The following is a 49014-nucleotide window of genomic DNA, read 5'->3' on the forward strand; positions in this document are numbered from 1 at the left end:
CAGCGAGATGATCTGCTCGCGGTACTCCGGCGGGTAGGCGGGTCGGGTCTTGGGCACGTTGATCTCCTCGTTCAGTGACAAAGTATCCGAAAGCGGACACCTGTCCACCGAACCGAAGCAACATCAGTGCTCCGCAGGTCGTCGACCCGTCATGTCACTGGTCGGATGTAATACTTACTCACCATGTGTGGCCGTTATGCCCAGGCGCGAAACCAGCACGAGCTTCAGCTCGCCTTCGACCTTCCGGAGATCGACGAGGCGGTCGAGGCGGCGCGTGACGCTCGCTCCTGGCCCCCGCTGGAAGAACTCCAGCCCGACTACAACATCGCGCCGGGCAAGTCCGTCTACGCCGTGCTCGGCACACCGCCCGGCGAGGCCGGGCGCGGCGCGCGCCCCACAGGGCCGCAGTACCTGCGCACGCTGCGCTGGGGGCTGGTGCCATCGTGGGCGAAGGACGTCAACGTCGGCTACAAGATGATCAACGCCCGTGGCGAGACCGTCGCTGAGAAGCCGGCTTTCCGGGCCGCGTTCAAGCGGCGGCGCTGCCTCCTGCCGGCCGACGCCTATTACGAGTGGCAGCTGATGCCCGACGAGGCACCGGGCGCGTCTGAGCCCGGTACGTCCCCGTCCACCGACCCCGGCCACAAGCGGCGCAAGTCCAAGTCCAAGAAGCGCCCTTTCGCTGTCCGCTACGCCGACGGCTCCCCGCTCGCCCTCGCCGGTCTCTTCGAGCGGTGGCGCAACCCCGAGCTCCCGGAGGATGACCCGGACGCCTGGCTGTGGACCTGCACGGTCGTCACCACCGAGGCCGCCCCGGAGCTGGAGCACATTCACGAGCGGATGCCGATCGTCGTCCCACGCGATGCCTGGGACACCTGGTTGGACCCAGCCTCCGGCATCGCCGATCTCCAGCACGTCATGGCCTCGACCCCCGTTCGCGATTTCGACATCCACCAGGTGGGGACCGCCGTCAACAGCGTCCGCAACAACGGTCCTGAGCTGCTGGAACCGGTGCAGGAAGACTCCGAGCCAGGGACCCTGTTCTAGCCGGTTCGGGCGCACTGACCGACCGGGGGCGGCCGGTGCGCCATGGGGCCAGGGGTGGAAACCCCGCACACGCCATGGGTATGGTGGCCCCGGTCATAGGGTCCGTGTTCGCGTTTGCGCGATCGCGTCGTGCCGGCTTCGCGGGTACGGCGGTCGATCGTCGCGGCGAAGAACACGGTCGACAAAAAATGAAGAACCGCGGGAGCTCGCGCCTTGGCGGGCTGAGAGGGCGGCTGTCGCCAGAAGGGGACGGTGCCGCCGACCGCAGAACCTGTTCGGGTAATTCCGGCGTAGGGAGGCGTGCCTTGACGGCGCTTGACGACCGTAGTGTCCAACCCACCGTGACCTCCGGCCCCATCATGGGCTCGGAAAAGGTGTACCTGGAGGTTGACGACCCCGCTTCGGGGCGGAAGCTCAAGGTCCCGCAACGGCGGGTGGGACTCAGCAACGGCAGCCACATCGACCTGTACGACACCTCGGGTCCGTACACCGACTCCTCCGCGACCATCGACGTGCATGCCGGGCTCGCCCGGACACGCGAGGCGTGGATCAACGACCGCGAGCCCATCAACGGCGCGGTCACCCAGCTGGCCTACGCGAAGGCCGGCGTCATCACCCCGGAAATGCGGTTCATCGCCGCGCGCGAGGGCATGGACCCGGACTTCGTCCGGTCCGAGCTCGCCATCGGGCGGGCGATCATCCCCGCGAACCGTCGACACCCGGAGTCCGAGCCGATGATCATCGGCAAGAACTTCCTCGTGAAGATCAACGCCAACATCGGCAACTCCGCCGTCACCTCCTCGGTCGCCGAGGAGGTGGAAAAGATGGTGTGGGCCAGCCGGTGGGGCGCCGACACGATCATGGACCTGTCCACCGGCAAGCGCATCCACGAGACGCGCGAGTGGATCATCCGCAACTCCCCGGTGCCCGTCGGCACCGTCCCGATCTACCAGGCGCTGGAAAAGGTCAACGGCGACCCGGCTGCGCTGTCCTGGGAGATCTACCGCGACACCATCATCGAGCAGGCCGAGCAGGGCGTGGACTACATGACCGTCCACGCGGGTGTGCTGCTGCGCTACGTCCCGCTCACGGCGAAGCGGGTCACCGGCATCGTGTCGCGTGGCGGCTCGATCATGGCCGCCTGGTGCCTGGCCCACCACAAGGAGAGCTTCCTCTACACGCACTACGAGGAGCTGTGCGAGATCTTCCGCGAGTACGACATCACGTTCTCGCTGGGCGACGGGCTGCGGCCGGGCTCCATCGCCGACGCCAACGACGAGGCGCAGTTCGCCGAGCTGCGCACGCTGGGCGAGCTCACGCACATCGCGCGGGAGCACGACGTCCAGGTGATGATCGAGGGCCCCGGCCACGTACCGATGCACAAGATCGCCGAGAACGTGCGGCTCGAAGAGGAGCTGTGCGGCGAGGCCCCGTTCTACACGCTGGGGCCGCTGGCGACCGACATCGCGCCCGGGTACGACCACATCACCTCGGCCATCGGTGCGGCGCAGATCGGCTGGTGCGGCACGGCGATGCTCTGCTACGTGACGCCCAAGGAGCACCTCGGCCTACCCAACCGCGACGACGTCAAGACCGGCGTCATCACCTACAGGCTCGCCGCCCACTCCGCCGACCTGGCGAAGGGGCACCCGAGGGCACAGGAGTGGGACGACGCTCTGTCCCAGGCCCGCTTCGAATTCCGCTGGCAGGACCAGTTCCACCTGGCACTCGACCCAGAGACCGCCCAGGCCTTCCACGATGAGACCCTCCCGGCCGAACCGGCCAAGACCGCGCACTTCTGCTCCATGTGCGGGCCGAAGTTCTGCTCGATGAAGATCTCGCAGGACGTCCGCAAGTACGCGGAGGAGAACGGCCTGTCCACGGTGGAGGCCATCGAGAAGGGCATGCAAGACAAGTCCGAGGAGTTCGCAGAGCAGGGCAAGCGCGTCTACCTGCCGATCGCTGACTAGTACTTGCTGGCACTGGCCTAAGGTCTGGTGAGCCGGGGCAGCGTTTGACTCCAGGGTCGAACGCTGTCCGCCCGACCGGACGACTACGGAGAGGGCCGGTGCGGCGCCAGTGGGCGCCGCACCGGCCCGATATCTTCGTCCGATTCCGATCCAACCTGCGTATGGAGACTCCTGACTCATTCAGGCCGCTGCAAGAGTTGCCACGTCTCCGTTTTGGACTCTCCTGGGGCCGTCACGGTCAGGGTTTCACCGTCCGGACCGAGGGTCACAGTCACAGTCGGGAGCGGAACGACGCACTCGGTGTATGTGATGACGTAGGCATCCCCAAAGGGCTCGATGGTTCCCCTACAGGTGAAGGGGCCCTGGTTCACGGAGACTGTTCCGCCTCGCAAGATGAATACCGTCGTCAAGCTGCCGTCTTCACTCTCGGAAGGCGCCTTCCACAGGCCGAACAGCCGAGGGTCGAGATCCTCTGTGCCAGACCCGTCACCGGTCTGGGTGGTTCCTGTCGGCCCCGGTGGGGTGGGGACAGGCGCGTCGACGTCGGGCTCATCAGGGGCCTGAGGGGTGACCGACGGGCTTGGGGAGGGGGACTCGGGGGTGGGGGAGGGCGACTCGGATGCAGCGGAATCCGACGTCTCGGTTGGCTCCGGATTCCCGCAGGCGGAGGCGGCACAGAGCGCCGCCACGGCCAGAGCGCGCACCAGAGGGTTCTTCATTTATGTCCTTTAATCGGGGCATTTAGAACCCTCTGATCCTGCCGTATACAGGACGCCGTCTGCATCGCCGCCTTGATGGCCACATGGCCGCGCTTGTCGGGCTTACAGCCGCCGACATGCAATAACGCGAGGCGTTAGCCTCGCGTTATGTGCTTTGGGGCAGGTTGTGGTCGTCGTCTCACGCGGCATCGACCGGCTTGCGGGCGCTGGCTAGCAGGTGGACGCCGACATAGTCGTCGGATTCTGATGCTTTGAGTTCCATGTCGACCAGCCGGTTCAGTGCCCTCGGGTCGCCGTTCACCATCATCTCCACCGTGGACGCCGACAGCACGGTACGCGGCTTGATCCACTCCAGCTCCAGCCCCACCTCGGTCAACAGCTCGGACAGCTGTTCCGCTGTGAAGCACCGCGTGATGGACCCGTCGGGCCACGGGACGAGGAGCACGTCGGCCTTGGGAGCGAAGCTCAGCTCTGGCCAGCAGTCCTGTTCGGCCAGCAGGGCCATCCCCAGCACAACAGAGTCGACGGACAGTAGCGTGCGGCCACCCGGGCGCAGTACGCGCTCGATCTCGGCCAGCGACGTCTCGGTCGCGAGGTGCTGGGAGAGGATGCGGTTGTCGGCGATGACACCGTCGAAGACGTTCGACGCGAAGCTCGGTAGCAGCGTGGCGTCCCCGACGACCGGGCGGAGTCGTCCGGGGGTCTGTCCGCGCTGGGCTGGGGCGTGGCCGTTGACCAGAGTCAGCGGGCGTCGCACGGATCTCTCGACTCTGGGCAGGAGTGGGATGACGTCGTGCCCGGCCGCGACGGCGCGCTGGGCGCCGGGAAAATCCGGGTGCGACATATCCAGGATCAATCCGGGGGTCCGGGGGAGCCAACGGGCCAGCTGGGCGTCGGCTACGGCCCAGTAGAACCGCCAGTAGGCGGTCAGCGAGTCAGTGGTGGAGAAATGTGCCGCGGGGGATCGGATCGACTGGGGATCCGCCGCGGTGTCGGCGGACGGGGGCTCCGGCACACGGGCTGCGGAACTGGAGGACGGTCGCACGCACGCTCCTCTCCCACGTCTGATGTTGAGGGTTTACCCGTACTCTTCCACGGCTCACCTCCCCGGATTCAGCCGTCGGAGGAAGTCGCGGGGAGTCATCGGATGTATCGGACCGGCTGTGGGACGGAATCAGTGAGCGGTGCCCATTGTTGGCACCGACATCACCGCCAGCCCGGCCGCCCCCGGGTCGGCTGCCGCTCCGTGGCCCGGCAGCTCCGAGTACGGCCTGATAAGGACAGTAAAGGCAGGTCCATGCCCAGCGCCAGCGCTTGCTTGCTGAAAGATCGCCCCGACTCGTCGCCCCCGGGTTCAAGCGTGCGTCCCGCTGCTCCGGGGTCGTATCGTGAGGCTACGGTTGCCCCACGAGATGCCAGCACAAGGAGGCAGGCGGGTTTGAATCAGGGCCAAGAGACTATCGAGGATCGAGGAGCGCGGTTCGAGCGGGACGTACTCCCGTTCTTGGACCAGCTGTACTCGGCCGCGTTGCGGATGACCCGTAACCCGTCCGACGCCGAAGATCTCGTCCAGGAGACGTTCGCCAAGGCATTTGGTTCGTTCCACCAGTTCAAGGAAGGGACCAACCTTAAGGCGTGGCTCTACCGGATCCTCACCAACACCTTCATCAACTCCTACCGCAAGAAGCAGCGGGAGCCGAAGCAGGCGGGGACCGAGGACGTCGAGGACTGGCAGCTTGCACAGGCGGCGTCGCACACCTCCTCTGGGCTGAAGTCCGCTGAGGCCGAGGCGCTGGAGCACCTTCCCGACAGTGACGTCAAGCGCGCGCTGCAGGAGCTGCCGGAGGACTTCCGGATCGCGGTCTACCTGGCGGATGTCGAGGGCTTCGCCTACAAGGAGGTCGCCGAGATCATGGACACCCCGATCGGGACCGTGATGTCGCGTCTGCACCGGGGGAGACGACAGCTCCGTACGCTCCTTGAGGAGTACGCGGTTGACCGGGGCGTCCTCTCGCCGGAAGGCGCCGGGTCCGAGGCTATGGAAGCGTCAACTGGTGGGGCACGTCGGAGGGACCAACGATGATGTGCGGAAAACCGCACGCTACGCCTTGTAGCGAAGTATTGGCCAAGGTGTACACATACATCGATGGCGAGCTCGCAGAGTCCAACTGCGACGAGATTCGACAGCACCTCGACGAGTGCGGACCGTGCCTGGAGGAGTACGGCCTTGAGGAGGCCGTGAAGAAGCTGGTCGCCAAGCACTGCGGGTGCGACCCCGTTCCCGGTGACTTGCGCGAGAAGGTGCTGCACCGACTCGCGGCGGCGCAGAAGGAGCAGGAAGCGCGCGAGACGGGCGTCGGGGAGGCGTAGCGCGCGTAGGGGAAATGGAGCCGCGGTCGGTCCGTTCGGGCCAGGGAGAGCTACGGCAGTGCCTTCCGGAACCGGCTCCTGCTCTGTTTCCGCCCGCCCAGCCCGTGCCCCGGCGCGCTTCCGCACGTGGTTCCGGCCGTGCCCTGTACCGTTCCGGGGGCCGTGCCGATTCCACCGCTCCCCACGGACACCTCACGCTGCGGATCCCGGCGAAGCGGTGGATGAGGGGACATGACACAGCGGTCGATGACATCGGCCGCTGTTCACTTTTATAGGAGGACATGTCCAGGAATGTCCTTCAAACATCATCTGACAGCCACGGTGATGGCCACAGTCGGGTTTTTGGACACGGAATCGTTTCGCCGCGTGTCGGGGCACGTCATTGACACGCCCGGTGGCGTCATTGCTTTTCGTGGTCGAAAAGTGACTCGGATATAGTGCGCCGATACGGTTGTCGCATGTGAACGCCTGTTACATAGGGTGAAGGAAGCCGTCCTTCGTGGGGCGGGTGTGGTTCGGGAGCCACTGCGGTGCGGAGATTTTGCGGCCCGCCAAGTCAGCAAAAGGATTGCGGAGAGTGACTTTCGCGAGCTACGAATTTAAATCGTATTTCCGCAGTTTGAAACCCGAGTAGTGGGGGTTTCTCGCAGTTGTCGCGCTGTTCGGGTTGGGGAAATCGATAGCGCTTCAAGGTCCGTTAAACTGAGCAGTCATATCCGCCGTATGGGGGTATATTCGCGCCGCGCCCGGGGGAGATTCAGGGGGTGCGCGGTGCTGAAGCTCCGGAGAGGACGGTAGGCCGTGACTTTGCTGATCGCGAAACTGACGTACCTGGTTTTCGTAGCGGGGTGGCTCGTCACCCATGTCGGCGGGTGGTCCTGGTGGTAGAACGGAATCGATGAAATCATGACGGTTCGGTCGGCATCGGGGCGGGAGGTACCGGGAATTGCGTTCGCTTCCGGGAGCGGCGCGGTTGTACGTCGGCCTCGTCGTCCTCAGCGCCGCCGCAGTACTGCTGCACGGTCCCTACGCGGGGATCGATCCGGCCACGCTGATCCTGCTCGCCGTCCTGTTCGTGGTGGCCGAGTCCATCGGCACGATGGTCGTCTCGGGGAAGACGGGCCTCTCACCGAGCTCGTCGGTCTCCCTGGCGGCCGTCGTGCTGGTCGGCCCGATCGGGGCGGCCGTGGTCGGCTTCTCCTCGTGCTTCGTCGTCTTCCGTCGGCAGAACCTCGTCAAGCGCTTGTTCAACGGCGCCCAGTTCGCCCTGGCCGGTTACGCGGCCGGCCACATCTTCCAGCTTCTCGGCGGTCGGATGGGCATCCCCGAGGGCGGTGACTTCCCGCTCATCGTCCTGCCCTTCACCGTCGCGATCCTCACCCACACCGTGGTTAACAGCGCCCTCGTCGGGGGCCTCATGTGGTGCCTGGGCGCTGTGCACATCCAGCGCCCTCGCCGGGTGCGCTGGCGCCCGCTGGCCAGCCTCGAACTGTCGTCGGTCGGCTACGGCATGCTCGGCCTGTTCATCGCCGCCATCTGGGGCGCGGTCGGCGCGTTCGCCGTGCTCCTGGTGCTGCTGCCGCTGTTCATCGCACGTTGGACGTTCGACCAGTACATCGCCGAGCAGAAGGCGCACGACGCCACTCTCGCCACGCTCTGCCAGGCGGTGGAGACCAAGGACTACTACACACGGGGCCACTGCATGCGCGTCGCCAAGGCCGCCGTGATGATCGCCCAGGAACTGGGCATGCATGCTGAGCGCGTGCACACCATCCGCTACGCCGGGATGCTGCACGATGTGGGAAAGCTCGGCGTCCCGACGAAGGTCCTGCAGAAATCCGGGCGCCTGACGGAGGAGGAGTACGCCGCTATCCAGTTGCACCCGATGCGTGGGTACGAGATCGTCCGGGAGATCGGCTTCCTGGACGAGGCGCTCGCCGGGATCATGCACCACCACGAGCGCATGGACGGCGGCGGCTACCCGATGGGGCTCTCCGGCGAGGACATCCCGGAGTTCGCCCGTATCCTTTCGGTGGCCGACGCGTTCGACTGCATGACGTCCACCCGCTCCTACCGCAAGGCGCGCTCGATCGGTGAAGCCATCGCGGAGCTGCGCCGATGCGCCGGTCCGCAGTTCGACCCGGTGATGGTCGACGCCCTGATCGCCGCCGTGGCCCGTGACGGGTGGCAGGCGCCCGACGCGGTAGAGCCGCCCGATGACGACCTCGCCGAGGTAGCCCAGCAGGACCATGACGACCCCAGCGTTCCGCTGCGGGTCGCGGGGGAAAGTGACGAATGATCCTGCAACGGAGGCCCGAAGTGGAGGGGACGGCGATACGGCATCGGGGGTGGTCCCCCGGCCGTATCGACCCTGCGCGGGCGCTGCTCATCACGGCGGCGGGCGGCTGCGCCGTCGGCTCGCTGATCTGGACGCTGCTCGTCGGCTTCGTGGAGCCGCATGCCGCCCTCGCGTTCGGTGTGCTCATCGCGGCCGGTGAGCTGGCCCGCATCACCCTGCCCGGACACCGGGAGGTCGCGCCGATCGCCTCCGCCGGAGCCATCGGTTACGCGTTCCTGCTGAGTATCGGCGGCGTGATGGTGACCCACTCCGCGTGGCAGGTCATCGCCGTCGTCACGCTCGGAGTGGCGCTCGGCGAGCTGCCGCACATCGCGGTCGGCCGTGAGCCGCGCTGGAGCGACCTCGCGCGCCGCGTGCTCATCGTCGAGATCACCGCGTTGGTGTTCCGGCCCTTTGTGCACGAGGTGCCGCCCGACCCCGACAACTGGTGGCTCATCGTGGCCGTGATGACCGCCCTGGTCGCCGCGGCCTGGCTGATCGACGCCGCCATCGCGGCCGCCATCCGCGCCGAACGGCTGCACACCCGCCTCAGCGTCGCGTTCGGTGACGAGCTGCGGGCGCAGTTCGCGATCGGCATGGCGATCGGCTCCTCCGGCGTGCTCATCGCGCTGGCCAGCACCGTGACGGGGCTGGTGGGGCTGCTGGTGTTCACCGCGCCGCTGCTGGTCACGCAGGTGGCCTTCCGCCGCTTCGCCGAGATTCGACTCACCTACCTGCAGACCGTGCGCTCGCTGTCCCGTGTGACGGAGGTCGGGGGATATGTGGAGACCGGCCATTCCCGGCGCGTCAGCCGCCTGGCCCGGTTGATCGGGTGCGAGCTGGGCATGCGCGAGTCGGAGCTGCTGGAGCTGGAGTACGCGGCGCTGATGCACGATATCGGGCAACTCTCGCTGCGCGACCCGATCGCAGGCGGCGCCACCGTGCTGGCCTCGCCGCGCGAGCAGCGGCGCATCGCCGAGCTGGGGTCGGCGGTCATTCGCGAGACGGGTGTGCTCGACTCCGTGGCCGAACTGGTCCGCCGTCAGTGCGAGTCCTGTGAGGGCGATGGCGACGACGGTCCGCCGCCCCTGGGCAGCCGGATCATCAAGGTGGCCAACGCGTTCGACGACCTCGTGGGGGAGTCGAAGGACGAGGACCGGATCAAGGCTGTCCTGCAGCGGCTGCGGATGGACGCGGGGCGCGAGTACGACGCTGAGGTGGTAGCAGCCGCGGCCCGGGTACTCGAACGCGCCCGCGCTCGCCGATGACCAGGATTGTTACCGGTGGGTACTGCCGTAGGATCTGTCCCCGTTCGAGAAGAATCACCCTCAAGGGAAGAAAAGGGGCACACCATGGCTGAGATCCGCGCGGAGATGGTCGCCAACGTGTTCAAGGTGACAGCGGCCCCGGGCGACAAGGTCGACGCCGGTGCGACCCTGTTCATCCTCGAATCGATGAAGATGGAGATCCCGGTCCTGACGGAGGAGCCGGGCACCGTGTCCAGCATCGACGTTGCCGAGGGAGACGTGGTCCAGGAGGGCGACCTGCTCGCCGTCATCGAGTAGCGGATCGCGGGCGCCGGTGCGCCATCGGATAGTTTCTCCGGCATGACCATCAGCGAGGGACTACACGGCACGGCCGAGCTCGTGGTGACCGACAACGAGACCGCCATCGCCCTTGGCAGCGGCGACGTTCCTGTATTGGGGACCCCGCGAGTGCTGGCATTGGCAGAGGAGGCGACCGTCGCCGCCGTGGCCGGACACCTGGACGAGGGCTACACGAGCGTCGGCACCAAGGTCGCCCTGTCGCACACCGCCCCCACTCCTGTCGGCGCGCGAGTTCAGGCGACTGCTGTCCTCAGACAGGTCGATGGCAAGCGCCTGGAGTTCGACATCGCCGTCACCCAGGACACTCACACCATCGCGGAAGGGTCGGTAGCACGGGCGATCGTGAACCGCGATCGCTTCCTTGCCACCGCACAACAGCAGTGACACGGGAGTACGAGAACGCAACGCTCCATATCGTCACAGGTCATTTGCTTTCAACCCCGCCCGCGCGGGAATGGACCGCGAACGAGGGTGAGCTGGGTAGCTCGCAGTTCCTAAGCCCCGCCCGTGCGGGGGACGAACCCTAGACCCCCATGGTCTTGCGCGGGTAGACGTTCTCCGGGTCGGTGGCGATGTTGACCAGGTAGGGGACCCCCGAGTCGAAGGCCCGCCGCAGGGCTGGGGCGATCTCCGCCGGCTTGGTGACGAGTTCGCCTCCCCCACCCAGAGCCTGAACCACCTGGTCGTAACGGGTCTGCGGGTTGAGGTCCGCGACGACGTCGTAGCCGTAGAGCATCTGCATCGGGGCCTTCTCCAAGCCCCAGATGCCGTTGTTGCCGCAGACCATCACCACGGGCAGCTTGTGGCGGACGAGGGTGTCGACGTCCATCAGAGAGAATCCCGCGGCGCCGTCACCGAGCAGCGTCACGACCTGTGAGGACGGGCGGGCGAGGCGGGCGGCGATGGAGTAGCCCATGCCCGTTCCCAGACATCCGAAGGGACCGGGGTCGAGCCAGTTGCCGGGTTGCTTGGGTTCGATGTACTTGCCCGCGTAGGAAACGAAGTCTCCGCCGTCGCCGATGACCACGGCGTCGTCATCCAGCACCTTGTTCAGTTCGCCGTAGATGCGCGCCGGGTGGATCGGGTCGGCGGTGCTGGCCAGGGCCTCGGCGTCGGCTGCTACCGCCGCCTGGGCCGTCTCAGTTAGCGTCGTGCGCCACGCCTCCACAGTGCCCGAGGGCTTCGTGGCGTTGCCGATTCCGTGCAGCACCTGCGCTAGGTCGCCCGATGCCGTCCCGGCCAGCGTCAGGTGGGTCGCGATCTGCTCGGGGGAGTCCGCGATGTGGACGACCTTGGCCAGCGGTGCGCCGTCCTTTCCGCCGAACAGGCCGTGGCCGAGGCGGAAGTCCAGCGGGGTCCCGACGACCACCACCAGGTCGGCTCCGCCGAAGGCGGCGCCGCGTGCCCGTGTGGCCAGCAGCGGGTGTCCGGCCGGGAGGACCCCGCGTCCCTGGCCGTTGGTGATGACCGGGATTCCCAGCGCGTCCGCGACCTCCAGTGCCACCTTCTCGGCGCCGTCGATCCATACGTCGGATCCGAAGACGAATAGTGGCCGCTCCGCCTCGCTGATCAGGCGGGCGATATGCGCGACCGACTCGGGCTCGGGTGTTCGGTCCGCTGGGGGTCGATACCCGTCGAGATCGACCGCGGCCTGATCGTAGAGCCGGTCCATTGGCATGTCGAGGAAGACCGGGCCGCGGTGGGCGGTGTTGGCGAGGTGGCAGGCCTCGTCCATGGTCGCCGCGATGCTGTCCGTGGCGTGCACGGTCTCGGCACGCTTGGTGATCGGGGTGAGCAGCGGGGGCTGGTCGAGTTCCTGGAGCAGGCCCTGCCCCCAGCGGCCGTCCGGGGCGCGTCCGCCGACCACGACCAGCGGTGAGCCGTTGAAATGGGCCGTCGCAATGCCGCTGACGACGTTGGTCACGCCCGGGCCGGCGGTCACCACCGCCATCCCGGCCCGCCGCGTGAGCTTGCCGATGCCCTCGGCGCCGAACACAGCCGTCTGCTCGTGCCGCACGTCGAGGAGGCGCATGGTCGGCTCAGGCTGCACCGCCCCGTCGTAGAGGGGGAACACGTGCCCGCCGCTCAGAGTGAACATCGTGTCGATGCCGTGGTGGCGGGCCACCTCCACCGCGTGCCTGCCGCCATGCCCGCTGATGCGGCCGGTGAACGGGGACGTGCTCATCTACGCGTCACTCTCCTCGGACGTGTGGGGCGTTCCGGAGAAACTGAAATTACCGGTCAGTAAACCAGTGGCGTGACGTATCGCACAACCCGCCGGAACGGACACATTCCGGCGGGTGGCGTCTTCTCCGAACTGCCCCCCTGCTTACTCCTCGCGCGGCGGGCGCAGGCGGGTGACGAACTTGTACCGGTCCCCCCGGTAGAGCGAACGCACCCACTCCACGGGGTTCCCCTCGGCGTCGAAGCTGTGCTGGCTGTGCAGCACCAGCGGCAGACCGACATCGACGCCCAGCAGCCGGGCCTCGTTCGGGGTGGCCAGGACGGTCTCGATCGTCGCCTCGGCCTCCGCCAGCCGGACGTCGTAGGCGCTGGCCAGCGCCTCGTACAGCGACGCGTAGCGGTCCAGCTGCCGCCGCAGCCCGGGGAACCGGCGCGCGGCCAGGTGGGCCGTCTCCACGGCCATCGGTTCGCCGTTGGCGAGCCGCAGCCGTTCGATGCGGAGCACGCGCCCGCCCGACCGGATCGCCAGTAGCTCGGCGAGTTGGTCGTCGGCGTTGATGTAGCTGACGTCCAGGATGCGGGTGGCCGGGTGGAGCCCGTGCGCCCGCATCTCCTGGGTGTAGCTGGTGAGTTGCAGCACCTGCGCGACCTTGGGTTTGGCGACGAATGTCCCCTTGCCCTGGATCCGCAGGAGCCGGCCCTCGACGACCATCTCTGTGAGGGCCTGTCGCACCGTGGTCCGTGATGTACCGAACTGAGTCGCGAGCGCGCGTTCGGGGGGCACCGGGTTCCCGGCGGGCATGGTTTCGATCAGTTCCAGAAGTAGCTTTTTGACCTGGTAGTACTTCGGAACCCGGGGGCCGTCTTCGAGTGTGCGCTGACCCGTCACGTCGGTATCCTCCACCGCTTTCCCGGCCATCATTGGTTTGGACCACTGGTCGAGTCCATCCCTTGAGTATGCCCCCATCCGTGGGATGATTTGTGAGTGCCTCACCTCAGTGATCTCATAAGGCGCTACACAGCGCTCAAGACGGCGGACCTCGAATGGTTCCACTCGCTGGTCTCCGACTGGCAGCTGCTGGCTGACCTCTCCTTCGCTGACCTGGTCCTCTGGGTCCGCCTGCGGGACGACAACGGCTGGGTCGCCGTCTCCCAGATGCGACCGACCACTGGTCCAACCGCGTTCCAGGACGATCTCGTGGAGACCGTGCTGCGCGACGATGTGTCGGAGGTCGCCAACGACAACGTCCAGTCCCGGCTGGGCGGCCGAAAAGCGCTGATCGACCGTGCCTGGGACGAGGGCCGGATCTGTCGCGAGGGCGATCCCGACTGGTCGGGCGGGGTTCCCGTGCGTGAGGAGACCATTCCGGTCCGCCGCGAGGGGAAGCTCATCGCGGTCATCCAGCGCAGCACCAACCTCAGCTCCGCGCGCACGCCCAGCCGCCTGGAGCTCACCTACCTGCAGAGCGCTGGTGACCTGGCCCAGATGATCTCCGAGGGGGAATTCCCGTTCAGCGACCAGGGGCCGCTGATGGTGCGCTCGCCGCGCGTCGGCGACGGCCTGCTCCGCCTCGACCAGGACGGGGAAGTGGTCTACGCCAGCCCGAACGCGTTGTCGGCCTACCGGCGTCTCGGTCTGACGGCCGACCTGGTGGGCGCACGGCTGGACCGCACCACCCTGGACCTGGCCGCCGCGGCCGGGGGAGATCCCCGCGACGAGTCACTGACCTGGACCGCCAGCGGGCGCGTCCCGCAGGAGTCCGAGGTGGAGGCGCGCGGCTCCACGGTCCAGCTCCGCTCGATACCGCTGGTGACCGGGGGAGTGCGGGCCGGAGCGCTGGTCATGGTCCGCGACGTCACCGAGCTGCGCCGCCGCGAGCGCGAGCTGATGACCAAGGACGCCACCATCCGTGAGATTCATCACAGGGTGAAGAACAACCTGCAGACGGTGGCGGCGCTCCTCCGCCTGCAGTCTCGGCGGCTGAACATCCCGGAGGGGCGCGCGGCCCTGGACGAGGCCGTGCGCAGGGTCGGCTCGATCGCCATTGTGCACGAGATGCTCTCGCACACCCCCGACGAGGTCGTGGACTTCGACGACATAGCCGACCGGGTGATCGAGATGGCGGCGGAGGTCTCCTCCACCGGCGCCATGGTGCACCCGCGCCGCGTCGGCAACTTCGGGCTGCTGTCCGCGCTCGTCGCGACCCCGCTGTCGATGGTCCTGGCGGAGCTGGTGCAGAACGCGGTCGAGCACGGGCTGAAGCAGGAGCAAGGCAGAATCGAGGTCCGTGTGCGCCGCGATGACCCCACCGGTGTCGAGGACCACCCCGGACAGCTGTTCATCGAGGTCATCGACGACGGAGGCGGGCTTCCCGCCGACTTCGACGTCGACGGCACGACCAACCTCGGCCTGCAGATCGTGCGGACCCTCATCATCGGGGAGCTCGGCGGCAGCCTGGAGATCAAACCGCGCGAGAGTGGCGGGACCCGGGTCGCGATCGAAATGCCGCTGGAGAGCGAGGTGCAGCCCTACCGCTGGGACCAGTGAGCGCACGCGTGGCCGCCCCGCGGACGCGGGCGCTGGCGCGCCGCGCCGCCGTGGGGTGGTCGTTCATGTCTTCCGCGGCCCGCGAATAGGCGCTGCCGCGGAGATGTACTGGCCCGGCAGATGTGGGTGTGGCGCGGAAGCGACCGCGCCCAGAGGCTTCGGGTGGATCTAGAGTGCGGTGCGGAGCATCGGACGCGCGGTGCGTCGGCGCTTGAGCGCCCGGCGCTCGTCCTCGCTCATGCCGCCCCACACACCTCCGTCCTGCCCGGACTCCAGTGCCCACTGCAGGCACGAGGTGCTGACCGGGCAGCGCCCACACACCTCTTTGGCCTCTTCGATCTGGATCAAAGCCGGCCCGGAATCCCCGATCGGAAAGAACAGCTCGGGGTCTTCGTCACGGCAGGCTGCGTGGTGGCGCCAGTCCATGCGGGGCAACTCCTCACGGTGAGGCGAACTGGGGTGTGCGACTCGTGAACGCATTCACTTGCTTCGGCGCCCGACTTGGAGGCACGCCATCGTCGGCCCCCGGGTACGCCTGCGCACTCGCCCAACGGGTTCGTTGTCGGTGTGATCCGCGGGCTGTGGACGGCTCTGCGTCGGGCCGTCCGACCTCGGAATCATCCGCTTTACTCGCCCGTAACGTGCGGCGATATTTTTGACTCTGACAGGGATGGTCCGACCACGCAAGAGCGACGGTATATCATCCTCACGGATGCCGTGTCGCGTGCGTCACAACGCCGCTCACCTGCGGATTCACCCCGGTATTAACCGATCATTCGTAATGCCTTCGGTATCGAGTGGAAGTTGACCCGTTTCCGCATCCCGAGGTATTCCCCATCAATCTGAAACGCCCGCTCCCGGCGCGCGGTGATGGTGAGCGACGGTTGATCGTGCCACGTCACGTATCCGCGCCCGTAGGGGGCCAACCCCTTGTGCGACATCATGCGGCGCAACAACCGCGCCACCCGCAGCGTGTGCAGCTGGGTCAGCGCGAAGGCGTCGAGTCCGAGTTCGAACCGTGAGCGCGGGGTCGGCTGGACGGGGACAGACCCGGCATATGTCCACGGTGTCGTGTTCGTGACCAGCGCAAAATACAGATCGCTGACGGGGTCGTGCCCGGGAACCTCTACGGTCAGCCCGGGATCGCGGATGGTGTCCTGCATGAAGAGCTTCGTCGCGATCGAGATGTACAGCGCGGGGGAGGCGCGCCGTCCTGCCCGGCGCTGCCGTTCGACCTCGCGCACCACGTCAGCGTCCCAGCCGACCCCCGCGCAGAACGTGAAATAGCGGTCGTCCTGGTCGCTGGTGATCCGCCCGAGCCCCACCGTGCGGTTGCGTCCGGACCGCAGCCCCTCCAGCACCGCGCCGGTGGCCTCGACCGGGTCTGTCGGCAGGCCCAGCGCGCGGATGAACACGTTGGCGCTGCCCCCGGGCAGCGCCGCGTAACTCGGCCGGGTCAGCTCCGGCGGTGTCGACAGCAGTCCGTTGACCACCTCGTTGACGGTGCCGTCGCCGCCGAGGCTGATGACCAGCTCGTAGCCGTCGGCCGCCGCGTCTCGGGCCAGTTCGCGGGCGTGATCGCGGTATTCGGTGACCGCGACCCGCAGATCGGCATCGCGGGCGATAGCGCCGACGATCACGTCGCGGGATCGGGGGGTGGTCGTGGTCGCCTGGGGGTTCACGATGAAGAGGGCACGCACCCGGTCAGTCTAGTGATGCGGGCAGGGCTAAGCTGGAACGTGTCTTCCCGCCCCATCACCATCACCCTCGCCGCCGCGCTGCAAGCCCTGATCGGGCTGGCCGTGGCCATCGAGGGCTGCTACGTCCTGGTCGGCACCCTGCTGGGCCGCGCGTTCGACGCCACGCAGGCGCTGCCGCTCGCGGTGTTCGCGCTGCTGGCCGCCGCCGCGCTCGGTTACGTCGCCTGGGGCCTGTACCGGCTGAACGACTGGGCGCGCACACCGGTCGTCGTCACCCAGATCTTCGTTCTGGTGATCGCCTACTACATGTGGACCAGCCAGCAGTACGCGATCAGCGCCGCCCTCGCCGTGGTCGCGGTGGCCGCTCTTGCCCTGGTGCTGTCCCCGCCCACGACCGCCACGCTCTTCCCCGACAACGAGAGCTGGCAGAACAAGCGGGGGCGGCAGTAGGCCGAGCCCCGGGGCGGGATCGGTGGGAACGCCGAGTTGGTGCGGACGCCGCGCGGACGCCCGCGGCGCCGTCCTCATACACCGAATCCATCCGAACGACCGACGGCCCCGCGCCCCGGAGAAGTCCGGGCAGCGGGGCCGTTCGACGCGGTTCCGGCGCTGTGGTCGGCCGCGGGTCATCAGTCGTCGGTGGTGAGCGCCTGCCGGAGCTGCGCCAGCGTGCGCGCCAGCAGCCGGGAGACGTGCATCTGCGAGATCCCCAGTTCCTGAGCGATCTGCGACTGGGTCATGTTGCCGAAGAAGCGCAGCAGCAGGATGCGCTTCTCGCGTGGCGGAAGCTGCTCCAGCAGCGGCTTGAGCGATTCGCGGTACTCGACGCCCTCCAGCGAGTCGTCGACGATGCCCAGCGAGTCGGCCACGGCCGGGGCGTCCTCGTCGCCGCTGTCGGGAGCGTCCAGTGACACCGTGGAGTAGGCGTTGGCGGACTCCAGGCCCTCCAGCACCTCTTCCTCGGACATCTGCAAGTGTTCGGCCAGCTCGTGCACCGTGGGTGCGCGGCCCTCGCGCTGGGACAGGTCGCTGACCGCCTTGGTCAGCGACAGCTTCAGCTCCTGCAGCCGACGCGGGACGCGGACCGCCCATCCCTTGTCGCGGAAGTGCCGCTTGATCTCCCCGACGATGGTGGGCGTCGCGTAGGTCGAGAACTCCACGCCGCGGTCCAGGTCGAACCGGTCGATCGACTTGATCAGGCCGATCGTGGCGACCTGGGTGAGGTCGTCGAGCCACTCCCCGCGGTTGCGGAAGCGCCGCGCGAGGTACTCCACGAGGGGCAGGTGCAGCTCCACAAGCTCGTCGCGGATGCGCTGCCGCTCGGGAGAGTCCTCGGGAAGCTCGCTCAGGCGCTCGAACAACTCTCGTGCGCGGGCACGGTCCGGCACCGCGTGCTCCGTTTTCGCCGTCAGAGCGGGCCCCCTTTCGCTCACGCCGACTCCACCTGGCCGCGTCGTTTGTGCAGGACGATCGAGACCCGGTCGTCCGGACCGGAGGTGGCGTCGACCTCTCCCGCCAGCGCGGACAGGACCGTCCACGCGAACGTGTCGCGTTCGGGCAGGCGGCCGTCGGCGGTCAGAACCGACACCGAGATGCGCATCCCGTCGCCGGTGAGTTCGAACTCTGTCGTCAGGTCGGTCCCGGGAAGCGCCTGGGAGAGGAGCATCGCGCAGGCCTCGTCGACCCCGATGCGCAGGTCCTCGATCTCATCGAGGGTGAAATCCAGCCGGGCCGCCAGGCCGGCGGTCGCCGTGCGCAGGACAGAGAGGTACGCGCTGTCGGCCGGCATCTTGACGGTCACAGCGTCCCGTACATCCGTGGCGCCCGACAACGGCGCGGCGGTTTCTTCGGTCACGTCCCTCCTTCGGGAAGTGGGATTGCCGCTTGAGAGCAATCTATCTTGTTTCTGCATGGTCCCGGTGCACACGGTCACATACGTGTCATCCGTCCAGACCTTCCGGCCGGTGGTGTGCATGTCCGCGCGTCGGCCATGGATCTCCTACCTCAGCGGCTCCCGAGCTCCGTGAGGCTCTCGCCGGCCAGCCGGTACACCGTCCATTCGTCCATGGGTACGGCGCCGAGGGACTTGTAGAAATCGATTGACGGCGTGTTCCAGTCCAACACCGACCACTCAAGCCGTGTGTAGCCCCGGTTGACGCAGATGGCGGCGAGTTCGGCCAGGAGCGCCTTGCCGTAGCCGTGCCCGCGGTACTCGGGGCGGACATAGAGGTCCTCCAGGTAGATCCCGTGCTTGCCGGTCCACGTGGAGAAGTTGCGGAACCACAGAGCGAATCCCGCGGCGGTGACCGAGCCGTCGGGGTTGGTGTGTTCGGCGATGTGGGCGAAGACCGCCGCGTCCGGCCCGAACAGGGCGTTGGCGAAGTCCTCCTCGGTCGCCACGGCGGCGTCCGGTTCCTTCTCGTACTCGGCGAGGTCGCGCACGAGCCGGTGGATCGTCGGGATGTCGTCGGGACGGGCGGGGCGGATCACGGTGCTCCTCGAAGGTGGGGCGAGTGGTGTGCGGCCGGGTCGACCGCCGGGTCCGATGGAACCGTTACCTGCTCGCCCCACGCTACCCAGTTCGACGGATCGGCGATCACATCGATCCGAACCGATCCCGCATCGATCCACGCCGGTGACGGGGTGGGAACTTTCTCTACAGCACCCGCGACAGGAACGCCTTGGTGCGCTCCTCACGCGGATTGGCCAGCACCTCGCGCGGCGGGCCGGACTCGACCACGACACCGTCGTCCATGAAGACCAGCGAGTCGCCCACCTCGCGGGCGAAGCCCATCTCGTGGGTCACCACGACCATGGTCATGCCCTCCTCAGCGAGGTCCTTCATGACCGCGAGCACCTCGCCCACCAGCTCCGGGTCCAGCGCGCTGGTGGGTTCGTCGAAAAGCATGAGGTCGGGTTCCATGGCCAGGGCTCGGGCGATGGCGACGCGCTGCTGCTGACCGCCGGAGAGCTGCCGGGGGTAGGTGGGTGCCTTCTCGGCCAGGCCCACCCGTTCCAGCAGCCGCATCGCCTTGTCCCGGGCCACGGCCCGCTTCTCGCGGTTCACCTGGACCGGTGCTTCCATGACGTTGCCCAGCACCGACATGTGCGGGAACAGGTTGAAGTTCTGGAACACCATGCCGATGCCGCGCCTCTGCGCCGCCACCTGGCTGTCGTGCAGCTCGTAGAGCTTCCCGCCTTTCTGCCGGTAGCCCATGAGCTGACCGTCCACCCACAGCCGACCGCTGTCGATCTTCTCCAGGTGGTTGATGCAGCGCAGGAAGGTGGACTTGCCCGAACCCGAGGGGCCGACCACGCACATCACCTCGCCGCGCCGCACCTCCAGATTGATGCCGCGCAGCACGTGCAGGCGCCCGAAGTGCTTGTGCACGTGCTCGGCGACGACCATGCGGTCGTCAACGGAACCGGGATCAGTGCCGGGATCACTGCCGGGGGAGGTGCCGGACCCGGCCACGGGCCCGGTTCCCGTGCCGGCCGGCGTCGTGTCCTGTGTCAATTCCCCGCCTTGGTCTCGATCGCCTTCAGTTCGGCCTGGGCCTGCCGGTCGCCCTTGGTGAACGACCGCTCCAGGAAGTACTGGCCGACCATGAACAGGCTCGTGATCGCCAGATACCAGATGCACGCGGCCACGAGCATCGGGAACGCCTGGAAGGTGCGCGCCCCAATGTTCTGCAGCTGGAAGAACAGCTCGGTGGTCACCGGGACGAAGGCAACCAGCGCTGTGTCCTTCAGCATCGCCACGGTCTCGTTGCCCGTCGGCGGGACGATCACCCGCAGCGCCTGGGGCAGCGTGATCCGCCGCATCACTTGGAAGTGCCGCATGCCCAGCGCCTGGGCGGCCTCGGTCTGGCCCTTGTCCACGGACTGCAGCCCCGCGCGCACGATCTCGGCCATGTAGGCGCCCTCGGACAGTGCCAGGGCGAGCAGACCCGCCATGAACCCGCTGAGGAACGTGCGCGCGTCGATGCTGAAGATCGTCGTGCTGTAGCCGTCCAGCCCCAGCAGCGGGAGCCAGTACATGTCGAAGGGCAGCCCGAACGACACGGTCGCGTACAGGATCCCGAGGTTGCCGAAGAGCACCGCCAGCACCAGGCGCGGAACCGCCCGGAAGAACCAGGTGTAGGTCCAGGCGACCGCGGCCAGCACGGGGTTGCCCGACAGGCGCATCAGGGCCAGCACGATGCCCAGGAAAACGCCGATGATCATCGACAGGACCGTCAGGAGGAGGGTGGTCCGCACGCCGATCAGCACCGGTGGGATGAACATGTTGGAGAACATGAACTCCCACTGGAACGCCTCGTTCGTGAACAGCATGTGCACGAACATGGCGACCAGCACCACGATGACGGCGGCCGCCACCCACCGCCCGGGGTGCCGTACCGGAACAGCCTTGACGGGGGTGGGCGGGGCGGTACCCGGTGTGCCCGGGGACAGGGGGGCTTGTTCTGTCGCGCTCACGCCTGACCGTTCTATTCGTCGACGTCCGGATTGACCGCGGGCGTGGTGATCGCGCCCGCTTCCACGCCCCACTCCTCAAGGATGGAGGAGTAGGTGCCGTCCTCGATGAGGGACGTGTAGGCGGCGGCGATCGCCTCGGCCAGCTCGGTGTCGTCCTTGTTGATCACCGCGCCGTACGGAGCGGACTCGTACTGCTCACCGAGGGTCTCCAGCTTTCCGCCGGTCTGCTTGACGGCGTATCCGGCCACGGGCGTGTCTGCCAGAGCCGCGTCGTTCTTGCCGGAGACGACCGACTCCGTGGCGTGCGTCTGCTCTTGGTACTGCTCGATGGTGATCCCGGCCTTGCCATCGTCCACGCACTTCTCGCTGCGCTCCTTGACGTCCTCCACCTGGATCGTGGCCTTCTGGACGGCGACGCGCTTTCCGCAGGCGTTGTCCGGGTCCACCGACTGCGGGTTGCCCTTCTGGGTGAACCACTGGGTTCCGGCCGAGTAGTAGCTGACCATGTTGACCTGTTCGAGGCGCTCCTCGTTGATGGTCACCGAGGACATGCCCACGTCGAACTTTCCGGCCTGCACGCCGGTGATGATCGCGTCGAACGGCGAGGGCTTCCACTCCGTCTCCAGGTCGAGCTTTCCGGCGGCCGCGTCGAGCAGGTCGACGTTGAAGCCGGTGACGGTCTTGCCGTCGGCCTTCATGAACTCGCCCGGCGGGTATTCGGCGTTCACACCAATCACCAGCTTGCCGGCGTCTCTGTACTCCTGGGGCACCATCGCCGCGAGCTCGGCGTCGGCCTCGACCTCCACCTTCGGTGTGGTCTCCTGACCGGCGTCACCGTCGCCGCCGCCACCGCCGCACGCGGTGGCGAACAGGGCGAGGCCGGCGGCGAGTGCTCCCATGCGGTAGATGCGGCCGCGGCGGCGGGCCGCTGGGGCCGGGTGTCCTGCGATGGTCACGGCAGTCTCCTTCGTGCGGCCCGCCACTGTTTGTCGGTGGACGGCCGCGTCCTGTCGGAATCGGAGTTATGGCATCACACAAAAGCCGGGATGACCTGGGCGTACTATCGTGCACAACCCGCCATGTTCCGTGGGTCACCGTTATGAGATGATTGGGTAACGGGTCAACCCCGTGGTATCGGCAGCGCCGCACTCGCATAAGAGCCGAGCGGAGTCCGACTCCCCCGTTTCCACCAAGGTCATGGCCGACCGGATCGGCGGAGTCCCCCCTAGCACCCTGGCCTCCGCGCGCTGACCGGATGTGTACGCGGCCGTTCGTGTCATGGCCGGCATGGACGCGCATGATGACGAGGGGTTTCAACGTTGACCATCGATTCCCACGATTCCCAGACCGAGACCGACCCCCGAACCCAACTGGACCGGGACCCGGCTTTCGCCCTGCACAGGGGCGGCAAGCTCCAGGTCCGATCCTCGGTCGACGTTCATGACCACGAGGGCCTGTCCCTCGCCTACACCCCCGGTGTGGCCCGGGTCTGCAGTGCCATCGCCGACTCTCCGGAGCTCGTCGACACCTACACCTGGAAGAGCAAGCTCGTCGCCGTCGTCACCGACGGCTCGGCCGTGCTCGGCCTGGGCGACATCGGACCCGAGGCGTCCCTGCCCGTGATGGAGGGCAAGTCGCTGCTGTTCCAGCAGTTCGGCGGCGTTGACTCGGTGCCGATCGCACTGTCCTGCCGCGACGTGGACGAGATCGTCGAGACCGTCGCGCGGATGGCACCCTCGTTCGGTGGCATCAACCTGGAGGACATCTCGGCGCCGCGCTGCTTCGAGATTGAGCGGCGGCTGCGGGAGCGGCTGGATATCCCCGTGTTCCACGATGACCAGCACGGTACCGCGATCGTCACCGTGGCGGCGCTGCGCAACGCCGCGCGACTCACCGGACGCACCCTCTCTGACCTGCGAGTTGTCGTCTCGGGTGCCGGGGCGGCCGGTGTCGCGGTCACCAAGATGTTGGTTGAGGGAGGCATCGGCGACATCGCCGTCGCCGACAGCAAGGGTCTCATCTACGCGGGGCGCGAAGGCCTCAACCCGATCAAGGCCGAGCTCGCCCAGATCAGCAACAAGGCCGGCATCAAGGGGTCGATCGAGACCGCGCTGGTCGGCGCGGACGTCTTCATCGGCCTGTCGGCGGGTGAGGTGCCGGAGTCCGTCGTCGCGACGATGGCCAAGGACGCCATCGTCTGCGCCATGGCCAACCCCACCCCGGAGATCCACCCGGATGTCGCACGCAAGTACGCGAGTGTCGTCGCGACGGGACGCAGCGACTTCCCGAACCAGATCAACAACGTCCTCGCCTTCCCCGGGGTGTTCCGCGGCGCGCTGGACGTGCGCGCCAGGGACATCACCGAGGGCATGAAGCTGGCCGCGGCCAACGCGCTGGCGGACCTGGTGGCCGACGACCTCGCCGCCGACTACATCATCCCGAGCACGTTCGACGAGCGGGTGGTCCCGGCGGTCGCGGCGGCCGTCGCGGAGCAGGCGCGCAAGGACGGCGTGGCCAGGGTGTAGTCTCCGAACGTAGTCGTTCGGCTCTTTTCGGTATCCGGTCCGGGCAGGAGGCACCTGCCCGGACCGGCGTCTTTTGGTGCTCGGTACTACGACCGGACGGGGGAATTGCGTCCGGTTCCGGACGGGGGAATTGCGTCCGGTTCCGGACTGGGGAACAAGTCCGGTTGCGTCAGTTCCCTCCCATTGTTCGGCCAGGAGCGGCCGTGCTGCGGTGCGGCGCGATGTCAGAGCCGCTCGCGGGTGGCGGCGCCGAGGAAGGCCGCCCATGCCTCCGATGTGAAGCTCAGGACGGAGTTCTCCGGGGCCTTCGAGTCGCGGACCCGGACCGCGGGCAGTGCGTCGGCCACTTCGACGCACTGCCCGCCTCCGGTGCCGCTGTACGAGCTCTTACGCCAGAGCAGAGGTGTCGGATCAATCGCGGACATGCCGCGCCTCCTTCATGGTTCATCTATACCTGGGGGTTCCTGCCGCCGAAGGCGCCGCTCGACGTCGCTAATGAGCCGTCGGGAACTTACCGGATGCAGCGCAGCGGTACGCAGGTGCTCGAAGGCCACCGTGTAAAAGTGGACCTCCTTCGCCTTTTCTATATAGAGGCTACTGGTCAGGTTTTCCAAATGGACCAAGCGCGGTGCGTAGATGTCCGACTCGGTGAACTCCAGGATGTCAAATGACCCGTTCAATCCTGAATTAGCCCCCCTTTCGAAGGGTAGTATTTGTATGGTGATCTGTGGCCTATTGTCCACTTCGAGAAGGTGCTGAAGCTGGTCAGCCATGACCTTGGGGCCACCAATGTGGCGTTGGAGGACCGATTCGTCCAAAACCACCCATGTGTCCGGTGGGTTGTCCTGGAAAATGAGCTCCCGTCGTCGAATGCGCAATTCTGTCCGGCGGTCGATTTCCTCGGGGTCGGCCGGAGAAGGGTGCGCCTCCAGAAGGGCGCGGGCGTACTCCTCGGTCTGGAAGAGCCCGGGCACGATCTGCGACTGGTAGAAGCGCAGGGTGCTGGCCTCCGGCTCCAGGCCCAGGTACACCTCGAACCGGTCGGGCATGACGTCGCCGTACACGTGCCACCACCCGCGTCGACGCGACTCGCGCGCCAGCGTCACGAGTGTGCGGCAGAGGGCCTCGTCCGTGACTCCATAGAGTTCCAGCAGGTCGCGGACGTCATCGGAGTTCGTCGCGACCAGTCCGCGCTCGATCCGGGAGAGTTTGCTGCCGGACCATGACATGCGTTCGGCGGCTTCCTCTCCGGTCATTCCGGCGTTTTCTCGCAGACGTCGCAATTCCACACCAAGGCGACGACGTCGAACCGTCGGGTTGTTCGCACCGGCCATCAGATCCTCCAAATCGGGGGGTGAGGAGAGGCTGAATCCTAAAGGTGAGCAGGCTACTTGACCTCATCCTTACGGATGGGGTGCGCACAGCCCGATGAAAATTCTGCAAAGCAATTGCAGGAGATGGTCGGCGTGGGCATGATGTTGCGTGGCTCGCGGAGGTTCACTGGCGAGCCCCGACCAGCCACCCCCACCGGATCGAGGGCGGATGAATGATGACGAACACCCCAGTCGTCCACAGCCGCTCGGGGTGTCCCGGGGCCGGGAGACCCCGGACCGTGGGGCGCACGAGCGCCGTTGTCGTCGCCCGGTGCGGATTTCCCGGTGAAGAATGCCAGGTGCGCGAGGCGCGCACCTTTGTGCAGGCCACGCTGGGACTGTGCGTCACGCCAAGCACGGACCTCCTCGATCGCGCGCTGATCGTCGTGAGCGAGCTCGCCTCCAACGCCATCCAGCACACGGCAAGCGGCGAGGACGGTGGGCGCTTCGGTGTGGAGGTGTACCGCCGTCCCGGTGCCATCACCATCGAGGTGCGCGACGAGGGCCCGCGGCGCGGTGGCCCGGAGAGTGAGCCGCACGTGCGGCGCGGACCGATCGACGCCGTCCACGGGCGCGGCCTGGCCATGGTGGAGGCACTGGCCGAGGAGTGGAGCACCCGCCGCCGGGCCGACGGCCGCGTTGTCGGCTGCACCCTGCGTGACGAGCGAGACGGGAGCGAATCGGAGCGGCAGGGGTGGTCGGTGTAGCCCGGCGGACGGTCGATCGTTACTGTCGATGCATGTTCGCAATCACCGCCGCGCGCATCGACAAGGACAACCCGCTGTCCGGCCTGGAAGCGGGCGAGCGCCCCGAGCCCGAGGCTCGGGAGGGCTGGGCCACGGTCACCGTCAGAGCCGCCGCGCTCAACCACCACGACATCTGGAGCCTGAAGGGCGTCGGGCTCACCGACAAACGCTTGCCCATGGTCCTGGGCTGCGACGCCGCCGGAGTCGACGAGGACGGTCGCGAGGTCATCGTGCACTCGGTCATCGGCGACCCCGACGCGGGTGGCGGCGACGAGACCAGGGACCCGCGCCGCTCCCTGCTGTCGGAGGTCTACAACGGCACCTTCGCCGAGAAGGTCGCCGTACCGCGACGCAACCTCGTGCCCAAACCAAACGAACTCTCCTTCGAAGAAGCCGCCTGCCTGCCCACCGCCTGGCTGACCGCCTACCGCATGCTCTTCGAAAAAGCCACCCTGGAACCCGGCTCGACAATCCTGATCCAGGGCGCGGGTGGGGGAGTGAACAGCGCCCTGATCCGCATGGCGAGCGCGGCCGGACACCGCGTCTACGCGACCAGCCGCACCGAGTCCAAGCGGGAGCGCGCCCGCACACTGGGCGCCTTCGCCGCCGTGGAGACAGGGGAGCGGCTCCCGGAAAAGGTCGACGCCGTCTTCGACAACGTCGGCGCCGCGACCTGGGGCCACTCGTTGCGCTCACTGCGCCCAGGAGGCCGCATCATCACCTGCGGCGCCACCAGCGGCGATGCCCCTCCAGCGGAGCTGACGCGAGTCTTCTTCCTCCAGCTTCAGATCATCGGCTCCACGATGGGCACCCGCGACCAACTCCAACGAGTCGCTGAATACTGCGCCCGCACCGGCCTCCGCCCCGAGATCGACCGCATACTTCCACTAGCCGAAGCCAAGGACGGATTCGCCGCGATGGAACAGGGGGACCTCTTCGGCAAGATCGTGTTCACTGCCTGATAGGGGCGGGTGGGAAGAATGTCGGATTCTCGACAAGCTGCAAAAACTGGCATACCGACTGGTTAGATTCCCACGTCAGGAAGACTGCTCCCCGCACGCGCGGGGATGGACCGCCCTACCGGTTGCTGTGCACTGTGTTGGAGCGCTGCTCCCCGCACGCGCGGGGATGGACCCCTGGCCGCCCTCGGACTGCAGGGGCAATGCCGCTGCTCCCCGCACGCGCGGGGATGGACCGAAATCGTGGACCCCCTGGCCTCAGCCAAGGCGCTGCTCCCCGCACGCGCGGGGATGGACCCCCGCCTACTGCGCGAACCCCGCCCACACCGCGCTGCTCCCCGCACGCGCGGGGATGGACCGCCCGGGGAGGTCGGCGTGATCTCCCCGGGCCTCTGCTCCCCGCACGCGCGGGGATGGACCTGGGGCTGGACCTCACTCACAGCACTCCTGACCCTGCTCCCCGCACCCGCGGGGATGGAGCCTTTGCGGTACGAATGCCGAGAGGCGCCGCCCAAGGGCGGCGCCTCTCTGGTGACTGGCTGGGTGGGTCAGCTCTTGGGCTGGTCCCCGTTGGTGTTTGGTGGTTGGTCTTCCTCTGCTACAGCGGTGCTCCAGGGGTCGCCGCTGGGTGGGGTGGAGGACTGCTTGGAACCGTCACCCTGAGGGTCTCCAGAGGGCTTGGTACTCTCCTTCGGCTCGGACTGGGTGGTGTCCGTGGCTGAGGTGGTGCCCCGGGCCTCGTCTTCCTTCTCGTGCTCGTGGCGGGAGCCCGGAGGGCCCCAGGTGGAGACGTCGCGGCGGATGACCTCGATCGTGTCGTCGAGGATGCGGCGCAGGTCTTGGGCCGCTGATTCCCCGACGTGTCCGGCCTCGCGGACGACGTCGCGGACGCGGTCGCTGAAGTCGTGCAGGGCCCGCTCGAATTCGAGTGGTTCTCCCTGGCGTCCCTGCTTGCCCCAGCCACTGCCCCAGGAGCCGATGTTCTCGGCGAACCTTTGCCAGTCGCGGTCCCACCAGTTGCCGTTGCGGCCCGTGCGTTCGCGGTCCTCGGACGTGTCCGTGTCCTGCGCGCTGCTGGTCGTGGACGCGCGCTCCTGCTCCTGCTCGCGGTCTTCCTGCTGCTCCCTCTCCGGGCGGGCGGAGCGGCGTCCGCCACCGGCCGCGAACTTCAATTCTTCGCGGAGTGAGCTGATGGTGTCGCGCACGTCCTCCCTCACCGCGCGGGCGACGTCGCGAACCGATTCGGTGAGCTCGCGTTCCAGGTCGTCGAGGTCGGTGCTGCGGCTCCGCAGTTCCTCGCGCCCCTTGTCGGTGAGGCGGTAGACCTTGCGGCCGTTGACCTCCTCGTGGGTGACCAGCCCTTCCTCCTCCAGGCGGGCCAGGCGCGGGTAGATCGTGCCGGGGGAGGGTGAGTACACGCCGAGGAAGCGGTCGCGCAGCAGGCTGATGATCTCGTAGCCGTGGCGAGGGCTCTCGTCCAGGAGCTTCAGCAGGTACAGGCGGAGCCGCCCGTGGCCGAAGATGGTGCTCATGCGTTCCCCCTGGGGATCTCGGCGGGAGCGTCGGGCTCGCGGCGGAGGAGTGAGACCGCTCCCGAAACGGTCGTGGTGGTGATGGTGGCGGGGTCCACCCCGACACCGATCTTGCCGGACATGTTGCGGCGACCGCGGAGTTCGCGCCGATCCAGGGTGAAGGCCGAGTCCAGCCTTCCCGTGGCCGTTCGGAGCTCGACCCCGGCGGAGGTCTCCGCCGGGACGCGCAGCGCGACCTCGCCCGAGATCGACGCCAGTCGGACGCGGGCCGATGGGGCCAGGTCGATGTCGCCGAGGAGTTGTCCCGAGGCCGTCTTCCCGGAGAAGTCGGAGAGACGTCCCCCGGCGACGGCGACCTGCCCGCTCACGCTGTTGAAGTGCAGGCTGCCCGCCAGGTCGCGGGCGGCCAGGTTGCCGGAGACGGTGTTGACCTCCACCTCGCCGCCTAGGCCGTCGAGCGTGACGTCACCGGAAGCGGTGCGCAGCTGCGTCTTTCCGGTCAGACCGGCGGCCACGATCGGTGCCGAGAGGGTAGTGACCTCCACCGGGCAGTCATGGGGTACGCGAAGGCCGATGGTGGCGGACCGGCGCCCCACGTCCTTGTAGCTGGAGAGCTGGACCGGGCGCAGGCGGTCGAGCAGGCCGGTGCCGGTGAGGTCCTCGTAGGTGATGGTGAGGATGCCCGCGTCCTGGGTGGCGAGGACGGGCTCGCCGACGATGTCGGACACCTCGAAGGTGGCGGGGTCGGTGGTCGGCAGGATATTGACGTGCCCGCCGATGATGCGGATGCGCAGTGCGACGATCCCATCGAGGACCCGCGTCATCGGCTGGTCGATGGTCCATCGAGCCATCGCGAAACCTTTCGACTCGAAGAGCTGGTGGCAATCACGATATGTCGCGTCTCGCCGGACTTCAAGATATGTCGCGACGAATCAGGGGTGTGTCAGGGGGAACCCCGACATCGTCCCAGAGAGGACAGGGAGGCCTCAGAGGCGGGCAGAGCAACCGCTGACCAGCAGCATCAACCGAAGGAAGGGATCGTGTCTCCGCGTCCGCACCCGCCCTTGAACACGCGAAGGGGCCTCGGCCGAAATCGGCCGAGGCCCCGTGATCCATCGTCGGATCACTGACTCACCGAGTCACCGACGTCGCCGGTGCTCACTCGTCATCGTCGTCGTCCAGCCGTGCCAACCATGTGGCCAGCCGGTCGACAGCGGTCTCGAACTCCGGGTTGAGATCGGTGAACGTGCGCAGCTGGTCGGCGACCCACGCCAAGGAGACCTCCTCCTCGCCGCGGCGCCTCTCCAGCTCCTCGATTCCGCGATCCGTGTAGTACATCCTCGCGGTCCGCCCTAGTCCGTCGGCGGGAACACGGTGTTGACCAGCGCCTGCTGCTCCACCTCGTGCCGCTTGGCGGACCCGGCGGCCGGGGAGGAGCCGGCCGGACGCGACACCCGGGTGAAGGGGCGGTCCAGCTGCTCGGAGAAGACCAGCGCGACAAACGGCCACGGGCCCATGTTCGCCGGCTCCTCCTGCACCCACAGCACCTCGCCCGCGTTCGGGAAGGCGGCCAGCTGCTGCCGGATCTCCTCGATCGGCAGCGGGTACAGCCGCTCCACCCGGATCAGGGCGGTGTGCGTGTCGCCGGTGCGCCTCCGGGCCGCGTCCAGGTCGTAGTACACCTTGCCGGAGCACAGCACCACGCGCCGGACGTCCTTCGGGTTGAGACCGGAGTTGTCCGGGATCAGCGGCTGGAAGGAGGTCTCCCCGGTGAAGTCCGCCACCGCCGACGTCGCGGCCTTGTTCCGCAGCATCGACTTGGGCGTGAACACCACCATCGGGCGACGGTACGGCGACTTGACCTGCCAGCGCAGCAGGTGGAAGTAGTTCGCCGGGGTCGTGGGCATGGCCACGGTCATGTTCTCCTGGGCGCACAGCTGCAGGAAGCGCTCGATGCGCGCCGAGGAGTGGTCCGGGCCCTGGCCCTCGTAGCCGTGCGGCAGCAGCAGGACGACGCTGGAGCGCTGCCCCCACTTCTGCTCGCTGGCGCTGATGTACTCGTCGATGATGCTCTGCGCACCGTTGACGAAGTCGCCGAACTGCGCCTCCCACGCCACCAGGGCGTCGGGCCGCACGACCGAGTAGCCGTACTCGAAGCCCAGCGCCGCGTACTCGCTCAGCAGAGAGTCGTGCGTGTAGAACTTCGACGTGCCCTTGTCGAACCGCTTCAGCGGGGTGTGCACCTCACCGGTGTTGCGGTCGACGAGGGCGGCGTGCCGCTGGCCGAACGTCCCGCGGCGGCTGTCCTGGCCGACCAGCCGGACGGGGTGCTCCTCCAGCAGCAGCGAGCCGAACGCCAGCATCTCGCCGGTCGCCCAGTCGATGGCGTCGTCCTCGACCATCTGCGCCCGGCGCGCCAGCTGCGGCTGCAGCCGCGGATGCGGGGTGAAGCCCTCGGGCAGGCTCACCTGCGTCTCGATGATCTGCTTGACGGCGTCGTCGCTGGTCGCGGTCGTGACGGCGGTGTGGTCGATCCGGCCCTCGTCGAACACCTCGGGCTTGATGACCGCCCCCGGCTCGATCGGCTTCTTGTCCGCCTCACGCGTCTCGGCGAAGGCGCGCTCCAGCTCGTGCTGGTAGTCGCGCAGGGCCGCCTCGGCATCCTCCACGGAGATGTCGCCGCGGCCGATCAGGGCCTCGGTGTACAGCTTCCGCGTGGACCGCTTGGCGTCGATGATGTTGTACATCAGCGGCTGCGTGAAGTGCGGGTTGTCCGACTCGTTGTGGCCGCGGCGGCGGTAGCAGACGAGGTCGATGACGACGTCCTTGTTGAACGCCTGCCGGTAGGCGAACGCGAGGTGCGCCACCCGCACGACCGCCTCGGGGTCGTCCCCGTTGACGTGCAGGATCGGCGCCTGCACCATCCGCGCGACGTCGGTCGCGTACACGCTGGAGCGGCTGTCCGTCGGGGACGTGGTGAACCCGACCTGGTTGTTCACGATGACGTGCACGGTGCCGCCGGTGCGGTAGCCGCGCAGCTGCGACAGGTTGAGGGTCTCGGCCACGACGCCCTGGCCCGCGAACGCCGCGTCGCCGTGGATCAGCAGCGGCAGCACGGTGAAGCCGTGCGGACCCTTGTCGATGATGTCCTGCTTGGCGCGGACGATGCCCTCGGCGACAGGGTTGACCGTCTCCAGGTGGCTGGGGTTAGCGGCCAGCGAGATCGCGATCTTCTCGCCGTCGGGGGTCTCGAATGTGCCCTCGGTGCCCAGGTGGTACTTGACGTCCCCGGAGCCGTGGGCACTGCGCGGGTCCATGTTGCCCTCGAACTCGCCGAAGATCTGGGCGTAGGACTTGCCGCAGATGTTGGCGAGGACGTTGAGGCGGCCGCGGTGCGCCATACCGATGACGACCTCGTCCAGCTCGGACTTGGCGGCCCGCGAGATGACGCCGTCGAGCAGCGGGATCAGCGACTCGCCGCCTTCGAGCGAGAACCGCTTCTGCCCGACGTACTTCGTCTGCAGGAAGGTCTCGAACGCCTCGGCGCTGTTGAGCCGGCGCAGGATGTGCAGCTGCTCGTCGCGGCTGAGCTTCTCGTGCTCACGCTCGACGTGCGACTGGATCCACTCCCGCTCCTCCGGGCTCTGGATGTGCATGTACTCGATGCCGACCGTGCGGCAGTAGGTGTCGCGCAGCACACCGAGCACGTCGCGCAGCTTCATGACCTGCTTGCCGCCGAAGCCCCCGGTCGGGAACGTGCGCTCCAGGTCCCACAGCGTCAGGCCGTGCTGGAGGACGTCGAGGTCGGGGTGGCGGCGCTGCTTGTACTCCAGCGGGTCGGTGTCGGCCATGAGGTGGCCGCGGACCCGGTAGGCGTGGATGAGCTCCTGGACCCGGCTGGCCTTGTCGAGCTGGTTGGTCGGGTCGACCGAGATGTCCTGTACCCAGCGCACCGGCTCGTAGGGCAGGCGCAGGGACTTGAAGATCTCGTCGTAGAAGCCGTCCTCGCCCAGCAGGAGCTGGTGGATCCGGCGCAGGAACTCGCCCGACTGGGCGCCCTGGATGATGCGGTGGTCGTAGGTGGACGTCAGCGTCATGACCTTGCTGACGGCCAGGTCGTTCAGGGTCTCCTCGGACATGCCCTGGAACTCGGCGGGGTACTCCATGGAGCCGACGCCGAGGATGACGCCCTGGCCCGGCATGAGGCGCGGCACGGAGTGGACGGTGCCGATGCCGCCGGGGTTGGTCAGGCTGATCGTGGTGCCCTGGAAGTCCGGCACGCCCAGCTTGTTGTTGCGGGCCTTGCGGACCAGGTCCTCGTAGCCGCTCCAGAACTCCTTGAAGTCCATCTCGTCGGCGCGCTTGATGCTGGGCACGACGAGCTGGCGCGAGCCATCGGGCTTCTGCAGGTCGATGGCGAGGCCGAAGTTGACGTGCTCGGGCTTAGCGACGCCCGGCTTGCCGTCGACCTCGGCGTAGGAGTAGTTCATCTCCGGCATCGACTTCAGCGCCTTCACCATGGCGTAGCCGATGAGGTGGGTGAAGGAGACCTTCCCGCCCCGGGCGCGCCGCAGGTGGTTGTTGATGACGATGCGGTTGTCGAAGAGCAGCTTCACCGGCACGGCGCGCACGCTGGTGGCCGTCGGCAGGGCGAGGCTGGACTCCATGTTGGTGGCGGTGCGGGCCGGTGCGCCGCGCAGTCGCTCTTCGGTGACCTTCAGCGCGTCGTCCGCGGGACCGGACTCGCCGGTCGGGGTCGATGCTGCCGACTTCTTGGGTGCGGCGGCCGGCTTATCGGCGGCACCGGAGGTCGGAGTGGCAGGCGTGGCTGTGGCGGCCGGCTTGGCACCGGTCGCGCCGTCGGCCTTGGTGGTGCCCGCCTTGTAATCGGCGAAGAAGTTCCACCAAGCCTTGTCAACCGAGTTCGGGTCGTGGAGGTACTTCTGGTAGAGCTCCTCGACCAGCCACTCATTAGGGCCGAAATCTGTCAGGGGTTGAGACGCCTCAGACGACACGGCGGAGATCGCCCTCTTCCGCAGCTCGCTTGTGAATGTGTATATGAAGAGATGGCTGCTACGCAGGCGGGCTCAACGTGCGGCGGCGTCCACATGGCCACCTGGACACTCGCCCGGCCAGCAATCTCGTCTTACAGGCTACTTGTCCGGGCATGAAGATGTAGCCCCCTGGCCGCGTGAGGACTGGGATATACCTAACAATCGTTCACATGGCCGTGGGCTACGCGTAACTTTCCCGTGGCCCTGGTGTGACGTTATTCCTGGTGGTGAGCGTGCGGGTGGGTGCGTCCCGGCGCGGGGCGAGGGCATCCGCCGTGCCGGTTCCCGGTCACCATGCCCACTTCCGGCCGTGTCCAACCGCGGCGATCTTCTCCGATCGCGGTGGAACCGGACCGCCGGGGCCAACGTCTCACGAAATGTGCGCGGTCGGGCAGGACGGCCGCGTCCGCGGTCGGCGGGCTTGGGCCTCGGTGATGATCACCCCCATGCTCGCCGGGCGCGGACGCGGGCTCGACCGCGCACAGTTGTCTTCGGGCCCCTTTCAGGGGGCCGTCAGAGCTTGCGGTGATCCCAACTCACGACCCGGTCGACGTCCAGGAACACGGCCGCGCGCTTGCGGCCGGCCCTGGCCAGTTGCTCCTGGGCCTCCGGGGTACGCAGCTCCTCCGGGGAGGCGCCCGTCATAACGGCGGTGACGTCGGTGCCCACCCGCATCACCGTCTCGGGGTCGTCGGTCACTTCGGCGGTGCCGTAGAGGGCGACCCCGCGCAGCTCCGCGTAGTCCTCGCCGGTTTCGACCAGGCAGGTCATCCGCTTGTCGCGGCGCAGGTTCACGGTTTTCTGCGCCGTGGCGTAGGTCCAGAAGGCCAAGCGGCCGTCCACCATCGCGTAGAAAAGGGTCGACAGGTGCGGTTCGCCGTGCCGCCCCACGGTCGCCACCTGCACCTTGCGGTGGGTGGCGAGGAAGTCGGTGACCTCGGTCTCGGTCATGCGGATCTGCGCGCGGCGGTTTCCCGAACCGTGTCCCGTCGTGCCACTCGTCGGGGCGGCCTGGTCTGCGCGGCTCGAATCCGCCCCCTCATCAGCGGTGTTTTTCTGAACTGGCATGTCCGGCATCCCAACTCCTCGTCCGGGGTGATGTGGTGGGGCGCGCGGGAGGCGACTCCCGGGAAACACCGGCACCGCGCCCACAACCCGTATCCCCGGCCCGCAGCCCGTATTCTGACCGCCGCCAGGACCGCGGCACAAGCCTGTGCCGACGGGGAATAACGCCTACCGGCACGATCGAGCACCGGCATCCGCGCCCAGGCAGCGCGGAGCCAGGGAACCAGCCCACAGCTCGGAAGGAACAGCAAACATGACGGATCTGCGGCTCGACGGGCGCGTCGCCGTCGTCACCGGAGCCGGGCGCGGGCTCGGCCGCTCACACGCCCTCGGCCTGGCGGCGCGCGGTGCCCGACTCGTCGTCAACGACGCCGACGGCGAGGCCGCCGCCCGGGTCGCGGGGGAGATCCGCGACAACGGCGGACATGCGGTCGACGACGACGGCGACATCTCCACCGAGGAGGGCGCGGACACCCTGGTCGACACCGCCATCGAGGCGTACGGGCGGACCGACATCGTCGTGAACAACGCGGGGATGCTGCGCGACCGCGCGTTTAGGAACATCACCGTGGCCGAGTGGGACGCCGTGGTGGGCGTTCACCTGCGCGGCACCTTCCTCGTCTCCCGCGCCGCTTTCGGGCCCATGCGGGAGAACGGCTACGGTCGCATCATCACCACCACTTCGCCCTCCGGCCTCTTCGGCAACTTCGGGCAGACCAACTACGCCGCCGCCAATATGGGCGTCGTCGGGCTGACCAAGACGCTGGCCATCGAGGGCGCCGAATACGACATCACGGCCAACGCCATCGCCCCCGTCGCCTACACCCGGCTGACCGAAGACCTCGTCCCGTCCTCGGCCCGCGAGACGCTGGCCCCCGGGCGCGTCACCCCCCTCGTTCTGTGGCTCGTGCACGAGGACTGCGAGACCACCGGCGAGATCTACTCGGTCGGGGGTGGACGGGTCGCCCGTGTGTTCGTCGCCGAGGGACCCGGGGCCGCCCCGCCCGACAACAGCCCCGAGGCGCTGCGCGACTGCTGGCCCGACGTCAACGCCGAACGCCCCTACGTCGTCCCGCGCAACCTCGCCGAGCACGCGGGGGAGTACCTCACGGGGCTCGCCTGAGCCCGAAGTGCCGCGTGGGCGAACGGTTCACCGGAGCGGTCCAGGCGGAGAAAAGGGGGCACACCGCGGAATCGGCGGTTGATGATGGTGGAATCGGCAGTTTCTGCCCGTTCGGTGTGGACAAATCAGCCGCCATCCCCCGGTCATGGATGCGGATCCGTTCCCTGCGTCCGGTTTTGCCCCGGCGCCCGGCCCCCGCTTTTAGCATGTCGGAACGGAGGTGGGGCGGGTGAAGGGTTTCGGGGAGCTCGAAGCCGCGATCATGGACGCGCTCTGGCGGGCCGACGGCCCACTCGTGGTCCGGGAGGTCCGCGAGGCGATGATCTACGACCGCGACGTCGCCTATACAACGGTCATGACGGTGACCAACATCCTCTACCACAAGGGGCTTTTGCACCGCGAGAAGGCCGGTCGCGCCTGGCTTTACTGGCCGCGGGAGACCCGCGAGGAGCACACCGCGCGCGTCATGTCCGAGATCTTCAGCGGCTGCGGGGACCCGGGAACCACCATGCTTCGCTTCGTCGAGAGCTTCTCCGACGAGGAGATGGCGCGCCTCAACGACGTACTCCGCGAGGTGCGCGCGCGCCGCACCGCGCAGGCCCGCAGCCTCATGGACTGACCGGCCCGGACAGGACCAGCGGGGCCGGCCGCCGGGCGGAACGCAAGGGCCGCCGGCGACGCGCTCCCAGCGGCGCACCACCGGCGCAGTGACGCCGGCCACGCGCGGTCCTATGCTCCTGTGCGTGGACGAACCTCTTGTGGAACGCATGCGACCGTTCGGCGAAACGATCTTCGCCGAGATGACCCGCCTGGCCGTCGAGACCGACTCCGTCAACCTCGGCCAGGGCTTTCCCGACACCGACGGCCCGCGATCCCTGATCGACACCGCCGCCCGGCACATTCAGGACGGCGTCAACCAGTACCCGCCCGGCCTCGGCCGCCCCGAACTCCGGCGCGCCGTCGCCGCCGACCGCTTCCGCCGCCTCGGCCTCGACTACGACCCCGAGACCGAGGTCTACATCACCGTCGGCGCCACCGCCGGAATCGCCGCGGGCGTCCTCGGCCTGGTGGAACCCGGCGACGAAGTCGTGCTCTTCGAGCCGATGTACGACTCCTACGCCGCCGTCATCGCCATGGCCGGTGGCGTACGCCGCCCCGTCACCCTGCGCCCCGGCCCCGACGGGCGGTTCACCTTCGACCCCGGCGAACTGCGCGCCGCCTTCGGCCCCCGCACCCGCATGATCATCGTGAACACCCCGCACAACCCCACGGGCACCGTGTTCACCCGCGAGGAGCTGGGCGTCATCGCCGACCTGTGCGCCGAACACGATGTCATCGTGCTCACCGACGAGGTCTACGAGCACCTCACCTACGACGGCGCCGAGCACGTGCCGCCCGCGTCCCTGCCCAACATGCGCGAGCGCACCCTGTCGGTCTCCTCGGCGGGCAAGACGTTCTCCGTCACGGCCTGGAAGACCGGGTGGGTGATGGGCCCCGCCGCGCTCGTCCGCGCGGCGCGTACCGTCAACCAGTTCCTCACCTTCACCGCCAACGGCGCCCTCCAGCTCGCCATCGCCGACGCGCTCAGCGGAGAGGCCGACTGGATCCGCGCCCAGCGCGACGCGCTCCAGGCCAAACGCGACCGGCTCGCCGACGGGTTGCGCCGCGCCGGGTTCGACGTGCAGCGCACCCAGGGCACCTACTTCGTCATGGCTGATATCCGCCCCCTCGGGTACGACGACGGCATCGCCCTGGCCCGGTCCCTGCCCCGCACCGCCGGTGTGGCGGCGGTCCCCGCCCAGGTCCTCTACGACGACCAGGACGCCGGGCGGCACCTCGTCCGCTTCGCCTTCTGCAAGCGCGACGAGGTCCTCGACGAGGCCGTCGACCGGCTCACCCGCGCCTTCGCCGGGTAACCCTGTCCTCTCCGTTGATCTCGGCGATATCGACCGAATCACGGCGGCCATTCGGTCGATATCGCCGAGATCAACGGAAGGGGCCGGGCCTCGCGGCACGTCGCGCTGCGACTAACGTGCTCGGCGGGACTGCGTCCGGCCCCGACCCGGAACGGCCGCCCGCCGAGAACGCCGATCACCGAAAGAAAGGCCACCGTGACCACGACGATGCCCGCTGACCTGCTGCGCGTGGCCGAGCAGGCGAAGGGCTTCATGCCCTCCGACGAGGGCACGGCCCTGTACGAGACCGCGCTGGCCTACGCACCGCTGGGACCCGTCCTGGAGATCGGCACCTACTGCGGCAAGTCCACCGTGTTCCTCGGCGCGGCCGCCCGCCGGGCCGACGGCACCGTCATCACCGTCGACCACCACCACGGCTCCGAGGAACACCAGGTGGGCTGGGAGTACCACGACCCGGACATGGTCGACCCGGCTACCGGTCGGCTCGACACGCTGCGCGACTTCCGCCGCACCATCGCCGCTGCGGGGCTAGAGGACCGCGTCATCGCCGTCGTCGGCCGCTCCGCCGACGTCGCCCGACTGTGGAACACGCCACTGGGCATGGTCTTCATCGACGGGGGCCACACCGAAGAGGCCGCACAGGCCGACTACGCGGGGTGGAGCCCGCACGTCGTCGTCGGCGGCGCCCTCGTCATCCACGACGTCTTCCCCGACCCCGCCGATGGCGGGCGTCCGCCCTACAACATCTACCGGCGGGCGCTGGACTCCGGTGACTTCACCGAAGAGCGCGCCGTGGGATCACTCCGCGTGCTGCGGCGGGTGCGCTGATCGCCCCGCCTGCACGCCCCTGCGCCCGCGTCCACGGCGCCAGTGGGCGGCGGCAAAAGCCCGGCCCCGCACCACTTTTCTCTCGTGTATGCGTGCGCATGAGGCGCGCTGAGGACATAGGCTCGGTGGGCAGACGAATAGCACGATCGGCGCGGCAAGGGGTGCATGAACTGGTGACGACCAACGGTACGGCGGGACAGATCGGTCGCTTCACACTGGACAACGGGCTGCGCCTGGTGACCGCCCCGGCGGCGACCGGCCAGGTGGCCGCGGTCAATCTCTGGTACGGCGTCGGATCCCGGCACGAGGTCCCCGGCCGGACCGGCTTCGCCCACCTCTTCGAACACCTCATGTTCCAGGGCAGCGGCAACGTCAAGAAGAGCGAGCACTTCGACGCCGTGGAGCGGCTCGGCGGCGACATCAACGCCTCGACCTCCACCGACCGCACCAACTACTACGAGACCGTGCCCGAGCACGCGCTGGACCTCGTCCTGTGGCTGGAGGCCGACCGCCTGGCCACGCTGCGGGACGGTATGACCCAGGAGGTCCTCGACAACCAGCGCGACGTCGTCAAGAACGAGCGCCGCCAGCGCTACGACAACGTTCCCTACGGCACCGCCCTGGAGCGCATCCTGCGGCTGGGCTACCCCGAGGGCCACCCCTACCACCACGCGACCATCGGGTCCATGGAGGACCTCGACGCCGCCGACCTCGACTACGTCCTCTCCTTCCACAAGCGCCACTACGGCCCGGACAACCTCGTCCTCACCGTCGTGAGCAGCCTCGACCCCGAGGACGTTCACGAGCGCGTCAAGCGCTACTTCGGGAGTATCCCCGCTCGCGAGACCGTGGCCGAGGCGCCCGACGCCGCCCTTGAGGGCCCGATCGGCGGCCCTGTCCGCGACCGGGTCGTCGAGACCGTCCCGGCCCCCGCGGTCTTCCTCGGCTTCCGCGTCCCCGCCTACGGCGAGCGCGACTTCGACGTGATGCACCTCGCCTCGGCCGTCCTCGGCCAGGGCCAGGGCAGCCGCCTCTACCGGCGGCTCGTCGTCGAGCGCGGCCTGGCCGCCGACGACGGCGGCAGCGCCGCGGACCTCCTCCCGTTCCGCTACACGCCCAGCCTCATGCTGGTGAACATGATCGCGCGCGAGGGCGTCAGCGGCGACACGCTGGAGGAGGCGATCCTCGAAGAGATCGTCCTGATGACCGAGGAAGGCATCACCGAGGAGGAGCTGGAGCGCGCCCGCGCCGTGTTGGAGCGCGACCACCTGCAGACCGTGGCCCACCCCAGCGGCCTCGCCGACGCTGTCGGCAGCTGCACCATGCTCTTCGACGAGCCCGAACTCGCCTACACCTGGCCGCAGCGCTGGACCGACATCAGCGCTGACGAGGTCGTCGCCGCCGCCAAGCGCCTCCTCGCTCCGGAGAACCGGCTCACCGTGCGCTTCGACCCCGAGGAGGCCCCGGAAGCCACGGCAGCCGCGGGCGCGTCCGCCGGCGCCTGATCCGCCTCCGGTCGCCCGGCCCGTGGGCGGCCCATCCGCAGCCATCCATGTCCGTCCCGGTCAGCGTGCTCAAAGCCGAAGAAAAGAGTCGTTTCCTCTCATGCTGAAGACCCGTCCCGAGCTCGGCGCCGCCCAGCCCTACACCTTCCCCAAGCCGCAGCGACTCCAGGTCGGCGGGGGAAGTGTCATCGCCATCGACGTGCCCGGCCAGTCTTTCGCCGCGATTCGCCTCGTCCAGCCGGCGGGTGGCGCCGCGGAACCCCTCGACCGGATGGGCGTGGCCACCCTCACCGGTGAGGTGCTCGAAGACGGCATCCACGGCAACAGCTCCCTGGCCCCCGCGCTGGAGCGGCACGGCGCCGAATGGGTGTCGCGGGTGAGCTGGGACGCCTTCGTCACCGGCGTGGACGCCCCGGTCAACCGGATCAAAGACGCCACCGCGCTGTTCGCCGAGGCGGTGCGCACCCCCGCGCTGCGCACCGACGATGTCCTGCGCCGCCGCGAGCAGCTGCTGGAGCGGTTCTGGCTGGACGCCTCCCAGCCCTCGACCCTGGCCAGCCGCGCCGTCGGCGGACAGCTGTTCAGCGGCCGGTACGCCACCCCGCTCAACGGCGGTCCGGTGCGCCTCGCCGACGTCACCCCTGAGATCGTCACGGAGTTCCACTCCTCCTCCATCGCCGGTGTCGCCGGGACTCTGGTCGTCGTGGGTGACCTGGCCGATGTCGACCTGGAGGCGCTGGGCCGTACGGTCTTCGGCGACGCGGCCCCGGCGTCGGCGGGACCGGTCACCGCGCCGGAGCGTGCCGGCGGAGAGCTGCCGCGGATCCTGCTGTTGGACCGTCCCGACTCCGTGCAGTCGGCGATCTTCATGGCGCACCACGCGCCGTCCCGCTCCGAGATCGACCTGCCCCGGGCCGAGGGAATGAGCGACGTCCTGGGCGGGATGTTCACCTCACGGCTGAACATGAAGCTGCGCGAGGAGCTCGGCTACACCTACGGCGTCGGCTGCCGGTTCGACCTGCGCCGCGACAGCGGGGTGTTCTGCATCAGCACCCAGGTCGAGGCGCCCACCACCGCCCACTCGATCACGGCGTCGCTGGAGGAGATCGACAAGCTGCGGACGGGTGGCGTCACCGAAACCGAGCTGTCGGCCGTGCGGGAGTCGAACACCGTCGGGCTACCGGTGACCTACTCCACCGCGCGCAGCCTCGCCTACGCCATGGTGGAGATGGTGGTGCACGACCTTCCCGAGGACCACATCGACCGGTTGCGCGCCGGGTTCGAGCGGGTCACTGCCGAGGATCTGCGTCAGGCCGCCGTCGACTACCTGCATCCGGATGAGCTCGTCGCGGTCGTGGTGGGTGACGCCGGGCAGTTGGAGGGGCCGCTGCGCGAGACCGGGTTCGGGCCGGTCGAGGTGCGCGACCCCGAGACACTGTGGACCTGAGCGGAGCTGACGGGTCCCGCTCCGTTTGAGATATCCGCTATGGGCAAGATCAAGTAAAAGAGCGGTAAGTGTTCGCATAAGGGGCTTTTGGGCGAGATAACGATACCGAACCCATGTGAGCCGGATCTTGCAACTACCAGCTTGGACGCCGCTCACAGCTGATATAACGAGTGATCCGACCAGTTACCGACGCGACCGCGACCGGAAGAGCCCGCAGGAGGCCGACGTGGCCCGTGATCAGACTCGCGACTAGCCGTGTCCTCCATAGAGAAGCCCGAAGCAGAGCGGCAGGACCAGCCGCTGGAGTCCGCGCGCCCGAGCACGCTTGAGGCCCGCCGTCATGAGCGTGTCCTCAAGGGGCGGTACCAGCTCCTGGAAGAGGTCGCCCGCGGCGGTGTCGGAACCGTCTGGCGCGCTACCGACCTGGTTCTCGGCCGTGAGGTCGCCGTCAAGGAGCTGCGGCTGCCCACGGACCTGAGCTCCGCGGAACGTGAATCGCTGCTGCAGCGCACGACGCGCGAGGCCCGGGTGGCCGCACGCCTGACCCACCCGGGCGTCGTCACCGTGCTCGACGTCGTGGACGAGGACGATCGCCCGTGGATCGTCATGGAGTTCATCAACGCCCGCACCCTGGACGGCATCATCAGGCTGGTCGGTCCGCTGCCCTACCAGCGCGTGGCCGAGATCGGCCTGCAGCTGATCGAGGCGTTGAAGGTCGCGCACGATGAGGGCATCGTGCACCGCGACGTCAAGCCCGACAACGTGATGATCAGCGAGAGCGGGCGCGTCGTGCTCACCGACTTCGGCCTGGCGGCGTGGACGGGTGAGTCCGCGCTGAGCAGCTCCGGCCGGATCATCGGCTCCCCCTCCTACATCCCGCCGGAGCGCGCGAAGGCGGGGCCGGTGGGGCCGGAGTCGGACCTGTGGTCGCTGGGCGCCACGCTCTACGCGGCGGTCGAGGGGCACCCGCCCTACGACCGCAAGGGCTACATCCGCATCCTGAAGGGCGTGGAGCTGGAGGAGCCGCCCGCGGCGACCAACGCCGGCCCGCTTGCACCGGTGCTGGCCGGGCTGCTGCACGTCAAGCCCGCCGACCGGCTGACCCACGAGAACGCCACCAAGATGCTGCGCATCGCGGCCCTGGCCCCGTGGGCGCCGGAGACCAGTCCGGAGACCGCCAAGAACACGGCCGAGACGGGAGCGCAGCCGGTCATCCCGGCCCAGTCGGAGAACGACCAGAACGAGTCGGCCCGCGACCACTTCATCCAGGGTGCGCAGGCGCTGCGCGACACGCTGCACGAGTCGATGTCGGAGGGGATGTCCCACCTGCAGGAGCGCCTGCAGCGGCACCGGCCCGAGTCGGTGAGCCACATGCTCACCTCAATCCGCGAATCCACCGACACGCTGGGCCTGACCAGCTCGGGTAAGCACCGCACCAGCAACATCCTGCCGGTGGCGGCGGCCGTCATCCTCGGCGTGCTCGTCCTGGTCGCCTTCGTGGTGTGGATGCTGGTGTCGAGGTAGCGCCCGACCATCCGACCAAACGCGAGAGGCGCGGGACATCGTGTCCCGCGCCTCTCGTTCGTGTAGGGCCGGCGGGATTCGAACCCGCACTGGACTGCCCCTAAAACAGTTGCCTCTAACCGTTGGGCTACGGCCCCATAGGCGACCCCGCCCTCGTCGTGTCCGCCGAGCGGCCGAAGGAGTCGTCGGTCTGAGAATGGCAGTTCGGACACAGGAACCGCAAGTTGGCCCGTTCGTGGTCATGCCGGTCACCGTCGAGAGGACTGATGAGCGCTCGTGTGCCCCCGGCCTGAGGCGGGCCGGGACCTCGGCGGGCGCCAGTGGCGGTGGCCGACGCTGCCGCCGACTCCGTCGGAGACACTGATGTGTTCTCGGTCGCCCCGAACACGCGGGCAGAGAGGAGCGGCCGCCCAGGGCGTTCCGGGGCGACCCGTCCTCTACCGGTCCGGGCAGGAGCTAGATTCCCAGCTCGCGCTTGATGCGGTCGACGTGGCCGGTTGCCTTCACGTTGTAGAAGGCCTTCTCGACCTTGCCGTCGGGGTCGATGACCAGGGTGGAGCGGATGACGCCCTGGACGATTTTGCCGTAGTTCTTCTTCTCACCGAACGCGCCGTAGGCGCGCAGGACGTCCTTGTCCGGGTCGCTGAGGAGGGGGAAGGTCAGGCCCTCCTTGTCGCGGAACGCGGCGAGCTTGTCCGTGGTGTCGGGGGAGATACCGAGCACGGTGAGCCCGGCGGCGTCGAAGTCGCGGAAGTTGTCGCGGAAGTCGCAGGCCTGGGTGGTGCAGCCGGGCGTCATGGCCGCCGGGTAGAAGTACAGCACGACCCGCTTGCCCGTGGACTTCAGCAGTTCGCTGAGGGTGACGGGGTTGCCGTCCGCGTCGCTGAGGGTGAAGTCGGGTGCGTCGTCGCCGGGCTGCAGGCGGACGGTTGAGTCGCTCACAGTTCTCCTTGTGTCACGGTGGCTGCTGTCGTGATCAGCCTATTCACGGGTGCTGTCGTCCGCGCCGCCCGTTGTTGGAGGGGAGCGGCACCGGCCCCGGTCCCGCGGGGAAGTGCGGTGGGTGCGGCACGCCCGGGGGCGGGTGGAGGGGCGGCTTCCGGATTCGTCCCATGTGGGGGTGTCAGGGACGCGCTTCGGTTGCGATCCGCACTCGGTTGATCCGCAATGGGTTGATCCTGGTCGGCGATGGCCTATTGTTGTCCGAACTCGTGTATCCGGCGCACCCCCACCAGGGCGGCGTCCTGTACTTAGACTCAGGCGCTACATCCCCCATAGTCTCCGGCGCTGCAGTCGATGCCGCAGGTCCGGAGCACGTCCGCCTCGCGTTTGGGAGTTCAGGCAACGATGGCTGATTTCACTCTGGACGACGTCCGGGAACGCACGTGTCGGGAGCGTGACTCGTGGTGGACCGTGGGGCTGGTCGATCCGGCGGCGATCCGCCTGGTCAGGGTGATCGCCAACCGCACGTCGGTCACGCCGAACCAGGTCACCGTGGCCGCCCTTTTCCTGGGGCTGGGGGCCGCCGCGTGCTTCGCGATCGGCACGTGGAAGTACCTCGTCGTCGGGGCGGTCCTGTACTACCTGTGCTTTCTCCTCGACTGCACGGACGGCAAGCTGGCGCGGCTGACGGACCGGGAGTCGCTGTTCGGCTCGTGGATGGACTACGTGTTCGACCGGTTCCGGGTGCTGATCGCCGCGATCGCGCTCATGGGGGGCCAGTACGTGCTGACCGGGCACGTGGTGTTCGTCTGGCTCGCGCTGGCCGTGGTCTTCCTGGACATGCTGCGCTATCTGAACGCGCTGCAGGTCTACAAGGTGCGCCGCGAGATGCGGTCGCACATCGCCGGGGCGCTGGAGCGCGCGCGAGCGACGCTGTCCATGCTGGAGCCGGAGGAGGCGGCGGGCCAGGGCCGCCCCATGAGCGACCAGGGGGAGCAGGCGGTGTTGCGGCACGGGATCTCGGTCCTGGAGCAGATCCTGCGCACGCAGACGGAGAACGAGGCGCGCTGCGCCCGTGCCAGCGGCAAGCAGCCGGATGTGTCGCTGCCCAAGGTCGACCTGCACCAGGAGTTCCGCAGCCGGTTCCCGTGGTACCAGCGGGCCTGGGATCACCTGCGAGCGCGGCGGATCCGAACGCACCTGGTCAGCGGCATCGAGTTCCAGATGGCGGTGTTCGTGATCGCCCCACTCGTCGGGGTGGTGTCGAGTGCGGCAATCGGGTGGATTACCGTCGTCATGGGCGTTTTGCTACTCGCCTTCGAGATCGCGATCGTCTATAAACTGTGGTTGTCCACGCGGGACTTCTTCCGTGTCGTGGACGGAATCGAAGGCGCGTTGGGTTTCACGCGCTCGTCTGATGACGTGGTCGACGGGACAGAGTCAGCTGCGCCCGCGGAATCAACTCAGACGACCCTGCGGTAGCGGAAGGAAGCGGCTGTATGGAGGATCGCGACCCCGCGGGGGCGCGCCGGGACCCTGCCAGTGTGCAGGCGGAGATCGAGCGCACACAGCAGCGGTTGGCGTGGGCGATCGATGAGATCTCGGACCGGACGAACCCCCGAAACGTGGCGCGCCGGAGCTGGGACCAGGTGCGCCGGACCGGCACGTACCTGGCCGAAGAGGCACGTGCGCTGGTGGCCGGGGGCGGCGCGGTCCGGGTCGAGAGCCATGTGGAGGAGCCGCCCGAGGGCAGCATCCGACTCAAGGGCGACGACGAGGTGGTGTCGACCTACACCACGCGTGGCCAGCTGCCGCCCGAGGTGGTGCTGCTCGGGGTCGGTGTCGGCGTGGTGGTCACCGTCGGTGCGATCGCGATGTGGCGGCGCAAGCGCAAGCGGTAGCGCGGCGGCTCTCAGCGAGAGGACACAGCGCCGCGGTCGGGCCGGGCAGAACCGGACCGGTATCGATGTTCACGGCGGGGGCGCGGGCTGGAAAGCCCGCGCCCCCGCCGCGTTTGTGACGGGTCTCGGCTCGCGGCCACAGGCGCGGACCGAGGTCACAGGAAGGTGCGTCCCTCACCTCGGTAGGTGGGGACGGTCCCGACGACGCGAGAGGCGCCGGCCGCCGCGGTACCGGACCCGTCGGCGGGATCGGTCTCGATGAGGTGCAGCTCGGCGAAGCGTTCGCACAGCTCCCCGGACTTCGCGTGGCGCATCCAGACGCGGTCGCCTATGGAGAGCCGGTCGGCGGCGGCTCCGCGCAGCGGCGTCTGGGTTTCTCCCGGGCCCTCGTTGGGGCTGTAGGCGAGCCCTTCGGGAAGGTAGGGCTGGGGGAGCGCCGCGGCGGTGGCGGGGCCGGAAGCGACGTAGCCCCCGCCGAGGGCGGTCGCGTAGCCGCGGCCGGGGCGGCGCACGATCGGGAGGGCGAAGAAGGCCGCGGGGCGGCCGGTGACGCCGCTGAAGCGGTCGAAGAGGGCCGGCTGGAAGAGCCCGGACCCGGCGCCTATCTCGGTGACGGCGCGTTCGCGGCTGGTCAGGTGGGCGCTGCCGGTGCCTCCCCCGTTGACGAAGCGGATGTCGGCGACGTCGCGGACGGCACCGACGATGGCGGCGCGCCTGCGAGCGAGTTCGATCCGCGACTGGTGCTGGATCCAGCGCATGGCGCGCCCGTAGAGGGGGTTGCCGGGCTGGGTGTCGGCGACGCCGGCGATCTGGGCCTCGTAGGCCATGACGCCATCGAGCAGGAGGTTGGGGCGGCGAGTGACAGCGTGGGCGAGCGCGGCGGCCTGGGCGGGGGTGCGGATGGGTGAGCGGTGGGCGCCGATGCGCAGGCGCGGGCCGAGGGGCTGCCAGCTGGTGTCGACGTCGATGCAGACCTTGATGGGGTGGGCGGGGTCCGGGGCCGCCTGGGTGATGAGGTCAAGGTGGGCGACGTCGTCGACCATGAGCGTGATGGAGCTGGCGGCGCGCGGGTCGGCGGCCAGCCGGGCGATGGCGTGGGTGTCGACGGTGGGGTAGGCGACGAGGATGTCGTCGGTCAGTGGGGCCTCGACGTCCTGAGCGCCTTCCGTGTCGTCGGAGGCGCCGGTGGTGGCCAGCCAGATCGCTTCGGGGAGCGTGAAGGCCAGGACTCCGGCGTATCCGGGGAGGGCGAGGGCCTCCCGCATGAGGTGGCGGCAGCGGATCGACTTGCTGGCCAGGCGGATGGGGACGCCGTTGGTGCGTGCGGCGAGACCGGCGGCGTTCGCGCGGAACGCGGTGAGGTCGACGGCGGCGAAGGGCGGCTCCAGGTGTGCGGTAGCGGTGTCGTAGATGTCGCGGGTTCTGCTTGTGCGGTGAGGCATGCCACAAATTATGAGAGATATTCATGTATTACGCGATGGTTGTCACGTGCGGGTCGCCGTATTCGCCAGCGGGCGGTTCCGTGGGGCGGATAACCTGGAAGATCGTCCCCTGCCAGCAGAACGATGTAGCCCGGGAGAGTTGCGACCCATGAGTGATCGCGAGTACGTACTGACGCTGTCCTGTCCCGACAGCCGGGGCATCGTCGCCGGGGTAGCGAACCTCCTCAACGGGCACGGGTGCAACATCACCGAAAGCCAGCAGTACGGTGACCACTACACCGGGCGGTTCTTCCTGCGCGTGCAGTTCGTCGCCGAGCCCATGGCCGGGGGCGAGGTCGTGGCCGAGGACGTGCTGCGCGGTGACGTCGCGGCGCTGGCCGGGGATTTCGACATGGAGTGGGAGTTGTGGCGGTGCGCGGTGCGCCCGCGCATGCTGGTGATGGTCTCGAAGTTCGGGCACTGCCTGAACGATCTGCTCTACCGGCAGCGCAGCGGACTGCTCGACATCGATATCGCGGCCGTGGTCTCCAACCACCCCGACCTGGAGTTCCTGGCACGCTCCTATGACCTGGACTTCCACCACCTGCCGGTGCGTCGTGAAACCAAGGCCGAGCAGGAGGCGCGGCTACTGGAGCTGGTCAGCTCCTACAACGTCGATCTGGTGGTGCTGGCCCGCTACATGCAGGTGCTCTCCGAGGACCTGTGCGAGAAGTTGCCGGGGAAGATCATCAACATCCACCACTCCTTCCTGCCGAGCTTCAAGGGCGCCCGCCCCTACCACCAGGCGCAGGCCCGCGGCGTGAAGCTGATCGGCGCGACCGCGCACTACGTGACGGCCGATCTGGACGAGGGCCCGATCATCGAGCAGGAGGTCTCGCGGGTCGACCACACCCACACGCCGGAGCAGATGACCGCCATCGGCCGCGACCTGGAGTCGCTGGCGCTGGCCCGAGCGGTCAACTGGCACGCCCAGCGGCGTGTGCTGCTCAACGGCGGTAAGACGGTGGTGTTCCGCTAGGCGCGTTCGGTTCGGGCCACCCCGCACCCGCCACGGCCGACTGCTCAGATTCCGGCTGCCAATGAGCGCGGGGATTCGGTCTCGTCGGGCAGCTTTTCTCAGGGAATCACCGTGATCTTCGGCGGTCGCGGAGTATTCTCATCGATCACACCCAAGATTCTCTACTTCTAGTGATTCTCCAGTTACCATGAGTGATGTGGAGGTTCGATGGGCCGATCGCGGGTGAGGATGCCATGGAGGGCGAGGCGCAGCACGACGTTGCGGCGATCGCTCAGCGGATCGCGGCCACGGCCCGGAGCCTCCCCGACGTCGTCGACCTGTCGGCCGGCGCGTTCCGTACCACGGTCACGCCCGGCCCCGAGGGGCGGATCATCGGCGTCGCGGTGCGCCCGAACAGTGTCGAGGTCGGCGTGGTCGTGCGCTACGGGCGCCCGCCGCCGCAGATCGCGGCCGAGATCCGGGAGCAGGTCCGCCCGCTGGCGATGGGCAGGATCGTGCACGTCACCGTCGAGGACGTCGTCGCCGGGGCAGGCTGACCGCGCGGAACGCACGGCCGCCACCTAAGGCGGGCGCTACCGCACCGAAAGAGCGGGAACACAGGCACACAAAGGAGACAGCCAGGCGGATACGGACACACGGCATGAGCGCGTCCGCGGATCGCGCCACGTCGGGTCCGCCGGTGACCGCGGCGTCGGAGGTCTTCGGGGGGAGCCTCCGGCGCCGCTTCTCTGCCCAGCCGCTCCCCGCGCTCAGCCGAGCAGGGCGTCCAGCACGGCCTCAGTGTCGGAGAGGTCGTCGAGAACAGTGTCGGCGCCGAGCGATCGCAGGGTGGCGGCGTCGGTGTCGCCCGTGGCGACCGCGACGATGCGGGCGCCACCCTCCTGGGCGGCCCGGATGTCGTTGGCGTTGTCGCCGACGAGCACCGTGGTCGCGGGGGTGAACTGGACGCCGATCCGCTCGTAGACGCGGCGGCGGGCGATGGACACGAGTTCGGGCCGGTCCATGTGGTCGTCGCCGTAGGCACCTAGGCCCTGTCTGGAGTTCGGACCACCAGTTCGGTAGATCGCCTGCGCGTCGGGGCCCGGCCTTGATAGATCGTCAGTCATGGCGCGAGGCGATCTCACCGACGAGCAGTGGGCCCTGATCGAGCCC

The 49014-nt window shown here is 68.3% G+C and carries 45 protein-coding genes, 1 tRNA gene and 1 CRISPR repeat array; of the genes, 24 read left to right on the top strand and 22 right to left on the bottom strand.

Features of this window, described 5'->3' with window-relative positions; translation table 11 throughout:
• Positions 1-183: 183 nt before the first annotated feature.
• Positions 184-1047, top strand: coding sequence for an SOS response-associated peptidase (locus ABD259_RS24510; protein WP_344101476.1), 864 nt, complete (start codon positions 184-186; stop codon positions 1045-1047).
• A gap of 305 nt (positions 1048-1352) precedes the next feature.
• Positions 1353-3017, top strand: a complete 1665-nt coding sequence (gene thiC / locus ABD259_RS24515; RefSeq protein ID WP_344165561.1) for a phosphomethylpyrimidine synthase ThiC — start codon at positions 1353-1355, stop codon at positions 3015-3017.
• A gap of 897 nt (positions 3018-3914) precedes the next feature.
• On the opposite strand, the gene ABD259_RS24520 is transcribed toward thiC, so the two are convergent.
• On the bottom strand, positions 3915-4781 hold the full coding sequence (locus tag ABD259_RS24520; RefSeq protein ID WP_412759360.1) for a methyltransferase domain-containing protein: 867 nt from the start codon (positions 4779-4781) through the stop codon (positions 3915-3917).
• Between the two features lie 393 nt (positions 4782-5174).
• Here ABD259_RS24520 and ABD259_RS24525 point away from each other — a divergent pair, with 393 nt between their 5' ends.
• The 6 genes from ABD259_RS24525 (at position 5175) to ABD259_RS24550 (ending at position 10435) form a co-directional block, all read left to right on the top strand.
• Positions 5175-5819, top strand: coding sequence for a sigma-70 family RNA polymerase sigma factor (locus tag ABD259_RS24525; RefSeq protein ID WP_344101472.1), 645 nt, complete (start codon positions 5175-5177; stop codon positions 5817-5819).
• On the top strand, positions 5816-6106 hold the full coding sequence (rsrA, locus tag ABD259_RS24530) for a mycothiol system anti-sigma-R factor (RefSeq protein ID WP_026125516.1): 291 nt from the start codon (positions 5816-5818) through the stop codon (positions 6104-6106). Before ABD259_RS24525 ends, rsrA begins: the two co-directional genes overlap by 4 nt.
• A gap of 946 nt (positions 6107-7052) precedes the next feature.
• A complete protein-coding gene (locus ABD259_RS24535; RefSeq protein ID WP_412759359.1) occupies positions 7053-8405 on the top strand; it encodes an HD-GYP domain-containing protein in 1353 nt (450 codons plus the stop codon).
• Entirely contained in the window at positions 8402-9712 is a 1311-nt protein-coding gene (locus ABD259_RS24540) for an HD-GYP domain-containing protein (RefSeq protein WP_344101471.1), read from the top strand. Before ABD259_RS24535 ends, ABD259_RS24540 begins: the two co-directional genes overlap by 4 nt.
• 84 nt (positions 9713-9796) lie before the next feature.
• Positions 9797-10009 carry a biotin/lipoyl-binding carrier protein gene (locus tag ABD259_RS24545; RefSeq protein ID WP_344101469.1) on the top strand — a complete coding sequence of 71 codons (213 nt, stop codon included), beginning with the start codon at positions 9797-9799 and terminating at the stop codon, positions 10007-10009.
• A gap of 42 nt (positions 10010-10051) precedes the next feature.
• Positions 10052-10435 (top strand): thioesterase family protein, encoded by a 384-nt coding sequence (locus ABD259_RS24550; RefSeq protein WP_344101467.1) that lies wholly within the window; start codon positions 10052-10054, stop codon positions 10433-10435.
• Positions 10436-10574: 139 nt separating this feature from the next.
• Here ABD259_RS24550 and ABD259_RS24555 read toward each other — a convergent pair whose 3' ends face one another.
• Together ABD259_RS24555 and ABD259_RS24560 are read right to left on the bottom strand one after the other, a co-directional pair.
• On the bottom strand, positions 10575-12236 hold the full coding sequence (locus ABD259_RS24555; protein ID WP_344165564.1) for an acetolactate synthase: 1662 nt from the start codon (positions 12234-12236) through the stop codon (positions 10575-10577).
• A gap of 144 nt (positions 12237-12380) precedes the next feature.
• Positions 12381-13124: a GntR family transcriptional regulator gene (locus tag ABD259_RS24560; RefSeq protein WP_344101463.1), complete on the bottom strand. Its 744-nt coding sequence runs from the start codon at positions 13122-13124 to the stop codon at positions 12381-12383.
• A 96-nt stretch (positions 13125-13220) separates the two neighbouring features.
• Here ABD259_RS24560 and ABD259_RS24565 point away from each other — a divergent pair, with 96 nt between their 5' ends.
• Positions 13221-14783, top strand: a complete 1563-nt coding sequence (locus tag ABD259_RS24565; protein WP_344101461.1) for a sensor histidine kinase — start codon at positions 13221-13223, stop codon at positions 14781-14783.
• Positions 14784-14951: 168 nt separating this feature from the next.
• Here the strand turns inward: ABD259_RS24565 and ABD259_RS24570 are convergent, their stop codons facing one another.
• Together ABD259_RS24570 and ABD259_RS24575 are read right to left on the bottom strand one after the other, a co-directional pair.
• On the bottom strand, positions 14952-15209 hold the full coding sequence (locus ABD259_RS24570; protein WP_344101459.1) for a WhiB family transcriptional regulator: 258 nt from the start codon (positions 15207-15209) through the stop codon (positions 14952-14954).
• A 338-nt stretch (positions 15210-15547) separates the two neighbouring features.
• Positions 15548-16483, bottom strand: a complete 936-nt coding sequence (locus ABD259_RS24575) for a diacylglycerol/lipid kinase family protein (protein WP_344101457.1) — start codon at positions 16481-16483, stop codon at positions 15548-15550.
• A 39-nt stretch (positions 16484-16522) separates the two neighbouring features.
• On the opposite strand from ABD259_RS24575, the gene ABD259_RS24580 reads away from it, so the two are divergent.
• A complete protein-coding gene (locus ABD259_RS24580) occupies positions 16523-16933 on the top strand; it encodes a hypothetical protein (protein WP_344101455.1) in 411 nt (136 codons plus the stop codon).
• 179 nt (positions 16934-17112) lie between these two features.
• Here the strand turns inward: ABD259_RS24580 and ABD259_RS24585 are convergent, their stop codons facing one another.
• The 6 genes from ABD259_RS24585 to ABD259_RS24610 all read right to left on the bottom strand — a co-directional run bounded on the left by ABD259_RS24585 (position 17113) and on the right by ABD259_RS24610 (position 21918).
• Complete coding sequence (locus ABD259_RS24585) at positions 17113-17871, bottom strand: RNA polymerase sigma factor SigF (RefSeq protein ID WP_193373645.1); 759 nt, start codon at positions 17869-17871, stop codon at positions 17113-17115.
• A 41-nt stretch (positions 17872-17912) separates the two neighbouring features.
• Entirely contained in the window at positions 17913-18338 is a 426-nt protein-coding gene (locus ABD259_RS24590) for an ATP-binding protein (RefSeq protein ID WP_344101453.1), read from the bottom strand.
• Positions 18339-18487: 149 nt separating this feature from the next.
• Positions 18488-18973: a GNAT family N-acetyltransferase gene (locus tag ABD259_RS24595; protein ID WP_344101451.1), complete on the bottom strand. Its 486-nt coding sequence runs from the start codon at positions 18971-18973 to the stop codon at positions 18488-18490.
• 166 nt (positions 18974-19139) lie between these two features.
• Positions 19140-19892, bottom strand: coding sequence for an amino acid ABC transporter ATP-binding protein (locus ABD259_RS24600; protein WP_344101795.1), 753 nt, complete (start codon positions 19890-19892; stop codon positions 19140-19142).
• 104 nt (positions 19893-19996) lie between these two features.
• On the bottom strand, positions 19997-20863 hold the full coding sequence (locus ABD259_RS24605) for an amino acid ABC transporter permease (RefSeq protein ID WP_412759366.1): 867 nt from the start codon (positions 20861-20863) through the stop codon (positions 19997-19999).
• 110 nt (positions 20864-20973) lie between these two features.
• Positions 20974-21918, bottom strand: a complete 945-nt coding sequence (locus ABD259_RS24610) for an ABC transporter substrate-binding protein (RefSeq protein WP_344101449.1) — start codon at positions 21916-21918, stop codon at positions 20974-20976.
• Between the two features lie 363 nt (positions 21919-22281).
• Between ABD259_RS24610 and ABD259_RS24615 the strand changes: the two genes are divergently transcribed.
• Positions 22282-23487 carry an NAD(P)-dependent malic enzyme gene (locus ABD259_RS24615; protein WP_412759358.1) on the top strand — a complete coding sequence of 402 codons (1206 nt, stop codon included), beginning with the start codon at positions 22282-22284 and terminating at the stop codon, positions 23485-23487.
• A gap of 224 nt (positions 23488-23711) precedes the next feature.
• Here ABD259_RS24615 and ABD259_RS24620 read toward each other — a convergent pair whose 3' ends face one another.
• Together ABD259_RS24620 and ABD259_RS24625 are read right to left on the bottom strand one after the other, a co-directional pair.
• Positions 23712-23912, bottom strand: coding sequence for a DUF397 domain-containing protein (locus ABD259_RS24620; RefSeq protein ID WP_344101447.1), 201 nt, complete (start codon positions 23910-23912; stop codon positions 23712-23714).
• Positions 23913-23924: 12 nt separating this feature from the next.
• Positions 23925-24821, bottom strand: a complete 897-nt coding sequence (locus ABD259_RS24625) for a helix-turn-helix domain-containing protein (protein ID WP_344101445.1) — start codon at positions 24819-24821, stop codon at positions 23925-23927.
• Positions 24822-25099: 278 nt separating this feature from the next.
• On the opposite strand from ABD259_RS24625, the gene ABD259_RS24630 reads away from it, so the two are divergent.
• Entirely contained in the window at positions 25100-25567 is a 468-nt protein-coding gene (locus ABD259_RS24630; protein ID WP_344101443.1) for an ATP-binding protein, read from the top strand.
• A 32-nt stretch (positions 25568-25599) separates the two neighbouring features.
• The gene (locus ABD259_RS24635; protein ID WP_344165567.1) at positions 25600-26568 is read left to right on the top strand and encodes a zinc-binding dehydrogenase; all 969 of its coding nucleotides are present in this window, start codon (positions 25600-25602) and stop codon (positions 26566-26568) included.
• An 84-nt stretch (positions 26569-26652) separates the two neighbouring features.
• Positions 26653-27046: direct repeats of the CRISPR family, unit length 28 nt; unit sequence CTGCTCCCCGCACGCGCGGGGATGGACC.
• Positions 27047-27113: 67 nt separating this feature from the next.
• Here the strand turns inward: ABD259_RS24635 and ABD259_RS24640 are convergent.
• From ABD259_RS24640 to ABD259_RS24660, 5 genes are all read right to left on the bottom strand, one after another.
• Positions 27114-28097 carry a PadR family transcriptional regulator gene (locus ABD259_RS24640; RefSeq protein WP_344101439.1) on the bottom strand — a complete coding sequence of 328 codons (984 nt, stop codon included), beginning with the start codon at positions 28095-28097 and terminating at the stop codon, positions 27114-27116.
• Entirely contained in the window at positions 28094-28948 is an 855-nt protein-coding gene (locus ABD259_RS24645) for a DUF4097 family beta strand repeat-containing protein (protein ID WP_344101437.1), read from the bottom strand. The genes ABD259_RS24640 and ABD259_RS24645 overlap by 4 nt, the downstream gene beginning before the upstream one ends.
• A 307-nt stretch (positions 28949-29255) precedes the next feature.
• Positions 29256-29435, bottom strand: a complete 180-nt coding sequence (locus ABD259_RS24650; RefSeq protein WP_344101435.1) for a DUF6104 family protein — start codon at positions 29433-29435, stop codon at positions 29256-29258.
• A gap of 14 nt (positions 29436-29449) precedes the next feature.
• Complete coding sequence (locus ABD259_RS24655) at positions 29450-33112, bottom strand: multifunctional oxoglutarate decarboxylase/oxoglutarate dehydrogenase thiamine pyrophosphate-binding subunit/dihydrolipoyllysine-residue succinyltransferase subunit (protein ID WP_344165570.1); 3663 nt, start codon at positions 33110-33112, stop codon at positions 29450-29452.
• Between the two features lie 552 nt (positions 33113-33664).
• On the bottom strand, positions 33665-34228 hold the full coding sequence (locus ABD259_RS24660; RefSeq protein ID WP_425573572.1) for a pyridoxamine 5'-phosphate oxidase family protein: 564 nt from the start codon (positions 34226-34228) through the stop codon (positions 33665-33667).
• Positions 34229-34469: 241 nt separating this feature from the next.
• Here ABD259_RS24660 and ABD259_RS24665 point away from each other — a divergent pair, with 241 nt between their 5' ends.
• The 7 genes from ABD259_RS24665 to ABD259_RS24695 all read left to right on the top strand — a co-directional run bounded on the left by ABD259_RS24665 (position 34470) and on the right by ABD259_RS24695 (position 42559).
• Positions 34470-35339, top strand: coding sequence for an SDR family NAD(P)-dependent oxidoreductase (locus ABD259_RS24665; RefSeq protein ID WP_344165576.1), 870 nt, complete (start codon positions 34470-34472; stop codon positions 35337-35339).
• 229 nt (positions 35340-35568) lie between these two features.
• Complete coding sequence (locus ABD259_RS24670; protein ID WP_344101427.1) at positions 35569-35958, top strand: BlaI/MecI/CopY family transcriptional regulator; 390 nt, start codon at positions 35569-35571, stop codon at positions 35956-35958.
• A 124-nt stretch (positions 35959-36082) separates the two neighbouring features.
• Complete coding sequence (locus tag ABD259_RS24675; protein WP_344101425.1) at positions 36083-37255, top strand: pyridoxal phosphate-dependent aminotransferase; 1173 nt, start codon at positions 36083-36085, stop codon at positions 37253-37255.
• 207 nt (positions 37256-37462) lie between these two features.
• Positions 37463-38083, top strand: coding sequence for a class I SAM-dependent methyltransferase (locus ABD259_RS24680; RefSeq protein ID WP_344101790.1), 621 nt, complete (start codon positions 37463-37465; stop codon positions 38081-38083).
• Positions 38084-38256: 173 nt separating this feature from the next.
• Complete coding sequence (locus ABD259_RS24685) at positions 38257-39588, top strand: M16 family metallopeptidase (RefSeq protein WP_344101423.1); 1332 nt, start codon at positions 38257-38259, stop codon at positions 39586-39588.
• 100 nt (positions 39589-39688) lie between these two features.
• Entirely contained in the window at positions 39689-41035 is a 1347-nt protein-coding gene (locus tag ABD259_RS24690) for a M16 family metallopeptidase (RefSeq protein ID WP_344101421.1), read from the top strand.
• Between the two features lie 300 nt (positions 41036-41335).
• Complete coding sequence (locus ABD259_RS24695; protein WP_412759365.1) at positions 41336-42559, top strand: serine/threonine-protein kinase; 1224 nt, start codon at positions 41336-41338, stop codon at positions 42557-42559.
• Positions 42560-42622: 63 nt separating this feature from the next.
• On the opposite strand, the gene ABD259_RS24700 is transcribed toward ABD259_RS24695, so the two are convergent.
• A tRNA-Leu gene (locus tag ABD259_RS24700) sits at positions 42623-42696 on the bottom strand.
• Between the two features lie 319 nt (positions 42697-43015).
• Positions 43016-43501 (bottom strand): thioredoxin-dependent thiol peroxidase, encoded by a 486-nt coding sequence (bcp, locus tag ABD259_RS24705; protein ID WP_344101417.1) that lies wholly within the window; start codon positions 43499-43501, stop codon positions 43016-43018.
• 405 nt (positions 43502-43906) lie between these two features.
• Here bcp and ABD259_RS24710 point away from each other — a divergent pair, with 405 nt between their 5' ends.
• Together ABD259_RS24710 and ABD259_RS24715 are read left to right on the top strand one after the other, a co-directional pair.
• A complete protein-coding gene (locus ABD259_RS24710) occupies positions 43907-44983 on the top strand; it encodes a CDP-alcohol phosphatidyltransferase family protein (RefSeq protein ID WP_344101415.1) in 1077 nt (358 codons plus the stop codon).
• Between the two features lie 17 nt (positions 44984-45000).
• Positions 45001-45402 (top strand): DUF3618 domain-containing protein, encoded by a 402-nt coding sequence (locus tag ABD259_RS24715; protein WP_344101413.1) that lies wholly within the window; start codon positions 45001-45003, stop codon positions 45400-45402.
• 155 nt (positions 45403-45557) lie between these two features.
• Here ABD259_RS24715 and ABD259_RS24720 read toward each other — a convergent pair whose 3' ends face one another.
• Positions 45558-46844, bottom strand: coding sequence for an amino acid deaminase/aldolase (locus ABD259_RS24720; protein WP_344165579.1), 1287 nt, complete (start codon positions 46842-46844; stop codon positions 45558-45560).
• A 148-nt stretch (positions 46845-46992) separates the two neighbouring features.
• Between ABD259_RS24720 and purU the strand changes: the two genes are divergently transcribed.
• Together purU and ABD259_RS24730 are read left to right on the top strand one after the other, a co-directional pair.
• Positions 46993-47862, top strand: coding sequence for a formyltetrahydrofolate deformylase (purU, locus tag ABD259_RS24725; protein ID WP_344101409.1), 870 nt, complete (start codon positions 46993-46995; stop codon positions 47860-47862).
• 194 nt (positions 47863-48056) lie between these two features.
• Positions 48057-48398 (top strand): hypothetical protein, encoded by a 342-nt coding sequence (locus tag ABD259_RS24730; protein WP_412759357.1) that lies wholly within the window; start codon positions 48057-48059, stop codon positions 48396-48398.
• Positions 48399-48611: 213 nt separating this feature from the next.
• Here ABD259_RS24730 and ABD259_RS24735 read toward each other — a convergent pair whose 3' ends face one another.
• Entirely contained in the window at positions 48612-48968 is a 357-nt protein-coding gene (locus ABD259_RS24735) for an HAD hydrolase-like protein (RefSeq protein ID WP_344165581.1), read from the bottom strand.
• Positions 48969-49014 lie beyond the last annotated feature (46 nt).

This window comes from Nocardiopsis rhodophaea, from assembly GCF_039530945.1.
GTDB lineage: Bacteria > Actinomycetota > Actinomycetes > Streptosporangiales > Streptosporangiaceae > Nocardiopsis_C > Nocardiopsis_C rhodophaea.

Excerpts from the sequence above, each read along its gene's own strand:
- ABD259_RS24510 (WP_344101476.1), top strand. The coding sequence starts at position 184 with ATGTGTGGCCGTTATGCCCAGGCGCGAAACCAGCACGAGCTTCAGCTC.
- rsrA (WP_026125516.1), top strand. The coding sequence starts at position 5,816 with ATGATGTGCGGAAAACCGCACGCTACGCCTTGTAGCGAAGTATTGGCC.
- ABD259_RS24540 (WP_344101471.1), top strand. The coding sequence starts at position 8,402 with ATGATCCTGCAACGGAGGCCCGAAGTGGAGGGGACGGCGATACGGCAT.
- ABD259_RS24545 (WP_344101469.1), top strand. The coding sequence starts at position 9,797 with ATGGCTGAGATCCGCGCGGAGATGGTCGCCAACGTGTTCAAGGTGACA.
- ABD259_RS24550 (WP_344101467.1), top strand. The coding sequence starts at position 10,052 with ATGACCATCAGCGAGGGACTACACGGCACGGCCGAGCTCGTGGTGACC.
- ABD259_RS24555 (WP_344165564.1), bottom strand. The coding sequence starts at position 12,236 with ATGAGCACGTCCCCGTTCACCGGCCGCATCAGCGGGCATGGCGGCAGG.
- ABD259_RS24570 (WP_344101459.1), bottom strand. The coding sequence starts at position 15,209 with ATGGACTGGCGCCACCACGCAGCCTGCCGTGACGAAGACCCCGAGCTG.
- ABD259_RS24600 (WP_344101795.1), bottom strand. The coding sequence starts at position 19,892 with ATGGTCGTCGCCGAGCACGTGCACAAGCACTTCGGGCGCCTGCACGTG.
- ABD259_RS24620 (WP_344101447.1), bottom strand. The coding sequence starts at position 23,912 with ATGTCCGCGATTGATCCGACACCTCTGCTCTGGCGTAAGAGCTCGTAC.
- ABD259_RS24625 (WP_344101445.1), bottom strand. The coding sequence starts at position 24,821 with ATGGCCGGTGCGAACAACCCGACGGTTCGACGTCGTCGCCTTGGTGTG.
- ABD259_RS24635 (WP_344165567.1), top strand. The coding sequence starts at position 25,600 with ATGTTCGCAATCACCGCCGCGCGCATCGACAAGGACAACCCGCTGTCC.
- ABD259_RS24640 (WP_344101439.1), bottom strand. The coding sequence starts at position 28,097 with ATGAGCACCATCTTCGGCCACGGGCGGCTCCGCCTGTACCTGCTGAAG.
- ABD259_RS24645 (WP_344101437.1), bottom strand. The coding sequence starts at position 28,948 with ATGGCTCGATGGACCATCGACCAGCCGATGACGCGGGTCCTCGATGGG.
- ABD259_RS24650 (WP_344101435.1), bottom strand. The coding sequence starts at position 29,435 with ATGTACTACACGGATCGCGGAATCGAGGAGCTGGAGAGGCGCCGCGGC.
- ABD259_RS24660 (WP_425573572.1), bottom strand. The coding sequence starts at position 34,228 with ATGCCGGACATGCCAGTTCAGAAAAACACCGCTGATGAGGGGGCGGAT.
- ABD259_RS24665 (WP_344165576.1), top strand. The coding sequence starts at position 34,470 with ATGACGGATCTGCGGCTCGACGGGCGCGTCGCCGTCGTCACCGGAGCC.
- ABD259_RS24680 (WP_344101790.1), top strand. The coding sequence starts at position 37,463 with ATGCCCGCTGACCTGCTGCGCGTGGCCGAGCAGGCGAAGGGCTTCATG.
- ABD259_RS24690 (WP_344101421.1), top strand. The coding sequence starts at position 39,689 with ATGCTGAAGACCCGTCCCGAGCTCGGCGCCGCCCAGCCCTACACCTTC.
- ABD259_RS24710 (WP_344101415.1), top strand. The coding sequence starts at position 43,907 with ATGGCTGATTTCACTCTGGACGACGTCCGGGAACGCACGTGTCGGGAG.
- ABD259_RS24715 (WP_344101413.1), top strand. The coding sequence starts at position 45,001 with ATGGAGGATCGCGACCCCGCGGGGGCGCGCCGGGACCCTGCCAGTGTG.
- ABD259_RS24720 (WP_344165579.1), bottom strand. The coding sequence starts at position 46,844 with ATGCCTCACCGCACAAGCAGAACCCGCGACATCTACGACACCGCTACC.
- purU (WP_344101409.1), top strand. The coding sequence starts at position 46,993 with ATGAGTGATCGCGAGTACGTACTGACGCTGTCCTGTCCCGACAGCCGG.
- ABD259_RS24730 (WP_412759357.1), top strand. The coding sequence starts at position 48,057 with ATGTGGAGGTTCGATGGGCCGATCGCGGGTGAGGATGCCATGGAGGGC.
- ABD259_RS24735 (WP_344165581.1), bottom strand. The coding sequence starts at position 48,968 with ATGACTGACGATCTATCAAGGCCGGGCCCCGACGCGCAGGCGATCTAC.